The sequence below is a fragment of the Nostoc linckia z4 genome (genome assembly GCF_002608075.1).
Lineage (GTDB): Bacteria > Cyanobacteriota > Cyanobacteriia > Cyanobacteriales > Nostocaceae > Nostoc > Nostoc linckia.
This window is the reverse complement of sequence record NZ_LAHA01000023.1, coordinates 57227-114897: the sequence shown is the minus strand read 5'-3', so window position 1 is coordinate 114897 and position 57671 is coordinate 57227. Positions and strand designations below refer to the sequence as shown.

The 57671-nt window shown below is 41.0% G+C and carries 37 protein-coding genes, 1 pseudogene and 2 riboswitches (2 of these 40 running past the window's edge); of the genes and pseudogenes, 21 read left to right on the top strand and 17 right to left on the bottom strand.

The features are described from left to right. The 6 genes from VF06_RS18915 to VF06_RS18895 all read left to right on the top strand — a co-directional run. Window positions 1-1997: the 3' portion of a hybrid sensor histidine kinase/response regulator gene (locus VF06_RS18915; protein ID WP_099068786.1), read on the top strand. It extends 283 nt beyond the left edge of the window; the window shows 1997 of its 2280 coding nt (coding positions 284-2280); its start codon lies beyond the left edge, outside the window; its stop codon occupies window positions 1995-1997. Window positions 1998-2022: 25 nt separating this feature from the next. Next, on the top strand, window positions 2023-2163 hold the full coding sequence (locus tag VF06_RS40975; RefSeq protein WP_180267344.1) for a hypothetical protein: 141 nt from the start codon (window positions 2023-2025) through the stop codon (window positions 2161-2163). A 21-nt stretch (window positions 2164-2184) separates the two neighbouring features. Continuing rightward, window positions 2185-2324: riboswitch (cobalamin riboswitch) on the top strand. 26 nt (window positions 2325-2350) lie between these two features. Then, entirely contained in the window at window positions 2351-3124 is a 774-nt protein-coding gene (locus tag VF06_RS18910) for an energy-coupling factor ABC transporter permease (protein ID WP_099068738.1), read from the top strand. Next, the gene (locus tag VF06_RS18905) at window positions 3111-3413 is read left to right on the top strand and encodes an energy-coupling factor ABC transporter substrate-binding protein (RefSeq protein WP_099068737.1); all 303 of its coding nucleotides are present in this window, start codon (window positions 3111-3113) and stop codon (window positions 3411-3413) included. Before VF06_RS18910 ends, VF06_RS18905 begins: the two co-directional genes overlap by 14 nt. Next, window positions 3410-4222: a cobalt ECF transporter T component CbiQ gene (gene cbiQ, locus VF06_RS18900; RefSeq protein ID WP_099068736.1), complete on the top strand. Its 813-nt coding sequence runs from the start codon at window positions 3410-3412 to the stop codon at window positions 4220-4222. The genes VF06_RS18905 and cbiQ overlap by 4 nt, the downstream gene beginning before the upstream one ends. Next, window positions 4197-5030: an energy-coupling factor ABC transporter ATP-binding protein gene (locus VF06_RS18895; protein WP_099068735.1), complete on the top strand. Its 834-nt coding sequence runs from the start codon at window positions 4197-4199 to the stop codon at window positions 5028-5030. Before cbiQ ends, VF06_RS18895 begins: the two co-directional genes overlap by 26 nt. 41 nt (window positions 5031-5071) lie before the next feature. Here the strand turns inward: VF06_RS18895 and VF06_RS18890 are convergent, their stop codons facing one another. The 5 genes from VF06_RS18890 to VF06_RS18870 are packed head-to-tail and all read right to left on the bottom strand — an operon-like array spanning window position 5072 to window position 11481. Next, a complete protein-coding gene (locus tag VF06_RS18890; RefSeq protein ID WP_099068734.1) occupies window positions 5072-6109 on the bottom strand; it encodes an ABC transporter ATP-binding protein in 1038 nt (345 codons plus the stop codon). Window positions 6110-6144: 35 nt separating this feature from the next. After that, a complete protein-coding gene (locus VF06_RS18885; protein ID WP_099068733.1) occupies window positions 6145-7203 on the bottom strand; it encodes an iron chelate uptake ABC transporter family permease subunit in 1059 nt (352 codons plus the stop codon). Beyond that, complete coding sequence (locus tag VF06_RS18880; RefSeq protein ID WP_099068732.1) at window positions 7203-8405, bottom strand: ABC transporter substrate-binding protein; 1203 nt, start codon at window positions 8403-8405, stop codon at window positions 7203-7205. The genes VF06_RS18885 and VF06_RS18880 overlap by 1 nt, the downstream gene beginning before the upstream one ends. A gap of 45 nt (window positions 8406-8450) precedes the next feature. Then, window positions 8451-9323 (bottom strand): (2Fe-2S) ferredoxin domain-containing protein, encoded by an 873-nt coding sequence (locus tag VF06_RS18875; RefSeq protein ID WP_099068731.1) that lies wholly within the window; start codon window positions 9321-9323, stop codon window positions 8451-8453. A gap of 43 nt (window positions 9324-9366) precedes the next feature. Further along, window positions 9367-11481 carry a TonB-dependent receptor plug domain-containing protein gene (locus VF06_RS18870; protein ID WP_099068785.1) on the bottom strand — a complete coding sequence of 705 codons (2115 nt, stop codon included), beginning with the start codon at window positions 11479-11481 and terminating at the stop codon, window positions 9367-9369. 584 nt (window positions 11482-12065) lie between these two features. Between VF06_RS18870 and VF06_RS39315 the strand changes: the two genes are divergently transcribed. Further along, complete coding sequence (locus VF06_RS39315) at window positions 12066-12287, top strand: hypothetical protein (RefSeq protein ID WP_143861847.1); 222 nt, start codon at window positions 12066-12068, stop codon at window positions 12285-12287. 4 nt (window positions 12288-12291) lie between these two features. Here the strand turns inward: VF06_RS39315 and VF06_RS18865 are convergent, their stop codons facing one another. After that, window positions 12292-12702: a DUF1636 family protein gene (locus VF06_RS18865; RefSeq protein ID WP_099072860.1), complete on the bottom strand. Its 411-nt coding sequence runs from the start codon at window positions 12700-12702 to the stop codon at window positions 12292-12294. Between the two features lie 314 nt (window positions 12703-13016). Then, a riboswitch (cobalamin riboswitch) is annotated at window positions 13017-13160 on the bottom strand. A gap of 689 nt (window positions 13161-13849) precedes the next feature. Here VF06_RS18865 and VF06_RS18860 point away from each other — a divergent pair. Further along, window positions 13850-14668 (top strand): carbonic anhydrase, encoded by an 819-nt coding sequence (locus VF06_RS18860; protein WP_099072859.1) that lies wholly within the window; start codon window positions 13850-13852, stop codon window positions 14666-14668. A gap of 401 nt (window positions 14669-15069) precedes the next feature. Here VF06_RS18860 and VF06_RS18855 read toward each other — a convergent pair whose 3' ends face one another. Both VF06_RS18855 and VF06_RS18850 read right to left on the bottom strand, forming a co-directional pair. After that, the gene (locus tag VF06_RS18855) at window positions 15070-17397 is read right to left on the bottom strand and encodes a response regulator (protein WP_099072858.1); all 2328 of its coding nucleotides are present in this window, start codon (window positions 17395-17397) and stop codon (window positions 15070-15072) included. A gap of 167 nt (window positions 17398-17564) precedes the next feature. Next, window positions 17565-18032: a GNAT family N-acetyltransferase gene (locus tag VF06_RS18850; protein WP_244918003.1), complete on the bottom strand. Its 468-nt coding sequence runs from the start codon at window positions 18030-18032 to the stop codon at window positions 17565-17567. Between the two features lie 784 nt (window positions 18033-18816). Here VF06_RS18850 and VF06_RS18845 point away from each other — a divergent pair. From VF06_RS18845 to VF06_RS18820, 6 genes are all read left to right on the top strand, one after another. Beyond that, window positions 18817-19161, top strand: coding sequence for a hypothetical protein (locus tag VF06_RS18845; protein ID WP_099071746.1), 345 nt, complete (start codon window positions 18817-18819; stop codon window positions 19159-19161). A gap of 563 nt (window positions 19162-19724) precedes the next feature. Next, window positions 19725-19961: a hypothetical protein gene (locus VF06_RS18840; RefSeq protein ID WP_099071745.1), complete on the top strand. Its 237-nt coding sequence runs from the start codon at window positions 19725-19727 to the stop codon at window positions 19959-19961. A gap of 643 nt (window positions 19962-20604) precedes the next feature. Further along, on the top strand, window positions 20605-24735 hold the full coding sequence (locus VF06_RS18835) for a PAS domain-containing hybrid sensor histidine kinase/response regulator (protein WP_099071744.1): 4131 nt from the start codon (window positions 20605-20607) through the stop codon (window positions 24733-24735). Further along, window positions 24732-25688, top strand: a complete 957-nt coding sequence (locus VF06_RS18830; RefSeq protein ID WP_099071743.1) for a GGDEF domain-containing protein — start codon at window positions 24732-24734, stop codon at window positions 25686-25688. The genes VF06_RS18835 and VF06_RS18830 overlap by 4 nt, the downstream gene beginning before the upstream one ends. Before the next feature lie 448 nt (window positions 25689-26136). Further along, on the top strand, window positions 26137-27978 hold the full coding sequence (locus VF06_RS18825; RefSeq protein WP_099071747.1) for a ShlB/FhaC/HecB family hemolysin secretion/activation protein: 1842 nt from the start codon (window positions 26137-26139) through the stop codon (window positions 27976-27978). A 795-nt stretch (window positions 27979-28773) separates the two neighbouring features. Beyond that, complete coding sequence (locus VF06_RS18820) at window positions 28774-31410, top strand: EAL domain-containing protein (RefSeq protein WP_099071742.1); 2637 nt, start codon at window positions 28774-28776, stop codon at window positions 31408-31410. Between the two features lie 259 nt (window positions 31411-31669). Here the strand turns inward: VF06_RS18820 and VF06_RS18815 are convergent, their stop codons facing one another. The 3 genes from VF06_RS18815 to VF06_RS18805 form a co-directional block, all read right to left on the bottom strand. After that, entirely contained in the window at window positions 31670-32308 is a 639-nt protein-coding gene (locus VF06_RS18815; RefSeq protein ID WP_099071741.1) for a ThiF family adenylyltransferase, read from the bottom strand. A 133-nt stretch (window positions 32309-32441) separates the two neighbouring features. Then, window positions 32442-33272 (bottom strand): hypothetical protein, encoded by an 831-nt coding sequence (locus tag VF06_RS18810; RefSeq protein WP_099071740.1) that lies wholly within the window; start codon window positions 33270-33272, stop codon window positions 32442-32444. Between the two features lie 664 nt (window positions 33273-33936). Then, the gene (locus VF06_RS18805; RefSeq protein ID WP_099071739.1) at window positions 33937-35061 is read right to left on the bottom strand and encodes a precorrin-8X methylmutase; all 1125 of its coding nucleotides are present in this window, start codon (window positions 35059-35061) and stop codon (window positions 33937-33939) included. A 251-nt stretch (window positions 35062-35312) separates the two neighbouring features. On the opposite strand from VF06_RS18805, the gene VF06_RS18800 reads away from it, so the two are divergent. Then, window positions 35313-37352: a heavy metal translocating P-type ATPase gene (locus VF06_RS18800; protein WP_099071738.1), complete on the top strand. Its 2040-nt coding sequence runs from the start codon at window positions 35313-35315 to the stop codon at window positions 37350-37352. A 519-nt stretch (window positions 37353-37871) separates the two neighbouring features. Here the strand turns inward: VF06_RS18800 and psaB are convergent. After that, window positions 37872-40100 (bottom strand): photosystem I core protein PsaB, encoded by a 2229-nt coding sequence (psaB, locus tag VF06_RS18795; protein ID WP_099071737.1) that lies wholly within the window; start codon window positions 40098-40100, stop codon window positions 37872-37874. 378 nt (window positions 40101-40478) lie between these two features. Next, a complete protein-coding gene (locus VF06_RS18790; protein WP_099071736.1) occupies window positions 40479-40721 on the bottom strand; it encodes a hypothetical protein in 243 nt (80 codons plus the stop codon). Window positions 40722-41205: 484 nt separating this feature from the next. On the opposite strand from VF06_RS18790, the pseudogene VF06_RS43390 reads away from it, so the two are divergent. From VF06_RS43390 to nspC, 3 genes and pseudogenes are all read left to right on the top strand, one after another. Further along, window positions 41206-41595 (top strand): annotated as a pseudogene (locus VF06_RS43390) (saccharopine dehydrogenase family protein); the annotation flags it as partial. Continuing rightward, window positions 41596-42408 carry a saccharopine dehydrogenase family protein gene (locus VF06_RS18785; RefSeq protein WP_306419439.1) on the top strand — a complete coding sequence of 271 codons (813 nt, stop codon included), beginning with the start codon at window positions 41596-41598 and terminating at the stop codon, window positions 42406-42408. Window positions 42409-42410: 2 nt separating this feature from the next. Next, window positions 42411-43550 carry a carboxynorspermidine decarboxylase gene (gene nspC / locus VF06_RS18780; RefSeq protein WP_099071734.1) on the top strand — a complete coding sequence of 380 codons (1140 nt, stop codon included), beginning with the start codon at window positions 42411-42413 and terminating at the stop codon, window positions 43548-43550. Window positions 43551-43959: 409 nt separating this feature from the next. Here the strand turns inward: nspC and pbpC are convergent, their stop codons facing one another. Then, window positions 43960-46269: a penicillin-binding protein 1C gene (pbpC, locus tag VF06_RS18775; protein WP_099069483.1), complete on the bottom strand. Its 2310-nt coding sequence runs from the start codon at window positions 46267-46269 to the stop codon at window positions 43960-43962. Between the two features lie 262 nt (window positions 46270-46531). On the opposite strand from pbpC, the gene VF06_RS18770 reads away from it, so the two are divergent. Next, on the top strand, window positions 46532-52252 hold the full coding sequence (locus VF06_RS18770) for an alpha-2-macroglobulin family protein (RefSeq protein WP_180267343.1): 5721 nt from the start codon (window positions 46532-46534) through the stop codon (window positions 52250-52252). A gap of 505 nt (window positions 52253-52757) precedes the next feature. Here VF06_RS18770 and VF06_RS18765 read toward each other — a convergent pair. Then, window positions 52758-53198, bottom strand: coding sequence for a globin domain-containing protein (locus tag VF06_RS18765; RefSeq protein WP_099069484.1), 441 nt, complete (start codon window positions 53196-53198; stop codon window positions 52758-52760). Window positions 53199-53373: 175 nt separating this feature from the next. Between VF06_RS18765 and VF06_RS18760 the strand changes: the two genes are divergently transcribed. After that, window positions 53374-54318 (top strand): NAD(P)-dependent alcohol dehydrogenase, encoded by a 945-nt coding sequence (locus tag VF06_RS18760; RefSeq protein ID WP_099069485.1) that lies wholly within the window; start codon window positions 53374-53376, stop codon window positions 54316-54318. 182 nt (window positions 54319-54500) lie between these two features. Here VF06_RS18760 and VF06_RS18755 read toward each other — a convergent pair whose 3' ends face one another. Further along, complete coding sequence (locus VF06_RS18755) at window positions 54501-55862, bottom strand: PQQ-dependent sugar dehydrogenase (RefSeq protein ID WP_099069486.1); 1362 nt, start codon at window positions 55860-55862, stop codon at window positions 54501-54503. Window positions 55863-56258: 396 nt separating this feature from the next. On the opposite strand from VF06_RS18755, the gene VF06_RS42785 reads away from it, so the two are divergent. Next, on the top strand, window positions 56259-56387 hold the full coding sequence (locus VF06_RS42785) for a hypothetical protein (protein ID WP_257207552.1): 129 nt from the start codon (window positions 56259-56261) through the stop codon (window positions 56385-56387). A gap of 140 nt (window positions 56388-56527) precedes the next feature. Here VF06_RS42785 and VF06_RS42780 read toward each other — a convergent pair whose 3' ends face one another. Then, window positions 56528-57671, bottom strand: the 3' portion of a protein-coding gene (locus VF06_RS42780) for a serine/threonine-protein kinase (RefSeq protein ID WP_244918002.1). Its footprint extends 782 nt past the window's final position; 1144 of the gene's 1926 nt are visible here — the last part of the coding sequence; the start codon falls outside the window, past its right edge; its stop codon occupies window positions 56528-56530.

The window sequence follows — 57671 nt, the reverse complement described above, 5'->3', positions numbered from 1 at the left end:
CAACTAGGGCAATGCAAGAAGGAGCGCAAGATTATTTAGTCAAAGGACAAGTAACTGGTGATTTACTGGTGCGTTCTATGCGTTATGCAATTGAACGTCAACGGGCAGACAACGCATTGCGCCAGAGTGAAGAGCGATTTCGTGTAGCCTTGAAAAATTCTCCGATTTTTGTCTACAACCAAGATCGGGAGTTACGCTACACTTGGGTTTACAATCCCTCCTATGGATTGACGGTAGAGCAAATATTGGGGAAAAAAGACGTAGACATCGTCTCAGCCGGAGATGCTCAAAACCTCACCAATATTAAACTTGCGGTACTCGACACTGGCACAGCAGCACGAAAAGAAGTATCAATTACAACCAAAGAAACCACTCGATATTATGATTTAACAGTGGAGCCATTGCGGAATGAGTCCCAAGAAGTGGTTGGTGTGACTTGCGCCAGCATCGATGTTACCGAACGGCAAACAGCATTGCGCGAACACAAATTAGCCCAGGAAAAAATCAAAGAACAGGCTGCATTACTTGATGTCACAACAGATGCTATTTGCGTGCGAGATTTAGACAATCGGATTTTATTCTGGAACAAAGGCGCAGAAACACTTTACGGTTGGCTGGCGACAGAAGTCAGGGGGAAAAGTGTCAGCGAGGTTTTGTTTAACGAACCTTCACCGGAAATCGAAGCAGCTCTTTTAGAAGTTATTAGTAAAGGTAAATGGCAAGGCGAGTTAACTAAAATTACAAAAACTGGTAAGGAAGTCCTTGTTGCTAGTCGTTGGAGTTTAGTATCTGATGAAGAGGGAAAGCCCAAATCAATTTTGAGCGTTGACACAGATATTACCGAGAAAAAACATTTAGAAGCCCAATTGTTTCGCGCTCAACGTTTGGAAAGCATCGGCACATTAGCTAGTGGCATTGCCCATGACCTAAACAACATTTTGACGCCGATTTTGGCAGGAGCGCAACTATTACCGCTGAAATTTCCCGATGCTGATGAACGAACTCGTCATTTATTGGAGATTTTGGAAATCAACGCTAGACGTGGAGCTGATTTAGTGAAACAGGTGCTATCTTTTGCACGTGGTGTGGAGGGAAAACACATTACTTTGCAACTCAGGCACTTAATTGTAGAACTTGCCAAAATTCTCAAAGAAACATTTCCCAAATCTATAGAAGTTAGCGTTGACATACCGCAGGATTTATGGATGGTTTCTGGAGACAGTACCCAACTGCATCAAGTATTGATGAACCTGTGCGTTAATGCTCGTGATGCTATGCCCAATGGCGGTAATTTGAGAATCTCTGGAGAAAATCTGTTTGTTGACGAAAATTATGCGCGGATGAACCTGGAAGCCAAAGTCGGCCCTTACACAGTGATTACTGTCTGTGATAATGGAGTCGGCATTCCTGGGGAAATCTTAGACAGAATTTTCGAGCCATTTTTTACCACAAAAGATGTCGGACAAGGTACGGGGTTGGGGCTTTCCACCGTGTTGGGAATTATTAAAAGCCACGGGGGTTTTGTCAACGTCTACAGCGAAATCGGAAATGGCACTAGCTTTAAAGTTTACTTACCAGCTGTGGCGGGAATGGAAACACTAACGGTAGAAGATTCGGTTCCTCAAACAGGACATGGAGAGTTGATTTTAGTTGTGGATGATGAAGCGGCCATTCAAGAGATTACTAAATCCTCATTAGAAGCCCACAACTATGAGACCTTAATTGCTAGTGATGGCATTGAAGCGATCGCACTCTACGCTAAAAATATGGACAAAATTAGTGTGGTGTTAATCGATATCATACTGCCTTCCTTGGATGGTTTAACTGTCATCCGTACCTTAAAAAAAATTAACCCACAAGTCAAAATTATTGCCAGTAGCGGATTAATGTCCGATGGTAAACTTAGCGCCGTCACTGACATCGGTGTGAATACGTTTTTATCCAAACCATATACTGTCAAAGAATTACTACTTTCTTTGGAAAAAGTAATTGAATAATGCCCAATGACGGCAGTTGCTCCACTTGGGGAGACCCCAAGACCGCACTGCCTCCCCCATGCCCCATGCCCAGTCACCAGTCAAGGCTTCGACTCCGCTCAGCCTTGACCCTGAGCGAAGTCGAAGGGTCAACACTCAACCACCACAAGTCGTTATGCTTTTTTAACACGCATTCCGCTCAATGGTGATATAGTTAACTGCAATCGGTTCTGATGGGGAGCAGCCATCGGACGCAAGGGGGAAAGTCCGGTGAAAATCCGGCGCTGTCCCGCAACTGTGAACCCAAAATGGATGAGTCAGGATGCCCGCCGGTTAGAATCAATTGGTTTACATAAATCTGCGAGGTACAGATTATGAACAAAAAACGGGCGTTAGTTAGTCTAAGCCTGATGGGATTTATCAGTTTTTATTTGGTAGTTGGTTTAGCCAAACCCGCCTACGCTATGCACATTATGGAAGGTTTTTTACCAGTGCAGTGGGCAGTTTTTTGGTGGGTTGTGGCATTACCGTTTTTTATCTTAGGATTGCGTAGTCTGACTCGCATTACCGAAGCTAACCCGCAATTAAAACTACTACTAGCCTTGGCTGGTGCTTTTGCTTTTGTGCTGTCAGCGTTAAAAATCCCCTCCGTCACGGGTAGCTGTTCTCATCCTACGGGTACGGGGTTAGGTGCGGTGCTGTTTGGCCCCCTGACTATGTCGGTTTTGGGTAGCTTGGTTTTGTTGTTTCAAGCGTTGTTACTGGCGCATGGCGGCTTGACGACGCTGGGAGCAAATGCTTTTTCGATGGCGATCGCTGGGCCATTTGCCGCTTACTGGATATATAATTTGACAATTAAGTTTGGTGGTAAAGACAAAATTGCCATTTTTCTAGCAGCTGCGATCGCAGATTTACTTACCTACGTTATCACTTCTATCCAACTTGCCCTAGCTTTTCCTGCACCTGTTGGTGGATTTATCGCTTCATTTACCAAGTTCGCCGGAATTTTTGCCATCACTCAAGTTCCCTTAGCAATTAGTGAAGGATTACTAACTGTATTGGTGTGGAATTGGCTGCAATCTTATAATCCTCAAGAATTGGAACTATTGCAATTAATCAAACGAGGAAATGGCAATGAATCAGTCTAAAAAAGGGTTAAGTAATTGGGTGTTGGTAGTAGCTGTATTAGCCTTAGCAATTGCACCCTTAATCTTTGTCCGTGATGCAGAATTCGCAGGTGCAGATGGCAAAGCAGAAGAAGCTATAAATGAAATCCAACCTGGATATAAACCTTGGTTTAAATCATTTTTTGAACCCGCTAGCGGAGAAATAGAAAGTTTATTATTTGCTTCCCAAGCAGCTTTAGGTGCTGGAGTAGTCGGTTATGCAATTGGGTTATATAAAGGACGTTCCCAACAACAAAAACGTGAAGAATGAGCCTGCAAATAGATACTTTAGCTTACACTAATCGACTGCGAAGATTGCCACCGGAACATAAACTAATTTTTGCCTTTACTACCCTTGCTATTTCCCTTGCCAGCCATCCATTAGTACAAATTTTAATCGTAATTTGGATGAGTATTTGGACAGTGATTTATGCCAAAATTCCGGCTGGAGTTTATTTTCGATTGTTAATGTTCACCATAGTTTTTTGTTTGACAAGTCTACCGGCTTTGATGGTAAATGGAGTTGCGATTCCTGATTTACAAAGCGTCAAATTTGATTCGTGGTATGGATTAACTTTCGGACACTTCTATATCTATATCAGTCATCGTGGCACTATCCAAGCCTGGGAAATTTTAACTAGAGCATTAGCGTCTGTTTCTTGCTTATATTTTCTCATGCTAACTGTTCCTTTCACGGAAATATTACGAACTCTCCGTTACTTAAGATTTCCAATACTTTTAACCGATTTATTATTACTGATGTATCGGTTTATTTTCATTTTGTTGAACACAGCCAATGAATTGTGGACAGCACAAAATTCTCGTGGTGGCTACCGCACTGTTGCTATTGGGATGAAAAGTTTAGCAATACTCATTGGACAACTGCTACAGCGAACCTTACAACGATATAGTCAGTTTTCTCTGGGACTCGAAGCACGGGGTTTTGTGAGTGAATTTCGAGTTTGGCATCCCCATCGCTATCGTCCTCAATTACGATATATTATCGAAGCCATTTTCGGTTGTGTAGTATTAATAGGATTAGATTTTTGGCGAAATGCAGGAATATTTACTCGAATTTGAGCAGGTATATTACACCTATTCCGGGGCACAACAATCAGCTTTAAATGGTCTAACATTGAAAATTCCATCAGGAAAAAAGTGTGCCTTAATTGGTCAAAATGGTTGTGGGAAAACGACATTATTTTTACTAGCTAATGGTTTATATAAACCTGATTCTGGCATTGTCCGGTGGCGTGGTGAACCTTTAAATTATCATCGAAATTATCTTGGTAAATTAAGGCAAAAAGTCGGATTAATATTTCAAGATCCAGAACAACAATTAGTGGCTTCCACTGTGGAAGAAGATATATCCTACGGTTTGTGTAATTTGGGTTTGCCAGTATCCGAAATTCAACAGCGAGTAGAGCAAGCATTAGTTGAATTTGAATTAACTACTTTAGCAGAAAGACCAGTACATCATCTGAGTTTAGGACAAAAAAAGCGAGTTTCCATAGCAGATGTAATGGTACTACAACCAGAACTGTTAGTGCTGGATGAGCCTACCGCCTATTTAGATATAAAACATACTCGTAATTTGATAGCAACTCTCAAAAAAATTCATCAAAACGGAACTACTTTAATCATGGCGACTCATGATTTAGATTTAGTCTATCGGTGGGCAGATTGGGTTTTTGTAATGGATAAAGGACGATTGATGGTAGAAGGCAAACCCCAAGATGTATTTAGTCAGCGCACACTTTTAGAAGAGTTAGAATTGGGCGTACCATTGATATATGAGATGTTATTTGATGGGTTATCTGGTGAGTCAGGAGTAGTTAGAGAACGAGTGCAACAACGAATATTAGAATTATTTTGGAATTTTTCATAATCCTATAATTAAAGAATGTCAACAAATGAAAAATAATGCTTTTATAAACAATCCAAAAATTTAATTAATTCATACAATGAATGATGAGTATATACTGTCTTATTATTTGTAATTCGCCATACAACTTGTTCTGAGTTTGATATCACTTCTACTAAAATTTGTGTTGGCTTCATGTCTCGAACAACAGAAAAATTTTCACATTGATTAACCCTAAACCCAACTCTTTGTAAAGCGCGAATAGTCCACACAACAGCAATTCCCTTACCAGCTATTAAATTAATTTCGCCTTTGTGGGATGTATGGAGATGAAATTCACCAGAATTAACGTCAAACTCTACGCCTTCACTGTTAAAAGTATCAGCAAATGCACCACTCAAGACTAAATCTTCTGGTGCGCCAACATGTAAAATTCCATTAGTTGTTAATAGCCAAACTTTATCCGCCAGACGCAAAGCTAAATTCAAATCATGGGTGGAAAGGAGAATTGCTTGCTTGGTTTCCCGCGTTAACTGACGTAACAATTGCATAATTTCTACCCGTCGCGGTAAATCTAAAAATGCCGTTGGTTCATCCAATAACATCACCATAGGCGACTGCGCCAAAGCACGCGCAATCATAATTTTTTGACGTTCGCCATCACTGAGTTCGCTAACTTGACGCGAAGCTAAATGTAACGCACCTACAGATTTTATCGCCCAATGTACAATAGCCTCATCTTCTGGTGTCAAATTTCCCCACCAGTTAGTGTAAGGATGTCGTCCCAAACTCACCAGAGTATAGGCTGATAGCATTCCCGCATCAACTTTCTCGGTAAGTACCAAACTCAAACGCTTGGCTAATTCTGGCGGTGCTAACTTGTAGATATCATCCCCCAACAACCGCACCTCACCCTCTATTGGTGGTTGCATTCCGGCAAGCGATCGCACTAATGTAGACTTACCTGCACCATTAGGCCCCAGTAAACACACCAATTCCCCAGCTAAGAGACACACAGAAATATCCCTCGCCACACACCGTACCGCTTTTTGCGACTTATAACCAATACTCAACCCAAGAGTCGTCAACACCCCATCACTCATACAAACCCCAAAAAAAACTCCGCGTACCTCTGCGTTTAAAAAGACTTACCAGAACTACGGCGCAAAATCACCCAACTAACCACAGGAGTTCCAATTAAAGCCGTAATTGCATTTAAAGGTAAAACCATCTGACTCACCGCCAATTGAGAAAACAAATCTGCCACCAAAGCTAAAGTTGCTCCCAAAATCATCACACTAGGGATTAAAATTCGATGGTCAGAAGTCATAAACAGACTGCGACACAAATGAGGAATAGCCACACCTAGAAATGCTATAGGGCCACAAAAAGCCGTAATTGCCCCTGCTAATATAGATGCACTAGTAATAATTGAAAATCTGGTTTTCTGCACCGTTAAACCTAAACTACGCGCATAAGCTTCACCAAGTAAAAGTGCATTCAAAGATTTTGATTGCAACACTGCTATCAATAAACTTAAAACTATCACTGGAATTAACACAATTAACTGTTTCCAAGTCACTCCAGCGAAGCTACCAAAAGTCCACATAATATAACTTTGAATTCGTTCTTTAGAACTAAATTGCAACAAAATACTCACAATTCCACTAGTAGCATAGCCAAACAATAACCCTAAAATTAACAGCGTCATCGTCTCTTGGACTCGACGGGAAACCACTAACATCACACCTAAAACTGATGCTGCACCAAGGCTAGCTGCTATCACCAACCCAAAATCTGTAATGATTCCCAAATCATTTAATAAAGTTGGTGTAGTTACACTTGCAGTTAGTACCACCAAAGCTACACCTAAACTTGCGCCAGAACTAATTCCTAACACAAAAGGCCCAGCCAAGGGATTTTTAAACAGAGTTTGCATTTGCAAACCACTCACACCCAAAGCCGCACCCGCCAAAGTAGCAGTCAAAGCTTTTGGAAGTCTAAATTTGAGAATAATATTACTCCATGTGACTTTTTCAACTTCTTGTCCCAATAAAATTTGCATCACTTCCTGCATAGGAATAGCAACTGAACCAAAAGCCAAATCTAGTAAAAACGCGAAGATAAAAGCTATAATTAACAATAAAAAAGCTAAGGTTTTAATAAAATTAGCAGTAAAATATTTTTTTAATAACATTATTTAATAATTTTTCGGTAGTAAAATAGCCGATGATGCGGTAATATTTCTGGATGTAAAATTTTAATTAAATCAGCAAGAACGATATCAGGGTTACTGATTCCCCCTTCCCAGTAATCATTACCACCATTGGCATTCACACGCGCATTGTTATTATAAAGATTGCCTGTTTTCACACTTTTAAAATCACCATAGCGACTATCTTCAGCTATCACGTCCTGTAAACTCTGCCAAGATTGGCTAAAATTTAACCAATAATCAGCGTTAGCTGCGCGTTCTAAAACTACTTCAAAAGAAAGTGGGAGACTACCAGCAGATTTATTATCACTCCAAAGATAGTTACCTCCAGCATCAGCTAAATATTTGGCTACATAACTGTTACCAGCAGGCATAAACCAAGTACCTTTAAAGTTAAAACCAACAAATACAGTGGGAGGATTTTTGACAGATTTAGCTTTTTCAGCTATTAGTGCATATCTACTCGCAATTTCATTAAATATTTTTTCTGCTTGTCCTTCTTGATTAAAAAACAAAGCTGTAAATTTCAACCATTCACTTCTCCCCAAAGGAGAATCTTCCATATACTCAGCATTTATCGCTACTTTCAAACCCGCCTCTGAGAGTTTGCTATAACTATCAGTTTGAGAATTTCCTGTACCGAAGGTTGTCACTAAGTCGGGATTTAATTCTAATAATTTTTCTATATCTACATTAGAATTATTTCCTACTTGTATTATTTTTCCGGCTTTAATTCTCTCCACTACATCAGGATTATTGACTTGACTGCTATTACTAATTCCAACTAGCTTGTTAACTACACCTAATTTAGCTAGGTGTGGTAAATGTGTAGTTGATAGAGAAACTATAGAGTTAATGGGAATTGTAATTACCTGTGCTTGATTAAATCCTTTCGGTGTGGGAGTTCCGCATTGAACTAAAAGATATTGAAACTGGGTTTTAGCATTTTGCCAAGGATTTTTAATGGTAACTATTTTGTAGTTATTATGATATTCTACAGCCAACCCTGTGGCATGAGTGATTTTGATTTTGTTGGGAAAGTAATCTTGCTTGGGGTTATAGTTTTGAATGCAGGTGTTAGTTGATGTGTGAATTGTGGTGTTATGACAGGCGATGATGAGGGTGGTGATGAGGAATAATTGACAGAGAAAAATGATTGGTTTTTGGTGTGGGAGTTTTAACATTTTATCTCACGGAGAGGCGCAGAGGCGCAGAGAGTTAGGGGGAGATTAAGGGGTTTGGGGTGGGTAGAGGTTTGGAGTGATTTTGTTACCTTTGACTAGGTGTTCGTTAACAATGTTTTCTGCAACATTGGGGTTAACGCGAGTGTACCAAGTTCTATCATTGGAATAAAAGACAACTGGCCCTAGTTGACAGACTTCTAGACAGCCAGATGTTCTGACTTCGATGTCTAAACCTGTATTTTCTACAGCTGATTTTAGTGCATCAAATGTTGGTTGCCATTTCCGGGAAGGAAGACAGCGAGTAGAAGTACAAACGGAAATATAGGAATGTTTGAGAGGATTTTTAGTAAAGGGTATGGGTTGTTTACCTAATACATAAATATCTCTTAAATCTTCATAAAGTACTAACTTTGCTAAATTTGGTTTACCCTCCGGTAATAAATTTTCTCCATCTACTAAAGGGTTAGGTAATAAAATTGTCATCAATTGCTCATTAGCACCATTCCAAAACTGAATTCCCCAACTTCTAGGACTTTCTTGTGCATTAAATCGCCGATAAAAAGCCGCACGACTAACTAAACGCTGTTTCCTCACTTCCACAGGAGTCTTACACAAAGGGCCGCCAAAATTAGTATCAATACACAAGTGCAAATGCCAACCTTCAGCCGCCACCGTCAAATAGCCATCATAGAGAATACAAAGCTTTGGCGGTGCATGAAATTCCAATTCTAAGACGCTACCTTGAACAATATGACCAACACCAACCTGCTGCCAATTCTGTTCAAATAAAGTATATAGTAATGACGCTATAACATCACTCTTACAATCAAAATATTCATATTCAACAAACCCTCCCGTCGCTAAATCTTCCCGCACCACCTCATTAACTGGTGTCACCCAACAATTAAACTGACTCATTTCTAAATCTCCTTTGCGTCTTTGCTTGAGACAATTCTTTTTCTTAAAACCTAGAACTCAACCCCACCTGAAAAACTCTACCTCCATCAGGAAACCCAGGAAACAACTGATAACGCTGGTTAAATAAATTATCTAAGCTACCAGTTAAAATTAAATTATCACTAATCGGTACACGCATTTTGAAATCAAAAGTAGTGTAACCAGGTAAAAACTCTGTATTAGTATTATTAGTGGGATATCCATTTAAAGAATTCATCAACACACCAAAATACCAACCTTGAGGATTTTCATAAGACACACCTAAATTTAATTTATCCGCACCTGCAAACCGTAACTCCTTATCAATTTCTGTAGAGTTAGCACTTTCTAAAATACGCGGATCGTTAGCTGTGTAGTTAACAAAAGCATAGAAATTCCTTGCTAATTGTAAGTTTAATGAAGCTTCAATTCCTGTAGTTTGTACTAACCCGATATTTTCCCAAGTTCCTGTATTTCCATTCACAGGCGGAATTAAAGTTTTAAAGGCAATTGTATCGGAAATTGTATTACTAAAAAATGTCAGCCTCAACAAGCCAATATTACCTAATTTTTGGTCAATACCCACATCAAAACTATCACCTTTTTCTGGCTTGAGATCGGGATTGCCAATATTAGTAGGATTATTGTTAAATAAATTGGCGATCGCGGGAGCGCGGAAATTTTTGATATAATTCGCTCTGAGTGTAGTTGTATTGGAAACCGCTAGTTTTGCTCCTACCGACGGTGAGGTAAATGAACCATTGACTAAGCTACTAAAATCTTGTCTAACTCCTAAATTCACACTCAAACTAGGAGAAAAATTAATTTCATATTTACCAAAAATTGCCCCCTGACCTACGGCATCATCATAATTTTCTCTGCTGATATTTGTACTATAACTAAATGTGGTGTTGCGTACATTGGTATTTCGATAATCAAAGCCATAAACTAAAGTCTGATTTTTGCCAACATTCCAATTATGGGTGAGTTGAATACCATAGGAATCTTGTTTTGTATCAAAGCGGTTTTGAGAGATAATTGCCCCGCTACGGTTATCAAAACGAGTGTTGAGAAAATCAGCGTAAACCCTAGCTGTTAACAGCGAATCATTGCCGTTGCCTAATTGAGAATTCCAAGTTAAATCCGTGAAAACTTGGTCTGTGTATTTGCGATTATTGTCTGTGAGAGAGTTAAAAAATCCCTGTCCAAATTGCGGTAAAGGAATGGGTACGCCTCCTGGTACTCCCTGTTCTTTACCTAAATATAAAGTTGAGAGACTTAAGGTATTACGTTTTCCTAAATTAGCTTCTACTTTGACATTAAAATTGTTGTAGAGTGCATCATTATTTGTTCTCGTTCCTTGAAAGTTAGCTTCAGGAATAGCAAAAGGATAATTATTTTGTGCTTGGGTACGGTTATAACCAACTATCCAAGATATATCACCAGATTTACCACTATTTTGAATACTTTGTTGGTTGAGTCCATAAGCACCAATGTTGACTTTGGTTTCTGTGGTGATTTTCTCTGTGGGACGACGAGTCACAATATTAATTACCCCTCCGATTGCATCTGAACCATAAAGTGTTGAACCGCCTCCGGGTAAAACTTCGACTCTTTCAATATTGTTAGTGGTAAATTCTGCAAGGTCAAAACCACCACCACCAAGATTATTAATTGGTCTGCCATCCAATAAGATTAATACTTGACCGGTATTAGAACCGCGAATAAATTGACCGCTTAAAGCATTTACTTCTGTCCCAACCGTACCGTCACCCAAGATACCAGGGAGAAATCGCAGTGCTTCTCTGACTGTTTTTACACCCTGCGCTTCCATTTCTTCATTAGTGATGACATACACCGGACGAGTGGAATCTTTTACTGTCCCTTCCCGACGAAAGGGTGAATACACAGGTTCATTGAGTAGTTTGTAAATAACTGTGAGTTCAATATCTGGTTCTTTTTCTTGTGCTTGGGCTATTGATTGATTCAATGTCTTTTTTGGTGTTTTGGCTGAACCACCAGATGTGGGTGTAACTTCTGTGGCGATGATGCTGGAATTTTCCCATAACATCCCTACAGTGATGGCCAAACTAGAAACGATAAGTTGAGTTCCCCATCTGGCAATAAATTCAGTACGCATAAACATTGGTATTTAAGTCACCTGTATAACTAAAAGTTGGTTGCAAGCAAATATTTGAGCTTTTTCGGGAAAAACTCTCAGCCAGGAGGAAAATATTGAAGAAGAATACAGAATTCAGAATTCAGAATTCAGAATCAAGACGCTCTCTACGAGACGCTACGCGTAGCTTGCTTCCCCGTAGGGGTACGCGGACACGGCTTAGCTGCGCTATCAGTGGGGGATTCCGACCCGCCATTGATTGTTCGCGTAGCGTCTCCCCTTGGGAGAAGACCACCAAATTGAAAATTTGGTGGGGGTCTTAAACCCACTTATTCAGACGCTCGCGGACACGGCTTAGCTGCGCTATCCGCCAGTCGTACAAAATTCATTCTGAATTCTGACTCCTGACTCCTGAATTCTGTTTTAATAATGATTATTATTATCATTACTAGAGTGCTATTTACAAGCTAGTTCCCAAATTTCTAGTCGGGACTTTAGGGACTTGCAAGTAAAAAAATATTCCACAGAAGACTGTTGACGGTTGACAGTCAGCAGTCAGCAGTCAACAACCCCAAGCGCAATAATTGATTTTTTGGAGTTATATCATGTCCGGTAAATTACTTGTGATATGTCATTGCGAGTGCAACGAAGTGGAACGACGCAATCGCAAGGATTCTGCGATTACTTCACTTCGCTATCGCTACGTACCCTGCGGGAACGCCAAGGGCGAACGTAATGACAAGCATTTAGCCGGACTTGATATTACCTTAGTGTTGAGAGTGTTGAGGACTAAAGTCCTGACTAGGAACTTGATGGACTACTGGTAATCAGTTAACAGCAATCTATGTTTAATTTTCCCCACTTACTTGGGGGTGGGATTTTTGCTAAGATACCTTTTTTTAAAGGTGCTGGACGTTCTGACCAAGGAAGTAAACCATTAGGATTGTCATAGTATTGAGTGGCACATTGCAGTATGGCGGATGCGCTATCATTAACTGCTAAATTCCCAAAAAGATAGGTGAATTTTTCTTCTCCTTGCAAGGCGATAACGCAAGCATGGTTGCAAGCACTCATACATTCAACTCCTTGAATGAAGAATTGATTTTGCAATTCCCAATCTTGTGCAAGTTGTTGGAGTTGTTGTAATAATTGCTGTCCGCCACTCTCACCAACAGGTTTGCCATCTTGCCATACACTGGCGCAGGTTGTACAGACAAATAGAGTATGTTGTTTTTTGTTCATTAATTTTCAAGCCTTGGGGATTGATACGACGAATTAGCCTCACGCGTACTGCAAGCGGGAGACTCCTAACTTGCAATGTAGGCGCAAAGCTAGCTATGGCTGGGGATAACGTAAATATGCAAAAGTCGGAGTAAGATACCACTGAGTTTTCAGCGTTGTATCTATAACCTTCTGCCGAAATATTGATATGTGCAGAAAATTTTTACAATCTCATAAAAATTTGCAGCGCGTAATCTATGTCTGAGACTGTGAGACAGTAATCTTGATTAATAGAAAGAGTATTGATGAGATTATTCACCTGTACCTCGCAGATGGGAGTTTATAGAACTTTCGGCGGGCATTCTGACTTTGAAGCATAAGCTTCATTACAGCTGCGGGACAGCGCCGGATTTACACCGGACTTTCCCCGTTACCTCTGATGGCTGATCCCCACCAGAACCGAATTGGTATTAGGTAGATATTACCACAGCAATAAGCTAAATTGCAGCTGCTATTTAAAACGTAAAGTAATCTACAGTGTATTCAAGACTGCTCGCTTTGTGCATTTTCAACTCGGAATTTGGTTTTAGGAAAAGGTTAAAGGTTTTTTCTTTCCCCTTTTCCCCAAAACCCGACAAGTATTGACAGTGTATTAAAATCAGCAGAGGTTAGGGCGATCGCGGTTCGTGCAGGCACAACTCAGGTGAACCTATCCCATTAACAAATTATTTTAAATTGCGATAAGTAAGGTGAGGTTGTGCGGAAAAAACAGCTCAGGAATAAGTAAGCGATCGCCCTTCTGCTTTATACTACAATCAATGCCCAATAAATTTTGAGTGAGGAGTACTAGGTATTGGGAGGAATTGAGGACGGGGATTTGAAAGAGCAGTATTCCTGGCACTAGTAGTTCGCTTTCGTGACTTAGCTCTTTAAAGGGGAAAGGGGAAAGGGGAAAGGTTTTACATCCCTCACAAGCGCATTTTTGGGTTGCCAGACTACTATTGTATTAATTTTGCTAAGTAAATTAATTTTTCAATTGTTCCCAATGCTACAACGCCCATTCCTCCTGGACTCCAGCGTAACAAATCGGCAAATCCTGGGCGCTAGTCATTGAAAACCAACTTTTTCGTGAAATATTCAAGCATTACTCCTGGTTTTAGGTGCATCTATGAAAAAATTAATTAAAGGTTTGCGCGAATTTAAAAGTAGTTACTTTCCCGCTAACGAAGAACTATTTGAACAACTTTCTCACGGTCAAAAGCCGAGAGTACTATTTATTACTTGTTCTGATTCGCGCATCGATCCCAACTTGATTACACAAGCTGGATTAGGAGAGTTATTTGTTATTCGCAATGCAGGCAACATTATTCCACCATATGGTGCGACTAATGGCGGTGAAGGAGCAACAATTGAATATGCTATTCAAGCCTTAGATATTCAACAAATTATTATCTGTGGTCACTCGCATTGTGGTGCGATGAAAGGCTTAATGAAATTAGACAGCTTGCGGGTAGAAATGCCCCTTGTACATGACTGGCTCAAGTATGCAGAGGCAACGCGACGATTAGTAAAAGACAATTACAGCAACTACGAAGGCGAAGATCTCTTAGAAATAATTATTGCTGAAAATGTGCTCACCCAAATCGAAAATTTACGCACTTATCCAGTGATTCGCTCCAAACTCCACCAAGGACAAATAAGTATTTATGCTTGGATTTATCAAATCGAGACAGGAGAAGTTTTAACATACGACGCACAAAAGCACGCTTATGTCTTGCTGCTGAATCAGCCTTCTCCATCACAGATAGATGAGAGGTTATCTAGCCCACCTTTTACCAGCAATGGTGAAAGACCTTTCACTAAAAATCAACAACAGGCATTTCAATCTTTTCACAAACCACCAATTTCTACAGATACAGGGTTTCCAATGACAGTACTTTCGCCAGAACAAATGGAGCGAATTTATCGAGGCTCCACAACAAAGTAAAAAGATATAGCAATCCTATTTCAGCTGTGAATAATATCGGTGTTGACTGTTGGCTGTTGAGTGTTGACTGGGTGAAAAGTTTTGTTGTGTCTAAGTTTTATCGTCTGTTAATGTCCTAACCGCGTTGGCTATTGCCATAACAGCTACGCTAGTGTAGCTGTTATGCTTTTTTAGCGTGAATTGGCTTACTTATATCATGTCCGCTTAATTACTTATTAAATCCCAAGAACCCCACCCCGCCAAAGCTACGCTTTGTCTCCCCTCCCCGCAAGCGGGGAGGGGTTGGGGGTGGGGTGCAATGACTTTGGGAATCATAACTAATTATTTGGACATGATATTACACATAAAATGGCTGAATTTTCCCGACTTTCCTCTTTTTTTCATCTTCTGCCTTCTGCCTGCTATCTCCTGCGTTCTGCGATGTTACACCCAGCAGCGACTTGATATAAAGATTGAATTGTGAGTCCGTCACTGGGGTATTCCACTACAGCAAAATTACATGTTACCTGAAAGCGATCGCCATCCACAGCTGTGAATATTTGCTGGCGTAAGGTACTTAAAATTTCACTCAAACGATGATTGATTTCTGGTTTTGTTAATCCAGAAATTCCCACTACAAAATCTCCATTACCCCAATAACCTAACACTTCTCCACTGCAAAATGCTGATTGAAATAAACGACTCCATCTTTGTAATACTTGGTTACCAAGTTCGTGACCATATTTAATATTAATTTGACGTAAATCATTCACACTCAAAATTGCCAAACAAAGAGATTGCTGATTTTTCTGGGCTTGAGTAATCAGGTGTTCCAAATTGCGGCGAGACTGGAATTGATTTGTTAGTCCAGTTAAAGAATCTTTTGTAGAAAGAGATTGAAGTAAACGACTACGTTCTAAACGGTGGGTAATACGTGCCAATAATTCCGCCCCAACAACCGGTTTAATTACATAATCATCTCCTCCCACAGCAAACACTTGCTGTACAATTTTGATTTCTCGATGAGCAGTAAGAAACACAATCGGTAATTCTTGCCATTGGGGATCGGTACGAACTGCTTGGCAAAGCTCAATACCATTGATTTGGGGCATATCTACATCTAAAATCAACAAATCTGGTGTAGTGGATTGCAGTACCTCCCAAAAACGCAGGGGATTGTCCAATGCTGTCATCCGCATACCCCAAGGCTCCAACATGGGGCGCAGTGCTGCTAAAATCAACGGATCGTCATCTACTGCCAATACATTAATCCGTAAAGAGCGAGTACGTTGTAATAGCTGAGACGAAACATTCCACACCTGAGCAGCTGTTACAGGTTTGGCTAAAAAACCCCGCGCCCCAGACTGAGCAAAAGTTACGCGTTCCACTAAATCATCATTCCCAGCCAGCACCAGTACGGGTACTGGTGGAGTACGAGTTGCTAATTCTGATAGTAGTGCTAAACTTTCTTGACGCCGTCCTACTTCATCTACATTTAGTACTACTAAATCTGGGGATGTGGTTTGCAAAAAGTTTTTTGCATGTTCTAAGTTTGTAATTTGTTGCCAACACATTCCCATGCATTCAACGAGTTGTTGCAACTGAGAACCGAGTTGGAGATTGGGGTCAATTAATATTAGTTGATTACAAATTTCTTGGGCGATGGGCGTAGTAGTTTGATTATCTACTTTTTGCGCCATTTGATTAATTATTTTGCCCAAATTTTCAATTAGCGAGAGTAATTGCAACTTTTCATTTGAACACAAATTGCCATCTTTTCCTAAAATTTGTTCGATTTCCCGCGCTATTTGAGTGCCATTGTCTTGTTCAAACATCCCCAAGACACCAGCTAATTTGTGCGCCTCTCGTTCTGCGGATTTGTATAACTGGGCATTGGGCATTGATTTGTGAGCAAGTGCGGCTGCTAATTCTTCCAGTACCGCCAACCGTTGCATCATCAATCCTTCATATTGTTTCCACAAACCACCCATTGCTTGCTGAAACTGCTCCTCAACTTGAGGACTTGCAACTTGCGATTTCTGCTCCTTAGTTTCTGTTAAGAGTTCCTTGTTCCCTGTTCCCCCGACTTTCAAGCGATATCCCAAACCATAAACGTTTTCAATCCAATCTACTGCTCCGGCTGCTTTTAACTTTTGTCGTAAGTATTTGATGTGTGATTTTACGGTTTCCTCTTGGGGTGGGTCGTCAAAAGTCCACAAATGCTCAATAATATCTCCACGACTAAAAACACGCGAAGGATTCCTCAGAAATAACTCCAGTAAACTGTATTCTTTGGCGGTTAATTCTATGAGTTTGTTGTGATAAGTGACTTCGCAACTACTAGGATCTAGTTGTAATCCGCCTACTTCTAGTATCGGGGTAATGGGGCGATCGCTTCGACGTAACAGCGCCCGTATCCTGGCTTGCAGTTCCCCCAAATCCAAAGGCTTGATGAGATAATCGTCCGCACCTGCATCAAGTCCCTGAATTCGTTCTCTAGTACCATCTTTGGCTGTCATCAACAAAATTGGAGTAAAACACCCACCGGAACGTAATCGCTGACACAATGTAATTCCGTCCAGTTTCGGCAATCCTACATCTATGAGCAGCAGATCGTAATTGGCATTTTGGGTGTATTCCCACCCCATTTGCCCGTCTTGCGCCACATCGACAACATAGTGTTGTTTAGTCAGAGACTTCAACAAGACACTTGCTAAAACTTCTTCATCTTCGATTAGCAAGATTCTCATCGCACCTGCCCAATATATAACTTGCTACCTTCCCCAAAAAAGATAGTAGACTAAATAGTTAATTTTCTACAACAAAAAAATATAAATAAATAATTTACAGCCAACCATCAACAGCCAACACAAAAAAATTTGCTGTCTTAGATACAAAGGTGGCTGATGAGTTATGGTCACACTTCTTTTGAAGGTCGGACTATGAACCCGGTTTTGATTCCACGCTGGAATCCTGCGCGTTCATAGAAGCGCAATGTATCTTCGCTTTTTGAGCTAGTTAGAAGCATTACTTTGTAACACTGTTGCTGCCATGCCAAATCCAAAGCATAATGCAGCACTCGCGTAGCAAATCCCTGTCGGCGATAATTGGAGTGGGTGACAACATTTTCAATAATGCCGTATGGACGTGCGCCGCGTGTCAAGTTGGGAATAATGGTTAAGTTACACGTAGCGACTAACTCACCACCAATGTCGGCAACTATGTAATACAAATGGCTATCGCTCAGAATTTTATTCCAGATAGACTCTAACACGTCGTCAGCAGGTAGAGGTGCATCAACAGGATTGAGATGTTGATACAACGCCAGAAGTTGCTGAAGTTCCTCGCGTGCAATTAAGCGAACGTCGATTACGGGTTTAGACAAAGCTATAGTTCGGTAATTATGCCAAAAACTTTTTTGGTGTTTTGGGAAATGGATAAAAGATGAATTTCAACCTTTCCCATTTAACCGAAAGCATTGGGACTGTTATTTTATTGAATATTAAACATCAGTCATCAGATATTAGCAAATGCCGAATGCCCAATAACTAATAGACTTCTAAGAGAAGTCGGGAAAAGGGGAAGGGGAAAGGGGGAAAGGTTTGGTATTTTCCCTTTCTCCAATAAAGATGCATCCCTTTGACCACAAGAGTGCAAAAACCAATTACCAGCTTTTTATCCAAGCACTAAAAGTACTGAGTCTTTTAAGTCACAACAAGTGAGAGCAGAAGAATCTGGTAGCCGTCTTCACCTGCAAAATTCCATTAATTTAATTTATAGTTAATTTTTTGAATTTATCCAGATATTTTATTAAATAATTATTAAAATTATATATAATCCTGAATTTTATGTCTCAAACTCATTAATAACAGGTCTAATAATTAAATCTAATTTAGCACTCTCGGCTTGCAAGTGCTAAATTGTCACTAAAATTTAATAATCAAAATTTTACGAGTGATTCATCCGAATTATCCAGTTAATTTTTGTGCGAAAATTAATGAATCAGGTAGTTTAACTAGCTCCATTAAGGCATTTTGAGTTAGGATTTTTCTTTTCATACCTACGACATAGACACAAATCGCACTTTTTTAAGATGGCTTTGGTGTTTATCAGACATTATTTTAAGAATACAAATTTCACTGTAGTAATTAAAAACTGGGAGGATTGCTATGAAATACACTTTTGATATTGTAGGAGTATCTCCACTTTTACAGTTTTTTAATCAACAACAACAAATTTGGCAACAACCATCACGCCAAGGCGTGGAATATTTGGGAATGCACAACTGTACGCTAGATACATTTCTCAAATCTTTAGAATCAGTTCCAACACAACGTGGTTGGAATATGGATAGAGTTGTAGATACAGTGATTCAGTTTTGGGTAAATAACTCAGATAGCATTCGTTATTGGAAAGCATCTTTAACTAATGCTGGCAAAGATAATTTATTAGTCACAAGGTTGGCTGATATAACCGCTTTACAAGCTGAATTTGAATCCTTATTAGATAAATAGATGTAGTAGCCCTAATTTAGCTAATTCCACTTTTAAAAAAGATGGTGTTTGATTTTGATTGTTGACTGTTGACTGTTAACTGTGAACCGTCAACAGTCAACAGTCAACGCATTAACTGGAATAATTTATTTTTTGGAGTTCTTAACTTTGGGATTTATTTGATATTTGACTACTGATACAGATTCTACTTACGTGTATCGATTTGCAAAATTATTTTTTGAAATCAGTAGTATCACTACTTGGGGAGTAGGCTCAAAAGTGCGCCCCACAAGAATTAATTGGGTATTTTTTATTTTGAAGTACGTACAGTTTGCTTATTAATACTCTTTTTGGGTTTTTGTTTGAGCATTGTTTAATTCTAGAAACTCTTGTCAATTAAAGCTTTTAAGTTCATAAATACCTGAAATTTGAAACTTTGTTTGTTTTAAATATTGCTCTCAGTATTGACAATTTATAAATAATCGAATAACAAGGTGGCAGCAGCTTAAAAAAAAAGCGTTAGTGCATTCCTACCTAGAAGCTAATTAACGCCCTTCATGAAACTTCATACGGAAAACATAATTATGTCAGAAAATACTGAATATCAAGCTTCCAAGTCAGGAAATCAGAGTATTGCTTACAAAGAGCGCCTAAATTCTTGGGCGATCGCTCGTTTACTTCCTGATACACAACGCGAAATTGTTGCTCGTTTCCGCAGTCGTTCTGATGCCGATGGTTACATACAACACCTGCGTCAGGAGATTCCAAACGCTTCTTTCGTAGTTGTGTTTGATTGTCAACGCGAAGCAGCTGTGATTTAAATTACAGATTGTTTTTAAACTTTTGGATGGAGGTTTCCTCCATCCGATAAATTTTAGTTTTTCTGGGTGCATTCTCTGTTTTGGAAATGGGGTTGGGTGTTGAGTGATGAGTGATGAGTGATGACTATTTAGTAAGTTTTAGGACTTACGCAACGCCTATATTGTCATTGCGACCGAAACGGAGTGTAGGGAAGCAATCCCAACTTCAGGGGAGATTACGAGGAAGAATATTCTGTTTGAGAGTAACGTGAGTATAACAAGCGATCGAAGACAAAAATACTGGCTAAAATGTCACAACCCTAGACTATAATCCAGGCTTCGCTTCAAAATTCTGGAATTACAGCATTTTTCATCTAATCCCCCATAGAAGCGTACAGCTAGCTGTGCAACGCTACAAGGCGGTCTATTGACTTCAAAATTGCTGTAACCAACAAACAACACAAGGGAACAGCTAGACAAGGTACACGCTTAACATTCAACAGTCATCAGTCAACATTCATCAGTCATCAATCAAGTTTTCCCTCAAAATATAACTACTTTACTTGCAAAAAATTCGGTAATTGCCCCCTTGCCATCGATATTTTAGATTACTTAAAAGTGAAAGTTAGCACAAAAAGCCCTGAAAGTGCTGGAGGGTTAATAAGTGGTCAAACAGCACCAACGTAATTGGTTCAAAGCTGTCAAATTTTGCCGCAAACGAAAATTCCTAGCACTTTTGCTAGGGATTTTAGTCTCAATTTGCGTAATATTACTCTGGCAAAAACTCTCGCTACCAATTACGAGGTCATTAACACAATTGATGATGATTGCTGGATTATCTGTTGCTGGGTTATTCGTTACCAGCACAGTGACATTATCAATTTATTTTGTTCTGATAATGAGAGCGACTAATCGCCAGATAACAGCAATAAATCAGGACTTAGCTCATCAGATTTTTGAACAAAAACAGATAGAAATTACCCTCCGTGAAAGTGAAAATCGTCTGCGGCAGCTGTTAGAAACTGTCAAAGTTATTCCTTGGGAATTAGACCTAAAAACTTGGCGATTTATCTACGTGGGGCCGCAAGCGGTAGACTTACTAAATTATCCAATAGGCGAGTGGTACGAGGAAAATTTTTGGATTAATCATCTACATCCACATGACTGGGAAAAAACCTTTAATTTATGTCAACAAGCAAGTAATAGGTGCGAAAATCAGGAATTAGAATACCGGATGTTGGCAGCCGATGGGCGAGTTATTTGGCTGCGATGCATTTTTAGCGTAGTTCAGGAAACCGGAACCCCTACGATGCTGAGGGGGTTTATGTTTGACATTAGTGATTTAAAACTGGTTGAAGAAACCTTGAGACTGAGGGAAAGGGCACTTGCAGCTACTAATAATGGAATTATTATTACTGATGCCAGACTGGCATTTAATCCAGTTATTTATGTTAACCGAGCTTTTGAGCAGATAACGGGTTACAGTACTACTGATGTAATTGGACAAAACTGTCGATTTTTGCAAGGGCCAGATACCGAACAATCGGCACTTGATGAACTGCGGTTATCTATTAAAGCGGGAAAAAGTTGCAAAGTGGTTCTCCGCAACTATCGCAAAGATGGTGTGTTGTTTTGGAATGAATTGAGTATTTCTCCTATTCATGATGAAAATGGTAAGTTAAGCCACTTCATTGGCATTCAAACAGACATCAGCCATCGCAAACTTGCCGAAGTCCATCTGCGTCATCAAGCCCTCACCTTTGAAAACATCCATGATGGCGTGATGATCGCGGATTTAACAGGAAGTATCCTTGACTGGAATCCTGCGGCTGAAAGTATGTTTGGCTACACTAAAGCCGAGGTGTTGGGTAAAACTCCAACTATTTTATACAAACCTGAAGTAGTGGCAACATTAACCACTGAAGTTCTACAAACAGTTACTCAACACGGACGTTGGTCGGGAGAAATAAATTTTATTCGCAAAGACGGTAGCCAGGGAATTTGCGAAACAACTGTAGCATCTTTACAGGATGAACAAGGACAAATTGTTGCCACTATTAGCGTCAATCACGACGTTACCGAAAACAAAAGAGCCAAAGAAGCACTGCAAAGGCAATTACATCGCACTTTATTACTCGAACAAATTACCCAAGAAATTCGCCAAAGTCTAGATACAAGTAAAATCTTTCAGACGGCTGCTACTCAAATTGGCAAAGCATTTCGAGTAGATCGCTGTTTAATTCATTCTTATATTAATGAACCCATACCCCGAATTCCCCTAGTCGCAGAGTATAACCTTCTCCCTGATTACTGCTCGATATTCAACTTAGAAGTATTGATAAATAACAATCTGCATACCGAGCAGATGATGTCACAAGAAAGTGCCATCCCCTCCCCAGATGTTTACCTCGATCCTTTATTCCAAGGAGCTGAGCTTACCTGCCGAGAAATTGGGCTAAAATCCATGCTTTCAGTCCGCACTTCTTACCAAGGAGAACCGAATGGTGCTATAATATGCCACCAATGTAGCCATTTTCGCCAGTGGACACAAGATGAAATTGAATTATTAGAAGCAGTGGCAGCTCAGTTGGGTATCGCCTTGGCACAAGCTCACTTACTCGAACAAGAAACCCGCCAACGTGAAGAACTCACTTTAAAAAACTTTGCCTTGGAGCGAGCAAAACGTCAGGCAGAAGCCGCAAATCTGGCAAAAAGCGAATTTTTGGCAATGATGAGCCACGAAATTCGTACCCCTATGAATGCTGTGATTGCCATGACAAGCTTATTGCTGGATACTGAATTGACGCCACAGCAGCAAGATTTCGTGGAAACAGTCCGCAGTAGTGGAGATGCTTTACTCACCATCATCAACGATATTTTAGATTTTTCCAAAATTGAGTCGGGCAAACTCGAATTAGAAGAACAGCCCTTTGATTTGAGAACTTGTGTCGAACAGGCTATATATTTATTAGCTCCGAAAGCCGCCCAAAAAGATATCGAATTAGCTTATTTCATCGAGCCGCAAGTTCCCACCCACATCATCGGCGATTTAACTCGTCTGCGCCAAGTCTTGATGAACCTGCTCAACAATGCCATCAAGTTTACTGAACATGGAGAAGTAGTACTTTTTGTGGGATTGGGGACTGGGAATCGGGAGATGGGGGAGACAAGGGAGACAAGGAGAATAAATCCGAGTCTCAACAGTCAACAATCAACAATCCAAATTCAATTTGCCATTAAAGATACAGGTATTGGCATTGCACCAGAAAAAATAGAACGATTATTTCAACCCTTTACTCAGGCTGATGTCTCCATGACTCGGCGATATGGCGGTACAGGATTGGGATTGGTCATCAGTAAGCGCCTCAGTCAGATGATGGGGGGCACTCTTTGGGTAGAAAGCCAGGGATTTGTTGGTGGCAATCCCGGCTCTACGTGGGAAAGTAAAAAATCATCCTCTTCCCCAGGTTGTACATTTTACTTCACCATTAAAGCCCAGGTAGCTCCTGTCAAAGAACAAGCTGAATTTAGCAATTTGTTAGTACAGCTGGCTGGCAAGCGGCTATTGGTTGTGGATGACAACCTCACTAACCGCACAATTGTCAGCTTGCAAGCAGAGTCTTGGCAGATGCAAACTTATGCTGCCAAATCTGGTAAAGAAGCTTTAGCTCAACTTGCTTGGGGAGCGCAGTTTGACATTGCCATTTTAGATATGCAGATGCCAGAAATGGATGGGTTAACCTTGGCTCGTCAAATTCGCAAGCAATCTGGCTGTGAAAATCTGCCTTTGGTAATGTTGAACCCTTTGGGTAAAGTAGGAACTTCCCTGGATTTTGGTGATGTGCAGTTTGCTGCTTCTTTGAGCAAACCAATTAAACAGTCTCAACTTTATGATGTTTTTACCCGTGTTTTGGTCAATCAGCCGACTCCAGCCAGTATTTCTCCTTCTCATTTTTCCTCCGTCGATCCGCATTTAGCATATAAATTGCCCCTGCGGATTCTGTTAGCAGAAGATACACTGGTCAATCAAAAAGTTGCTTTACTGATGCTGCAAAAAATGAGTTATCAGGCAGATGTAGTAACTAATGGGCTAGAAGTGTTGAAGGCGCTGGAAAAACAGACCTATGATGTAGTGTTGATGGATGTCCACATGCCTGAAATGGATGGCTTGGAAACAACTCGCAGAATTTATCAACAATGGGAAGTTGGTTTTCGTCCCTATATTATTGCCATCACTGCCAACGCCATGCGGGGCGATCGCGAAGCTTGTTTAGCTGCTGGTATGAATGACTACATTAGTAAACCAGTTCAAATCGAAGAACTCGCCCAAGCACTCAGCAAATGTCCACCGCAAAGAACTAACCAAAATCCAATAATGTCCTGGCGATCGCCACCACCAGGTAATATACTCCAGGAAAAACAAGACAAAACATTTAATAGCGTTAAAATTGATGCCAAAGTTATTGCTTCTTTACGAAAAATCCTCAGAGGAGATAGTGCGGCATTTGCCGAATTGATCGAGTGTTATCTGACAGAAGCTCCGAAACTGGTGGAAAATATCAGCACAGCCATTGCTACTCAAGATGCCCAAACTCTATGGAAGACAGCGCACCAACTCAAATCCAGCAGTGCTTCTGTGGGAGCCATGACCCTGGCGCAAGTTTGCAAGCAATTAGAAGCACAAGGACGCAGTAACAAATTCCAAAGCAGCCTAGAGGTAATATCACACCTACATCAAGAATATGAACAAGTTAAAACTGATTTAAAAAAAGAACTTGCCAAGGAAGGACAATGAAAGCCAACCCTCAAGAAAGCAAATCATTAGTTTTAATCGTTGATGATGAACCATTTATCCGCATGATTTTACGCAATTTCTTGGAGCGGGAAGCATATCAAATAGTCGAAGCTCAAAATGGCATAGAGGCTTTAACTATGTATAATCAACTTCACCCAGACATTATACTCCTCGATGCCATCATGCCCGATATGGATGGGTTTGAGTGTTGCACTCAGTTGCAAATTCTTGGCTGTAGCAAGCATACTCCAGTATTAATGATTACAGGACTTGAGGATGAAGAATCAGTCGATCGCGCATTTGAAGTGGGGGCCATAGACTATATTACCAAACCGATTCACTGGCCAGTTTTGCGACAACGGGTAAAACGGTTAATTCAACAATCTCAGTTACAACAAAAACTCGAAGCTGTGAATCTGGAATTGCAGCGATTGGTGACTATCGATGCATTAACTGAAGTCGCAAACCGCCGGGGTTTTGAGGAGTATTTTTACCAAGAATGGCAGCGCATGAAACGGGAACAACACCCACTTTCTCTGATTCTTTGCGATGTTGATTTTTTCAAATCATACAACGACACTTATGGTCATCGAGCAGGCGATCGCTGTCTAATCGAAATTGCTCAAGCCATTAAAGATATTGTCAAACGTCCTGGAGATTTGGTAGCTCGTTATGGTGGCGAAGAGTTTGCTGTAATTTTACCCAACACAGACACCGAAGGGGTGACCTATGTTGCCGAAAAAATTTGCGATGCTATCCGGAAATTGGCAATTCCTCATCAGAATTCACAAGTTAGTCGCTATGTAACCATGAGTGCTGGGTTTACCACAGTCATTCCTCAAGCAAATTCTGACTTGGAAGAAATGATTGCCGCAGCAGACCGCGCATTGTATCAAGCAAAAACAGCAGGACGCGATCGCTTTGTGCAAAATATCTTAGCTACCCAAAAATGAACTGCCCGCACAAAAAGCAGACTAATTAGGGACTTCCAAGTAAAAAAATATTTCACAGAAGATTGTTCACTGTTGACAGTCAACAGGAGCCAGGGCGTTGGACGGGTTAAGAGGCTTGTCCGCGCAGCGTTTCCCTTAGGAGAAGCAACTGGCGTTCAACCACGGGAACCGGAATAATTTATTTTTTGGAGTTCCCTTGGCATTAGGGTATCGACAGATTACCATTTCCTGCCGCAACAATGAATTTAGCTTTTCGATTGTAATTTTTAAATATTAACTTTATTTGTAAAAGATGAAGTAACATTCACATCTGTAACAATCCCCGTATAATTTCATAATTGCGACTCAAAAATAGTCCAGTGTGATGATTCATAAATATACCTTTAAAATCTTATTAAGAAACAAATTATACAATTATTTTGGGTGGGCGTCTCGCCCACCCGTAATCATGGATAAGCAAGATGCTTACTCTACAACAACAAATAATAGTATATTTTTTGATTCACAAGTACTTAATATCCCAAAAACCTGTGTATTACCACTGAGCTTAATTGTATTTATAGTTAGCCTACCTTCCACACCTGCAAAAGCTCAGGTTACAAATACAACACAGCTACCAAATAACAATTCCCTCTTCTCGCAACAAATCCCACCACCACAGGATGTCCAACCACCTGTAACTCCACCACCTTCCTCACCGGAAGTACCACAGGAACTTCCCACACCAGCAGAACTATTTCCCTCCTCGACTCCAATTCTCACACCTGAGCAACCAATTCCTAACAAGTTTCCTCAAACTATTGTGGTTGAACGGTTTGAAGTTATTGGTAGCACAGTTTTCTCTGCTCAAGAGTTAGCCGAAGTCACTGCTGAATTTACTCAACGACCCATTTCGCTCACCGAAGTTTATCAAGCACGCTCGAAAATAACTGAGCTATACGTCAAAAATGGTTACATTACCTCTGGTGCGTATATTCCACCCCAAACAATCAAATCCGGTGTGGTACAAATTCAGGTGGTGGAAGGTAAATTAGAAGACATTCAAATAATCGGTACTCGGCGGTTAGACCCCAATTATATCCGCAGCCGACTAGCACTAGCTACATCACCTCCTCTAAATCGGCAACGTTTGTTGGAAGCATTACAACTTTTGCGGCTTAATCCTTTGATTAAAAACTTGTCTGCTGAACTTTCTGCGGGGTCGCGCGCGGGTGTGAGTTTGTTAGAAGTCAAAATTGACGAAGCAAAAACCTTTAGTAGTCAAATAGCTCTAGATAATGGGCGATCGCCTAGTGTAGGTAGTTTCCGACGCCGATTACAATTGAACGAAGCTAACTTATTGGGATTGGGAGATAGTCTGGGTATAGCTTACGCTAATACCGATGGTAGTAACTCCTTTGACGCCAGCTACACCTTACCGCTCAATGCCCGCAACGGCACCCTTGGCTTCAACTATGGCATCACATCGAGCAATGTCATTGAACCTCCTTTCAAAATTTTAGATATTGAATCTGATTCTCGTTATTACGAACTGACATTTCGGCAGCCAATAGTTCAAACTCCCACACGAGAATTAGCCATTGGATTAACAGCTTCCCGACGGGAAAGTGATATTTCGTCTTTTTTGCAGAGAGAAGGAGTACCCGCATCGGAAATTTCACCCGGAGCTGACGAACAGGGACGCACTAGAGTATCTGCATTACGATTTTTTCAAGAATTCACTTCTCGTAACAGCCGTGAAGTTATCGCCCTCCGCTCTCAATTTAACTTGGGCATTGGTGCGTTGGATGCCACGATTAATCAAAATCCTCCCGATAGCCGTTTTTTTGCTTGGCAAGGACAAGCCCAGTGGGCACGCCTTTTAGCTCCTGAAACCTTACTATTATTGCGTTTAAATACACAATTAACATCCAAAAGACTTTTGCCCATAGAACAATTTGGCTTGGGCGGACAAGATAGCATTCGGGGCTATCGTCAGGATTTTTTGTTAACAGATAATGGGGCTTTTATTTCCGCTGAAGTGCAAATACCGATTCTGCGTTTATCCGAGATAGATAGTACTTTGCAGGTCATTCCCTTTGTTGATTTTGGTGTTGGTTGGAACAGTTCTGGTAGAGAGAATCCCGACCCGAATACCCTAGCGGCCGTTGGTTTGGGTTTGCGTTGGTCGCAAGGTTCACGCTTGAGCATTCGTCTTGACTGGGGGATTCCTTTAGTATTTGTTGAATCCGGCGATCGCACCTTACAAGAAAATGGTTTGTATTTTAGCTTACTTTATAATCCTTTTTAAATTATCGAACAGAATTCAGGAGTCAGTCGTCAGAATTCAGTATGAAGTGGAGTCCGACTGGCAGATAGCCGAGCGTAAAGCCTGCGGTATAGCAACTCTTAGAGAGTCCTCAAGCGTCGCATCTTGATTTTGAATTCTGAATTCTGCATTCTTCTTCAATTTATTTCCTAGAAATAAAATGAAGATTTGTTGCTTTATCAGAATTATTAAAAAAAACAATGCGACAGATATATCCTCCCAGATCTTTGTTCTGTCTGACTTTCTTAATATGTGAATTTTCTATTTTGAATTTGTACTACACTGTGGATTTTTCGTAATTTCAACATCACTTAAAAATAAAAATCCGCAAATATACCAAGTAGATAATTCTGTATTTTATTTTATTTTGGGTATCCTAAATGAGGAAAGGTTAGACGATCTAGAGTAAGGAAAAAAGTTAATAAATGATGCATGAATTAAGAAAACAGCTAGAACTTATACGGCAAAAACTAAGCTGTGACGCATTTAATTTGCACATATTTTGACGTTAATGGTTGACAGTTAATCGTCAACAAACTTAACAAACAAGCATACAATTGAAAAGCCCAATAGCTTAATTAAAGAATTTAGCTTTTCATGGTAGAAGATAAATTCTCAATGAAAAGGTGTTGGGAACATCATATAAATTTTGTAATCTAAAGATAGCGATAAATTTAATTGAGTAAAATTCCCAAAAGCAGAACTGAAAAATCTCAGCTTCTGGGAAGATGAGTTTTCAGACTAAGACACAAAGATATGAGAATTTGAGGAAGAATCATGCTAGGAAATGAGCGGGAAAAAATACGTCATCTGTTGGTAATCCAAGACCTACAGGGACGGCGAACTGTCCCCTTAAGAGAAGCTACTTATTCTCTAGGACGGCATTCCGCGAATACCATTGTCCTAGCTTCTCGGTCAGTATCAATGCAACATGCTATTTTATTGCGAGTAACTGTACCAGAAACCGAACAATATGGCTTTCAGATTATTGATGGAAACTATAAGGGAAAGGCAAGTACCAATGGGTTATTTGTGAATGGCGAGAGATGTTATTCTCACAATCTCAAGCATGGAGATGCCATCTTTTTTGGCAGTAATCAAGCTCAGGCTAAATATTATGCTATTTCCAATCTTTCTGAACAAGCATTTTCTGAATCTTCTGAGATTGAAGATTTATCTAGTTTTTTATCAGAGCAAGCCGAACCTGCCAATCCCTTTCAAACCTTGGCTGTCGATCCCACCTTTGAAGCAGCAAGTGAAGCTGCTCTTGCTCGCCTTGCATCCTTCCCAGAACTCATTCCTAATCCAATTATCGAGATGGATTTAGAGGGAACAGTAACTTATCTCAATCCAGCCGCAACTCTCAAGTTTCCTAAACTCAGGGAAACTGGGATGCAACACCCAATTTTACAAGGACTGTTGAGTGCAGTTAAAAATTTAGAAACAAATTCATTTATGCGGGAGGTGGAAGTAGGTACAGAAGTTTTTGAACAATCAGTTCTCTATCTTCGTGAAAGTGATTTAATTAGAACTTTTATTGCCAGGGATATTACAGAGCAAAAACAAGCTACAGCCGAACTACGCCAGCGCGATCGCTTGCTGCAAGCAGTTGCCGAAGCTGCAAATTATTTGTTAGGCGAAATGAACTACGAAACAGGCATTGAGAAAGCTCTAGCTGTTTTGGGCGAAGCCGCCAAAGTCGATCGCGCTTATCTATTTCAAAATCATCCCCATCCAGCTACAGGAGAACTAGCAGTGAGCTTGCGGTTTGAATGGACATGCTCTTTTATCCAACCTACTTACCAATATTGGCAAAATCAGCCTTATCAAGCTTGTGGATTAACCCGTTGGTACGATGTTCTTTCCAGTGGTCAGTCAATTAGCGGACTCACCCGGACATTCCCCATTGCCGAACAAGAATTGTTGATTCAAGACAAGGTTCTATCCCTGCTTTTAGTACCTCTGCGCTTAGAGAACGAGTTTTGGGGCTACCTTGGTTTAGCAGACTGCACCTATGAACGTCATTGGTCGAGGCACGAAGAATCCACTTTGTTGACAATGGCTGCCAGTATTACAGGTGCGCGGCAACGCCAGCAAGTAGAAGAAAAGATTCGCTATCAAGCCCTCCATGATATGCTCACAGGGTTACCCAATCGTCTACTCTTTGACGAAATGCTCAACAAAGCCCTGCCCAACGCCAGTCGCAAGGGCGAAAGTTTAGCTGTAATCTTCCTCGACTTAGATCGCTTTAAAGTGATTAATGACACACTTGGGCACACACTGGGAGACAAGTTATTAAAAGAAGTCGCCCAAAGATTAAACGACTCCCTTAGAAAGGGAGACACCGTAGCCCGTTGGGGAGGCGATGAATTCATAATTTTACTCCCACGAGTGAATAATATCGAAGAAGTCACCCAAGTAGCCGAGAGAATTTTACAAACCTTAGAAAATGCCTTTCATCTCCAAGGGCATGAACTTTATATCAGTGCCAGCCTTGGTATTGCTTTGCTTGATAGCAATAGTCCCAATGCTGAAACGCTAATCCAGCACGCCGATACCGCTTTGTATCATGCTAAAGACAAAGGACGAAATAACTATCAATTCTACAGCGTTTCTTTGAGTGCCAAAAATCCCGAACTCCTAACTTTAGAGAAAAGCTTGCGCTATGCCCTAGAACGCAAAGAATTTTCTTTGTACTATCAACCTCGTGTAAGCATTGCCACAGGTGAAATTACTGGAATGGAGGCTTTGTTGCGTTGGCAGCACCCAGACATGGGATTGGTCGCCCCCAGTGTTTTCATTCCCCTAGCCGAACAAAGTGGACTAATCGTACCCATCGGCGAATGGGTACTGCGGACAGCCTGTAGGCAAAATAAAGCTTGGCAAGATGCAGGATTACCACCACTGATGATGGCTGTTAATCTTTCCCTCAAACAGTTTCGGCAACCGCAATTAGTAGAAACTGTAGCTAAAATTCTCCAACAAACAGGGCTAGAACCTCACTTTTTAGAGTTAGAAATTACTGAAACCACAGCCATTGAAGATTTAGAATTCACCCGCACCGTACTACAAGATTTACAGCAAATGGGCGTTCACCTCTCCATCGATGATTTTGGCACTGGTCATTCTTCACTCTCCCGCCTACAGCTTTTACCACTCCACAATTTGAAAATCGATAAGTCTTTTGTTCAAGATTTGACACACGATGTCAAAGTCGCTCATATTATCAAAGCTATAGTTAGCTTGGGGCGGAATTTGGGATTGAGGCTGACAGCCGAAGGTGTAGAAAACGAAGAAGAATTGGAGTTTTTGAGGTCTATCCATTGCGAGGATGTACAAGGTTTTCTATTCTACCGACCACTTTCTGCCCAGAAAGCAACAGAAATCCTCGAAAGTAAACGACCAACGGTCTAGGATTAGTAAAATGGGGGAAAAGGGATTTATCTCGGAATTTGGTTTTGGGAAAAGGTGAGCCAGCGCGGTCTTGGGGGTTTCCCCCATGAGCGACTGGCGTTAGCGTCAGCGTTAGCGACGAAGGAGCGTCACCCCGAAGGGGTTAAAGGGTAAAGGGTAAAGGTTTTTTCTTTCCCCTTTGCCCTTCCCCTTTTTCCCTTAACGTCCCCGCGTCAGTCTTAATGATAAGTCTTCAACTATATTTGGGAGCGATCGCCATCTATAAAAATAAAGATTGAACGCTCAAATCCTTCAAGGTAATCGTGAAGTTACGTTGTTCTGCTGTGGCAATAAATGAGATAATGGTTTCACATACTACAGCTACAGTTAATATTACTAAGTTTCGTGCCAAGGAATAATCACAAACATCATCATTTACTTCAGAAGGAACGCGATAAAATTCATTCCAAATCACTTCTGCATAATCAACTGCTAGTCCAGCATGAAGACAAGGAATGCTAAATTTATCAGCATAATCTTTGAGTATTTGACGTGCCACACTATTGTCAAAAACATCAATAATTAATTGGCTATCTTGGAGTAATTGATTTACATTTGCCGGAGTCAATTCTTTTGTTTTGGCATCAACTTTAGTACCAATTGCTCGATATAAATTGTTTGCCAAGATTTTTGCTTTGAATGCTCCGACATCAGAACGATAGTAAGGCTGGGTGGAAAGATTGCGTTCCTCAATGCGATCGCGATCGATTACCGTCAGTTTCTCAAAACCACACCGAGTCAAGTTTTCCGCAATATTCGCTCCCAATGCCCCCGCCCCACAAATAGTTACAGGATAGTTTTTCAACTTTGCCATCACAGCATTGCTGCGGTAAAGTTGTTCGTGAAAAAAGATAGTCATTTGATTTTGAATTTTAGATTTGGGATTTTAGATTAGGTATTAAACCTGTTTTTCGTTTACTGCTTACAGTTAACCGTCAACCGTCAACAAGTAACACAAAAAATGTGCAACTTAAATGGGTGATGGGTGATGGCTACTGTTGTTGTTCGATGACGCCAACCAAAGATTGCAAATCAAAGTCGCCATCGTATCCACTTAAGCAGATACCAGAACTGATTACAGTCAAATCAGTTTTGGCGATCGCACTACTGTGGCGAACGCCATCAGCCGTTGTCCAATCCACTGTCCAGTAGTCGCCACGATCTTGGAATTGCTTTAATTCACCGCCACCCATATGCAATGCTTTTCTGAGTCGCTTTTCATCCTGTTGGGGTTGGTGGAAGCCATCAATTTGTGCAGTTGCTAATTCATACACTGTGCGAATTTCTGGGGTTATGCCTTTGAAGTGCAATTCTCCAAGCGGAACGAGTTGCTTAACCGCTGATTGCAGAGTTTCAACAATAATCGGATCGGTACGGCGATCGATTTCCTCAAACCAGCATGAATGACCATTCCAACGGGCGATGATTTGGTCAAAGGTCGTACCTTCGGTTACTAGATGAATGGCCATCGGTTTCACCACCTGCAAGCGTTGGCGCACATCTGCTTCATTTACAGGGTATGCTAACCAAGTTTGTCCCCGCAGTTGGCGTACTAACCGCAGTCGGATTTGGGGAAGGTGTTGCAAGTATTCTGCAATTTGAGGTAAATCCGCTTCTTCCACAACTGTGGCTGTCTTCTCATCCACAGGCTGAAAAATACCCCAACCTTCAAATTTACTAGGCTTTGGTCTGAAGGTGTAGACCATCCCTGCTACTCGCGTGCGAACTCGTCCACCTTTTACACAAGGTGCAAGAAACTGCGTGTTACACAACTGTGCTTCTACGTTAGCAATTTCGTTAATTAGCTTAAATATGTTAGTCATAAGTAATATTAATTATAGGACTTACGCAACTGGCATATTATTTTAAGTTTGTAGTAAGGACTTTAGTCCTCTAATAAGGACTGAAGTCCTTACTACAAGCAAAAAAAATTGATTTTTTGTGACACTTGCGTAAGTCCTGAATCGGTATAACTTTCTTAATCAGAAATTACGAATTAATTTGCGTGCAAGTCGGTGGAGCATTGCGTTTTCTCAGTTACTAGAGGGACTCCGCTGGTGAGTTATTACACACTCTTTTAAAGATGGCTACTTTCAAGCCCACTTTCCAGGTTCTTCGCACTCCCCGTTTACAAACGCCCACTGCATTTGACAGTGTTACCTTCCTCTCGTACTAGTATGTAGGCTCACACAAGTTAGGGCACGCAGGATATTTATATATTACAATATAATACAAAAATATTACCACTCTTTGGACAAAATTATATTTGGCATTTGTTAAGGGACTTGCAAGTAAAAAAATATTCCACAGAAGACTGTTAAGTGTTGACTGTTGACTGTTGACAGTCAACTCTAACAGAAGTGGGGAAAAGGGTAAGGGGTAAAGGGGAAAGGGCAAATAAAAACCCTTTTCCCGGTTGGTGAGCTTGTCGAACCATTAACCTTTTCCCTTTCCCCCTATGAGCAAAAGTTACTTTTGCTCATAGGTCTACTGACTTAGATAACAATGACAATCTGGTTTATCAATTAGTGATTCCACCAAAGCATTCAAGGCAGTTGCAGCTAAAGCGCCACCTCCTAAAGTTCCTTCGACTGTAATATAAGGTATTGGTTGTTGCATTAATTGTCGCTTAGCTGCGGGAGCGTGGCTAAAGCCGATGGGCATTGCAATTACCAGTGCAGGCTGAATTTTAGGATTGGTGTAGTCCGTCTGAGATATGGCGAGGGAAATTTCTAGCAGTACTGAGGGTGCATAACCAACTACCAGGACGCAACCTGGAGTTACTTGTTGCAATTTTTGACGCCATTGTTGGTGTTGCCAAAAGGCGAGTTCTGCCTCTGTGGCAGTGGTAATGTGGGGATTATCAATTAAAGTTTCAACGCGACATCCCAAGTGAGATAATCGAGTTCGATCCAAAGCAGCAGCAACAGTTTGAGTATCGACAACAATTTGACAGCTGTCAGATAAAGCTTTGCGACTAGCTGCGATCGCATCTCTACTCAATTTGACAAAAGATACCAAACTGACATCGCCACAAGCCAAAACCAACTGCGAAATTAAGTGTCGTTCAATTTCCGAACGTTCTGATAAATCGGGTAATAAGCGTTGCAACGATTCCGAAAAAGCCTCTGAGTGTGTATGAATTTGGGCATCCAAACCACTCCATAATTTTGCCAGTCCTCCCAATCCGGCTTGGGTTTCCACATCTAGTAACTTCAGTTGTGCGAGGACTTCCGCCTGGATAATTTGACAATGGCGATCGCGTCCCAATAATCCTTCTAATGCTGATGCAGTTTGTCGCAGTTGGGAAATTTGTTGTATTACGGCTCGATATTGCTGTTGTAGTTGCAACATCAAATTTTGATTTGTATCCGCCTCTGGTTCCACCTCTAAAATGTGGCGGATATGATTTAGCTGAAATCCTTGTTGCTTGAGTGCTACAATGCGCTGCAAACGCACCACATCTTTTTGGGTGTAGAGACGATAATTGCTTGGCGATCGTATCGGTTGCGGTAACAGCCCCAATTGATGATAATGCCGCACCATACGCGGAGTCAAACCACCACCAACCGCTTCAGTAAGTTCCTTAATAGTCAAACAACCAGCATTCATAATTTACTCCAACAACCGCAAAATTCTTTGTAATTCTCCACAAGCCGACTGAAGAGATGGTGGTGCATTTTCATCCAAGCCTTGATAACACTTTCTTTTCAAAAACCCTCCCAGAACACAAATAAACATCTAACTTCGCGTACCTCTGCGCTTCCCTCAGCGCTCCTTTGCGTTTCAAAATCATTATAGAGCTTGACATTAACATTAATGTCAAGGTTTAGCCTGAGAAAGTCCCTCTTAATTCACCTCTTATGCTTTACCCACAGCGTTTTACCCAATTCACCAGAGAACACGCAGATATGTTAGCAGCCTTAGTTTGTGGGCTACTGTTATTTCTAGGATGGTTCGCCTTGCATCTCGGTGCTTTGGAAGTAGCGCTGCTGTTGCTACCTGCTGCTTATGTCATTGGTGGTTACGAAAGTGCGCGGGAGGGATTGACTACCCTTTTCCAAGAAAAAGAACTTGATGTAGATTTGCTGATGATTGTCGCCGCCATTGGTGCTGCTAGTTTGGGCTTATGGCGGAGAGAATATTATTTAATTATTGATGGGGCAATTTTGATTCTCATCTTTGCCATCAGTGGCGCACTGGAAGGTTACGCTATGCAGCGAACTGAGCGCAGTATTCGGAGTTTAATGAGTTTGACACCGGATACAGCAAGGGTTTTGCTTCAGGGAAGGGAAGAGGAAGTTTCCATCAGTCAGCTAAAAGTTGGCGATGAAATTGTCGTTAAACCCGGAGAGTTAATTCCCACAGATGGAATTATCGTGTCTGGTTACAGTACCATCAATCAAGCTGCAATTACAGGTGAGTCTTTACCTGTAGAAAAAACAGTCGGTGCAGAAGTTTTTGCTGGTACACTCAACGGCTATGGTGCATTGCAAATTAAAGTCCACAAACCAGCCCAAAGTAGTTTGATTGTGCGGGTGATTCGTTTAGTGGAACAAGCAAAGACACAAGCCCCACCTTCCCAAGAATTTATCGATCGCTTTGAAAAAGGATATGCCAAAGTCATTGTAGTAAGTGGGATATTACTAGCAACTTTACCGCCATTTCTCTGGGGTTGGGATTGGGAAACCACCATTTATCGCGCCCTTACCTTTTTAGTGGTAGCTTCTCCATGCGCCTTGATGGCTGCAATTATGCCCACCCTGCTTTCTGGAATTGCCAATGGTGCAAGACAAGGGATTTTATTTAAGAATGGCGCACAATTAGAGAAAATTGGCAAAGTCCGAGCGATCGCATTTGATAAAACTGGTACTCTCACCATAGGACAGGTGCAAGTATTCCAAGTGATTGCAAATAGTAAATACACACAAGCAGATGTATTAAAAGCTGCGGCAAGTATCGAATCATCCTCGGAACACCCCATTGGTAAGGCAATTGTAGAAGCCGCGGCTGATTTGAATTGGGTTGGTGCAGTGGGAGTACAAGCCATACCTGGACAGGGAATTGTAGGAATTGTCAAAGAACAACAGGTAATTGTCGGCAATGCCACTTTTTTGCAGCAGTATGTAACAAATTTACCAGAAGAATTGCAACAAATGGCTCAAAGTTTGGAGCAAGAAGGTAAAACCGTGGTTTGGGTAGCAGGGGAAGAGGACGTGGGGACACGGGGACACGGAGAGAAGTTGGAGCGGAGGCTTCCTCCGATCCAAACTTCGGGGGACGCGGGGAACTTATCACAAACACTCTTTGCGTCACCGCGTCTCCCTGTCCCCACGTCCTCTTATCAAGTCATGGGTATCATTGCCATTGCAGATGAGGTGAGAGTGCAAGCAGCAGCGACTATTAGTCGATTAAAAAAATTGGGAGTCGAGCAAATTGTCATGTTAACTGGGGATAATCAGGAAACTGCCAATAGTGTCGCCAAAGCGGTGGGAATTGAGCGGGTGTATGCTCAACTTTTGCCAGAAGATAAGCTAGACGTTATTCGTCGTTTGCAGCAAAAGTATCAAACTGTGGCTATGGTGGGCGATGGTATTAATGATGCACCAGCTTTAGCACAAGCATCTGTGGGTATAGCGATGGGAGGTGCGGGTAGTGATGTGGCACTGGAAACCGCAGATATAGTTTTGATGGCAGACAAATTAGAAAAAATTGCTGTGGCCATACATTTAGGTAGGCGATCGCAACTCATAGTCAAACAAAATATAGTCGTAGCGTTGGGTTTTATTGTCTTACTTTTAGTAGGCAATTTTTTGGGAAATATTAACTTACCCATCGGCGTCATTGGTCATGAAGGTTCCACAGTTTTAGTTACCCTCAGTGGTCTGAGATTGCTGAAATGATTTCTGTCGTGGACTTGTAATCAGAGAATTCCAGAAAATAAATTATCAAAACAGAATAAAGGCGTCAGGAGTCAGAATTCAGCAATGTTTTTTGTACGACTGGCGGATAGCGCAGCTAAGCCGTGTCCGCGTTCGCGTAGCGTCTCGTAGAGAGCGTCTTGATTCTGAATTCTGAATTCTGAATTCTGTATTCTTCTTCAATCTGATTAAAGCGTTGACTGTTGACTGTAGCAATAGAATATTTTTTTATCGCACAAGCCTTGGTGGTTAGGACATTAACAAACGAGAAAACTCAGACATCAAAAGACTTTTGACCCAGTCACTAGTCCTTTGCTATACTTGGAAATTCCTAACAAATAGAAATCCCCCTTTAACCTAACGGTAGGGGGATGATGACTAAGGTCAGAAGCTTTTTATAGATTTCAACCACAAGGCAATTCTTAACAGAAAATAGGGAGAAACAGCTGTTACCAAATTTTAGAAAATGAAATTACACTGCTCCCCTTTTCCTGTTTCCGTTTACCCAAATTTGCCGGCAGTTGAAGCTATGAGGAATGCTGCATAGGTAAGAACATAGCCCACAGTAAAGTGAGTTAAACCTACTAACCAACCTTGGACAATGGACAAAGCAACGGGTTTATCTTTCCAGTAAACCAAGTTAGCTAAGGGAGTACGTTCGTGCGCCCAGACTAAAGTTTCAATTAACTCTTGCCAGTAGCCACGCCAGCTAATGAGGAACATGAAACCAGTTGCCCAAACCAGATGTCCGAAGAGGAACATCCAAGCCCAAACGGATAAATTATTTGTGCCGTAGGGATTGTAACCGTTAATCAATTGAGCGGAGTTAGCCCAAAGGTAATCGCGGAACCAACCCATGAGATATGTAGAGTTTTCATTGAATTGAGCGACGTTACCTTGCCAAACACCTAGATGCTTCCAGTGCCAGTAAAAAGTTACCCAGCCAAGGAGATTCAACATCCAGAAAATAGCAAGATAGAATGACTGTTCCCAAGAAGAAGTTTGACAAGTGCCACCCCGACCAGGGCCATCACAGGGGAAGGTAAAGCCGAAGTCCTTTTTATCAGGCATTAATTTGGTACCACGGGCATCTAAAGCACCTTTGACACAAATCAAGGTGGTAGTGTGCAGACCTAAAGCGATGGCATGGTGAACTAGGAAATCACCGGGGCCAATGGTGAGGAACAAGGAGTTAGTACTATCGTTGATGGCATCTAGCCAATTTGGTAACCAAACGTTAGCGTAGTTGGGCCAAGCTGTATAGGCAATACTATCTGGGTTAGATAATAAAGCATCCATACCATACAGCAATTTTCCGTGAGCAGATTGGATAAATTGAGCGAACACCGGCTCAATCAAAATTTGTTTTTCAGGAGTGCCAAAGGCAACCACAACGTCATTGTGGACGTATAACCCAAGGGTGTGGAAGCCCAAGAATAGCGACACCCAACTCAGGTGAGAGATAATCGCTTCTTTGTGTTTGAGTACCCGGTCAAGGACGTTACCTTTGTTTTGCTCTGGGTCGTAGTCTCGTACCCAGAAAATACCAGCATGGGCGAAGGCACCAACCATCAAGAACCCAGCGATGTATTGGTGATGAGTGTACAGTGCTGCCTGTGTTGTGTAGTCCTTAGCAATGAAGGCGTAAGGAGGCAGAGAGTACATGTGTTGTGCCACTAACGATAAGGCAGTACCCAACGCTGCCAAGTGTATAGATAGCTGGAAGTGCAAAGAATTGTTGTAGGTGTCGTACAGCCCTTGGTGGGGTAAGTTGAACTGGCCTTGAGTTGTGATGCCAAAGAAATTTTTGGAATTGAGCATTTCTTTGATGCTGTGACCAATCCCGAAGTTCGTGCGGTACATGTGACCGGCAACAATAAAGATGACTGCGATCGCTAAATGATGGTGAGCAATATCAGTCAGCCATAGTGACTCTGTTTGGGGATGAAAACCACCCAAAAAAGTCAGAATTGCTGTGCCTGCGCCTTGGGATGTGCCAAACACATGCCTTGCGGTATCGGAATTCTGGGCGTATACACCCCAATCACCCCTCCAGAAAGGTGCTAAACCTGCTGGGTGCGGCAAAGTTGTTAAAAAATTATTCCAACCAACATGAACACCGCGAGATTCGGGGATAGCAACGTGAACCAAATGTCCCGCCCAAGCCAGAGAACTAACACCAAACAAACCTGCTAAATGGTGATTCAAACGAGGTTCAGCACTCTTGAACCAAGCCAAGCTAGGACGGTATCTGGGTTGTAAGTGCAGCCAACCAGCGAACAAGAACAATGCAGCTAACAGCAGCAAGAAAATTGAACCTTGGTAGAGGTCATTGTTTGTCCGCATTCCAACGGTGTACCACCAGTGGTAAACACCAGAGTAAGCAATGTTAACAGGATTGGTAGCGCCTCCTTGGGTAAAGGCTTCCACCGCTGGTTTTCCGAAATGAGGATCCCAAATCGCATGAGCGATGGGGCGGATATGCAGCGGATCTTGAATCCACTGTGGAAAATTACCTTGCCACGCCACGTGGAACAATAGACTAGATGCCCACAGGAAAATGATTGCTACGTGACCGAAATGAGTAGCGAAAATCTTTTGATAAAGATTTTCCTCAGTCATACCATCATGACTTTCAAAATCATTTCCTGTGGCGATCGCGTACCAAATCCGACGCGTAGTCGGGTCTTGTGCGAGATCCTGGCTAAATTTAGGATACTTTTTGGCCATGCAATTTAATTACCTCTCCTTAAACGTTAATCCAATTACTAGTTCTAGTGAGCTAGTAACTTTTTGTAATTGAATCATCAATCTTTCAGCTTTAAATTCGAGGTCAAACAACAGCCTGGGCAGTAATATTTCACAAATGATTTAGGACTGCTACATGATGCAATTCATTGCTATTTTTGTAATAAACTAATTATTTACTACTACTCCATCTAACTAACGGATGATATTGTCGTTAATTAAAATTGTCATTTACCAGACATATTAATGCGGTAACGAGTACTCAAGCGTCGCGTCTTTATTCTGACTACTGTTAGCGGTAGCGGGGTGTTTAGTCCATTCTGATTTCTGAATTCTTCTTCAATAACTAAATTAAATTACTCAGGGTTTAATAATTCCGTAGTAAATGGCGACAATAAATAAAAAACTAGCCAAGATAACTAGCAGTAAGCCATAGCCAACTAATCGATTAAGGAAATTTTGATTAGCGATAGCATTATGTTTTTGCACTTGCTTTATTGACTGAGATTTTCGAGCTTCTGGAACATTAATATTTTCAAATGTGTTCTCTGCAACATGAACATTATTCTCTGTTTTTGTATTTTGAGTCTCTGGGAATTTCATCGACTTTTTTTATCTATTTCTACTGTGTGCGCTTTCATAGTTTAAAATATTGACTAACCACTACATCATTCTTGAGAACTACTTTGACTAAATGCGCGGTTAGCCTCAAGAGGTGATTCGATATGAATTCGCTATGTATTTTCAATTACACATTTCTCAGCAACTAAATTAAATTTGACTTTAAATTCTGGTTAAATTTTTGAGTTTTTAGAAAATTACAAATGAGTTTTACCAATTCTGTCAGAACTAGTGCCACAGACCATTAGTATAGTTAACTGTCAAATTTCTTTGAGTGTGAATGTGGCTGTGGGAGTTGTGCCGGTACTATCAGCACTGAAAATACACTTAGTAAACTTGGGGTATGCACTCAGTAAAACAAGTGACAAAAACCTTTTTCATGTTTAGTTGTAGAATTTTTCCGTGATTAGCTATTGAAAATTTGGGCAGTTCGCAGAAAATGTAAAAGTCACTTTTTTCAGGAGGTAGCATGGCTAGAGTAATGGTAGTTGGAGCCGGGGGTGTAGGAAACGTTGTTGTACACAAATGTGCTGCACAACAAGAGTTTTCAGAAATTCTTTTGGCCAGTCGGACACTGGAAAAATGCCGTAGAATTGCGGAACGCGTTCAATCACCAAAAGTTAAGGTGGTTAGCCTTGATGCAGATTATGTCAACAATACAGTGGAAGTTCTCAAAGAATTTCGCCCTGATATTCTCATTAATGTGGCACTTCCTTATCAAGATTTAGCGTTGATGGATGCATGTCTGGAGGTGGGAGTTAACTATCTCGATACCGCAAACTACGAGCCTCCAGACGAGGCAAAATTTGAATATAGTTGGCAGTGGAAATATCACGAGCCTTACAAACAGGCGGGAATTACTGCTATTCTTGGATGTGGTTTCGATCCTGGGGTGACGGGAGTCTTTAGCGCCTATGCCCTGAAGCACTATTTTGATGAGATTCACTACCTCGATATTGTTGATTGCAACGCTGGGAATCATGGGCAAGTTTTTGCGACCAATTTTAATCCAGAAATTAACATCCGAGAAATTACCCAAAATGGACGATATTATGAAAATGGCAGGTGGGTAGAAGTACCTCCTCTTTCGATTCACCGTCCAATTCCTTATCCAGAAATAGGCGAGAGAGAGTCATATCTTCTTTATCATGAGGAACTGGAATCTCTTGTGAAACACATTCCAACTCTGAAACGGGCGAGGTTTTGGATGACTTTTTCACAAAGCTATATCACCCATCTTCAAGTACTTCAAAATATTGGTATGACACGCATTGACCCAGTTGATTATGAAGGATTCAAAGTAGTTCCATTGAAATTTCTCAAATCTTTGCTTCCAGATCCTTCATCCTTAGCACAGGATTATACGGGACAGACATCCATTGGCTGCTATATTCGTGGAGTCAAGGAAGGAAAAGAGCGCAGCTACTACGTATATAACAACTGCGACCATGCTCAAACATACCAGGAAGTTGGAGCGCAAGCGATCGCCTACACAACAGGTGTCCCTGCGGTAATTGGTGCGCTGATGGTGGTTAATGGCTTCTGGAAACAACCTGGAGTATTTAATGTCGAACAGTGCGATCCCGATCCCTTTATGAAGCTGCTTGGCCCTTTGGGACTATCATGGCATGAGGTCATCGATGGCACATCCCCGTTTGAGAAGGAGTAAGGATGACGCAAATCGACAAAGTGCCATCACCTTGTTTTGTATTAGAGCAAGCACGTCTTGAGCAAAATCTTGCTGTATTTCAACGAGTGCAGCAAGAAGCACCCATCAAAGTACTTCTTGCTCTCAAGGCCTTTTCTTTGTTTCATAGCTTTCCTTTAATACAAAACACACTCCAAGGTGCTTCAGCAAGTTCCTTGTGGGAAGTGCAGCTGGCTAAGGAAAAATTTGGCAAGGAGATTCATGTATATTCCCCTGCCTATCGTGAAGCAGATATACCTTTGATTCTCAGTTATGCTTCTCATATAACGTTTAACTCAATGAGTCAGTGGGAACGATTTTACCCGCTCATTGAAAATTCCGATTCTCAAGTATCGGTGGGACTTCGCATTAACCCCCAATACTCGCCAGTGAAAACAATGCTTTATAATCCTTGCCAGCCCAATACTCGCCTTGGAGTTTTACCGGAGTACATTGGCCATACTCTACCAAAGAAAGTAGAAGGATTTTTGTCCCATAATTTATGTGAAAGTGATTCCTATGCTTTGGAAAAAACCCTTGCAAATATAGAACACTTTTTTGGAGAATTTTTGCCACAAATAAAGTGGTTAAATCTCGGTGGTGGGCACTTAATGACTCATCAAAGCTACGATATCGCTCATGCAATTGACGTTTTATGTGCATTTCACAATCGCCACCCACATATTGAATTGATTCTGGAACCGGGTTCGGCAATTGTCTGGGAAACTGGATTTTTGCTGGCCACTGTGCAAGATCTAATTCCCACCAGGGATCTTACCCATGTGATGTTAGATGTATCATTTACTGCTCATATGCCTGATTGTCTAGAAATGCCTTATAAACCCGTGATTCAAGGAGCGCATGAACCACAGGAAAAAGACAAAGTGTATCGTATGGGTGGTTCTAGTTGTTTAGCAGGAGATTTTATTGGTGATTACGCCTTTTTGCATGAATTGGCAATTGGCGATCGCCTCATATTTGAGGATATGATGCACTATACGATGGTGAAAAGCACTATGTTTAATGGCGTGGTACATCCATCAATCGGCTTGCTCAAAAAAGATGGCACATTTGAGCTTTGGCGTCAGTTTTCTTATGAAGACTATCGTGCAAGACTTGGTTGAACGCTGGCTATTTGTGCTGCTATTGGAATCATTCTCTCCAGGTGAAAATTGCAAAGAGGGGGAGACAAGGGAGAGGGGGAGACGCGGGGACGCAAAGACGCGGGGACGCGGAGAATTTTTAATCGTAAGTGATTTTCCGAACTTGATATGATGTATTTGAAACCTTTCCCCTTTCCCCTTTCCCCTTTCCTTTCAGGTGAAAATTGCAAAGAGGGGGAGACAAGGGAGAGGGGGAGACGCGGGGACGCAAAGACGCGGGGACGCGGAGAATTTTTAATCGTAAGTGATTTTCCGAACTTGATATGATGTATTTGAAACCTTTCCCCTTTCCCCTTTCCCCTTTCCCCCTTCCCCCTTCCCCTTTCCCCCTTCCCCCTTCCCCTATTAGGCGGGCTGCAATGATAAATAATTATGGATGATTTGATTTTACCTGGGAATTACTAATAGAAAATCCTCGACGTGTAGGCTGAATTTTAGTCGATTCCACCTGAAAAGTTACCTTATCGGTCATTGCGCCACTTTTTGCTTCCAAAGTCCAATTGCCAGGACGTAAATACCAAAACAAGGAATTAGCTGAGTTGGTCTCTAATTTTTCACCATTTAGCCACCATTCCACAGGTAGAGATTGATTTCCTACTAATTTGAATTCTAATTTTTGCTGTCCTTGTTGACCTGGATACAATAAAAATACATCGCCACGATGGGGAGATACGATTCTTAAATTATTAGAAATTAAATGCGATCGCTGTTGTTTTGCTAGCCATTCATTATACTCTGATGGCAAGTCAAATTTATTTGCAGTTTCGTAATTATTTTTATCTTCCGGATAGAAATATTCTTGCACCACGGAAGTACAATCTGGTGTTGGTTTTAAACCAGAAATTGCACAAACAGGTAGTTGAATTAAACCTTCTGGAGATGGAAAAGCTGCTGGTTCTTGATGTTCGTGCAGATGTAACATAATTCGATTCCACAGAGGTGCTGCACCGGTAACCCCTGAAACCTGACGCATCGGTTCGCCGTTGAAATTACCTACCCAAGTTGCAACGGTGTAATTTGTAGTAAAGCCCACTGTCCAAGTATCGCGAAAATTAGAAGAAGTGCCAGTTTTAACAGCAGCAGGAAAAGGTAAATTTAACACAGAGTCTACACCAAAAGCTGTTGCACGAGCGTGGTTGTCACTGAGGATGTTGATGATTAATTGCCAAATTGTCGTCGAATTTTGGATTTTAGATTTTGGATTTTGGATTGGGGAATGGGACAATGTGGTTAATAAAGGAATAGCATCTCCTTGTCGTGCTATGGTTAAGTATGCACTGGCTAATTCCCAGAGAGTGACTTCGCCGCTACCCAAAGTCAAACCTAAACCATAATGTTCTGGAGTTTGATTGAGGTGTTCAAAGCCTAGTTGACGCAGGCGTTCTAAAAAATTTTCCACGCCTACTTTTTCTAACACCCGCACTGCGGGTACATTTAAAGAATTTGCTAAAGCGATTCGCACCCGCACCGGGCCGAGAAAACTTTCAGTATAATCTGTTGGGCTATAGAGTTTTGCGCCGGGAATGGCGTAATGGGCGGGTACGTCTGCCAAAATGGTGTTTGGGCGAATGAGATTTTTTTCTAGGGCGAGTTCATAGACAAAAGGCTTGAGGGTAGAACCTGGTTGACGTAGGGCTTGGACTCCATCATTGCGTCCGAGTTTGACTTCATTAAAATAATCGGGGGAACCGACATAAGCCAAAACTTCGCCTGTGTGGTTATCAATGACTAACGCAGCTGCATCGTGGACGTTGTTAGCAGCCAGAGAAGAAATTACTTGCTGTACCTGTGCTTCCACAAATTGTTGCAGAGGACGATTTATAGTTGTGCGAATGGGGAAACGCGGGGAAATTTCTGGTGTTTGGGTTTTATCAAATTGATTTGCTAACCAAAATAAAAAATGTGGTGCGGCGATAATTCCTGGTTGGCGAGATTGAAAGACAACTTTTTCTGTAGATGTGCGGGTGGCGATCGCTTCACTGATATATCCTTCCTGTACCATACGATTTAGCACATATTTTTGTCGTTGCTTTAATCGTTCCCAATGTGCGTAAGGATTAAAATAAGTGGGATTATTGGGAATAGCAGCCAACAAACTTGCTTGTGCGAGATTCAAATCACTGGCGGGGATGGAAAAATAAGTCTGCGCCGCAGCTTCCACACCATATATATTCCCTCCCATTGGCAAGCGATTGATATATGCACAGAGTATGTCATCTTTATTCATCCCTGCGACTAATCGCCAAGCTAGCCAAATTTCTTGCATTTTACCAGAGAAGTTACGCGGCACTGGTTCTAACATCCGCGCTAACTGCATAGTAATTGTGGAAGCACCAGAAACAATTCGTTTGGCGTGGATGGCTTCTTTGGTGGCGCGAACAACCGCTTTCATATCCAACGCGCCATGTTGGTAAAAGCTAGCATCTTCAGCCGCTAAAATTGCCTGAATAAACTGCGGCGAAACTTGATTTAAGGCAACCACTGATGTATGCTCTTGGTCGCGAGTTAGTAACGTCCCTAATGGTAAATTATTGCGATCGCTAAATTGCATTGCCAAGTGATTCTGGGCTATATCTGCTGCACGAATGGGTGCAAAATAAGGCAACAAACGCACCAACACACAGATTACCAGCACAGCCAGGATAATTTTAGCGTGCTTAATTCGTAAAATTCGTTTCATCACTGCCCAACCAAACTTACCTTAATTCTGACGCACCAATTACATCTACATCACTAAACATGTCAAACACTTAATAATTTATTTGTAATAACTTAGCAAACTTAAATCAATATTTATATCACATCAATTCTGCTTCAAAGTTAAGAATTGTAGTTATTTTTGGAACAACCATACTTAATTAGTTATCAATATAAATAAACTCTCCTCCAACTCTTCTTTGCGCCTCTGGGCCTGTGCGTGATTATTTTAAACTCCTAAAAAAATGCTTATCAAAACTTTAATCCAATATCTTCTAATTTTCACACTTTCACTAACCATATCAGCCTGTAACTTTCTTGGTATCACCTCAACCAAAGAACAACTCCCCACAGTCTCCCCCCTCACCCCCCCAAAACTCCCAGACTGGATTGAACAAATAAGCCCCATCACAGAAGCCAAACCCCTCAACCAAATCCGCATCCGCTTTAAAGAAGCCTTAATTCCCGTTGAAAATCTTGACAGTCCAGAACAACAAAAATTATTACAAAAATTTGCTCTTTGGCCGCCCTTACCAGGAGAATTTCGCTTTTTAACACCGCGTATGGTGGGATTCCAAGCCCAAAAAGCACTACCAAAAGCCACCCGATTACAAGTTACCTTAAAAGCCGGTTTAGCGGATTTAAAAAATCATCGTCTAGACAAAGATTTAGCTTGGACATTTAATACCGAATCTATCAACTTAACCAATTTACCAGGCGTCAATCCAATGGAAAAAGCCGACGCCGAACCCATAAATTTACAAGAAAAATTACAATTTACTTCCAACGTCGAATTAAATTTAAATTCCGTACAAGAACATTTACAGTTAATTCCCGAAGGTAAAAATCAAGGTGTAAGTTTCCAAGTCCAATTAAATAAAGAAGAAAAGCCATCGGCAGATGAAGAACCTTTAGAAAAATTTGACCCTTCCGCCCGGAATTGGATTTATAATATTACACCACAACAAAATCTGGAAAAAGCAACTCGTTATCGCTTAGTTTTTTCTCCAGGAATACTTCCCGCTTATGGCAATCTTCCCACAGAAAAAGAATTTGCTAGTAAATTAGCAACTTATTCGCCTTTGGCATTTAAGCAAATTAACTTTTACGGACAACCAGATGCAGGGGGAACTTACGGACGATTTATTAAAGGCAGTCCCCAGTTAGAATTTAACAACATTTTAGTTGCAGATTCCGCCAAACAAAATATTACCATCAATCCTGCACCAAAAGATATCGCCAGACTTCTCCAAGTCAGCGATGAAGATAAAATTGTGGGTATCAATCCTTATGCATTAGAACCAGCAAAAACCTATACAATTACGATTAACAGTAACCTCAAAGATAAATTTGGACAAACTTTAGGTAAACCGATAACCATTAAATATGATACCGGAGATTTAGCCGGGGATATCTGGGTTCCATCAGATTTAAATATTTTTCCCTCAGGTAAAGATTTACAGTTAAATATTAGTACGGTAAATTTACCAGAATCAAAATACAAAGCCGCTTATCGAGTAGTTAAACCCACAGATTTAGTTTATTTTAACTATAGTAATGATTTCTTACCCAAACCTGCTGAATGGCAAAGTTTCAAAGTATCAGGTAAGAAAAATCAATCAGTTGACGTTACCGTTCCTCTCAGAGAAAAAATCAATGCTGCTACAGGAATGTTAGCTTATGGAGTGCAAGCCCGCACCAATAAATATCAAGAAAACGGTAAGGAATTGTGGCGGGAACCTACTACCTATGGCATGGTTGAATTGACAAATTTGGGCGTATTCACTCAATGGTTTCCAGAATCAGGATTAATTCGCGTCAATCATCTTAATGATGGTTCGCCAGTGAAAGCAGCTAATATTGAAATTTATCAATCACAATTACAAGCAAAATCCCGTCCAGAACCCGTACCTTGTGCCACAGGTACAACTGATGACAATGGCACTTTTAGAGTTAATCGGGAACAATTACAGCAATGTAATTCAGAAAATCAAAGTTCTATAAAGTCACCCCAAGTATTAGTAATTGCCCGTGAAAATCAAGATTGGGCATTTGGCAGAACTGACGAATATAGCGGCGTTTATGGCTATGGCATTGATGCCGGTTGGCAAGATAATAAACCAGAATCGCGGGGGGTAATTTTTTCAGATAGACAGTTATATCAACCAGGGGAAAAAGCTTGGTTGACTGGTTTTGCCGATTATTTACAAAACGGTGTAATTGGGCAAGATAAAAATGCTGTTTATCAATTAACTCTCATAAATCCCGACGGACAAAAGATTAATTTAGGCACACAAACCACAAATGAATTTGGTACTTTTTCTTTAGAATTACCCATCCAAAAAAGTCAACGTTTGGGTTATTATACAATCCAGGGCAAAGGTAAAAACGGGCTAGAAATTTCCGGTGAATTTCGGGTAGCTGAGTTTAAACCACCGAACTTTAAAGTCGAACTCAATTTAGATAAAGAATTTGCTCTCATTGATGAAAAGGTGAATATTAATGCCAGCAGCAATTATTTATTTGGCGCACCAGTAGAAGGTGGAGAAGCGAAGTATTTTATCACTCGCCAACAAGCGAATTTTATTCCCAAAGGTTGGGAGGAATTTAGTTTTGGTAGACAATGGTTTTGGCCGGAAGAATCTCCCACTGTATCTAGCGATGTCTTGCAAACTAATACCCAATTAGATGCTAATGGTAAAACTAGCCAAACAGTAACCGTGGCTAAAGATTTGCCATATCCCATGACTTATCAAGTTGATGTCCAAGTTGCAGATGTTTCTAATCTTTCAGTAGCCAATTCTCAAACATTTACAGCCTTACCAAGTAATCGTTTGATTGGTTTAAAAAGCAATTTTATCGCTGATGCTGGTAAAGCTTTCCCCATTGAAGCCATTGTAACTGACCCTACAGGAAAAGCAATTACAGGTCAACGGCTACGGCTGGAATTACAACAAATAAAATACAGCAGTGTCACACAATTAGTGGAAGGTAGCCAGACACCAAAAAATCAAGTTGAATATCAAACAATCCAACAAGCAGAAATTACATCTGATAGTAATCCACAAATAGTAAATTTAACACCTTCTGAATCTGGTTCCTATCGCATTCGCGCAAATTTCACCGATGAAAAAAATGAATTAAGTGCCACCGATTTACAAATTTGGGCAACTGGAGAAAAACCAGTATTTTGGGGTACAAGAGAAAAAGATGTTTTAGAAGTGAAGCTAGATAAAAAAGAATTTAAACCAGGCGAAACTGCTACTGCATTAATTCAATCTCCCTACCCAGATGCAGAATTATATTTTGCTGTTATCAAAGACAAACCAATTTATCAGCAAATTACCAAAGTTCAAGGAGGCGCGCCACAAATTCAATTTCAAGTAACACCAGAAATGTTACCTAATGCAGCCGTGGAAGCTGTATTAGTCAGACAAGGTAAACCAATTAACCAAGTGGAAGCAGGAAGTTTAGATAACTTAGTGAAAATTGGTTTTACACCTTTTAAAGTTAACTTGGAAGATAAATATTTAAAACTGCAAGTTAAGCCACTGCAAGCATCATTAGAACCTGGTGCTGAGGAAACAGTACAACTAGAATTAAAAGACAACCAAGGAAACCCCACCAAAGGACAATTTACAGTCATGGTGGTGAATGAAGCAGTGTTACAACTTTCTGGTTATCGTCCGCCGAATTTGGTAGATACAGTTTATGCAGAACAACCGATTTCTACCCGTTTTAACGATAATCGACCAGATGTCATTTTACAACCGCAGGATGTAGCCAAACCAAAAGGTTGGGGTTATGGCGGTGGTTTTTCAAGTAGTGCAGCAAATACTCGCACCCGCACTGATTTTCAACCCTTGGCTTACTATAACGGTTCTATCCTCAGCGATGTTAATGGTAACGCACAGATAACCTTTAAATTACCGGATGACTTAACTACATGGCGGGTGATGGCTGTGGCCACTGATGGAAATCTGCGTTTCGGTAACGGCGATGCCACATTTATCAGCACCAAACCACTGCTAACTAATGCCATTTTGCCACAGTTTGCCCGTCCAGGCGATCGCCTTCTGGCTGGTTTATCCGTCACTAACAACACCGGGAACGCCGGAAATCTCTCAATTAATGGCGAAGTTGGCGGTACGGTGAAATTTGCCGAGAAAAACCCCACAACTACTGCTTTACAAACCACAGCTGAATCTACAACTCAAGCTTATCGGTTTCCAATGGTAGCTGATAGCGTCGGAGTCGGGAAAGTCCGCTTTACCACCAAGCTAAATAATACAGCCGCAGATGCTTTTGAAGTTCCTTTGGAAGTTAAGCCAATTGAAATTACAGAACAAGTTGTAGAAACTGGTGTAACTACAAAACAAGTAAAAATTCCCTTAAATGTTGATAAAAATACCTTCCCTGATGCGGGAGGTTTAAATATTCAATTGGCGAGTACTTTGATTCCCGAAATTAAAGCACCAGCGAAACAGGTTTTAGCAGATAATGATTTACCCTTTACAGAACCAGCAGCAAGTCAATTAATAATTGCAGCAAATCTCCAAACGATTACCCAAAAATACAATCAAAAATTTGCAGAATTTAATCCCAGCCAACAAGCAAATCAAGCAATTGAACAATTAGCAAAACTGCAAATTGCTGATGGTGGTTTTGCTGCTTTTCCCGGACAAGAAAAATCCGATCCTTGGGTTTCTGCTTATGCTGCTGAATCTTTGGTGAAAGCAAATCAGGCGTTTCCCAAATTAGTGGATGCGGGAATGTTGTCTCGCCTCAAAACTTATTTACAAAAAGTTTTAGCCAACCCCGGAGAATACGATTTTTGTAAACAACTACTATGTAAAAGACAACTGCAATTAAAAACTTTAATTGCTTTGTCAGAACTAGGTGAAAAGCGCAATACTTTCCTGGCAGATATTTACGAACAGCGCAATAATTTTGATGCAGTAACTCAAATTAAACTAGCGCGATATTTATCTCAATTCCCAGAATGGCAAGACGAATCTCAACAATTAGTAAATCAACTGCAACAAAATATCTATGAAACTGGACGCACAGCAGTTGTTAGTTTACCGACTAGTTGGGGATGGATGAATTCATCCACTGCAACCCAGGCGGAAGCTTTACGTTTATTCATTGCCAAACAAAGCAAGCCTGAAGTCATAGATAAATTGTTACAAAGTCTCCTTGCACTGCGACGCAATGGCACTTGGCAAACTGACTATAATAATGCCCAAGCTTTAACAGCTTTGGTAGATTATAGCCAACTACAACCCACACCACCGAATTTTGTTGCCACAGTACAGTTAGCTGGCAAAAAGTTAGGAGAAAATCGCTTTCAAGGCTATAAAAATCCTAGCTTAGAACTAAATTTACCCATGAATCAATTACCTCGTGGGCGTCACGATTTAACCCTACAAAAATCAGGGAATGGCAGCTTACATTATTTGGTTGCTTATAATTATCGCTTGCAAGGAAATCAACCGGGTAGATTTAATGGGTTACGCATAACACGAGAAATTAGTCAAGTTAATGAAGAGAAAGTTTTACAAAAAACAGGTCTTTATGCCTTGGATAAACCCTTAACTTTAGCCACCGGACAAGTGTTTGATATTGGTTTAGAAATTATCAGCGATCGCCCCGTAGACCATATAGTAATAAAAGACCCATTGCCAGCTGGTTTTGAAGCCGTAGACGCGAGTTTTCAAACTGCTACGGCCGCATTACAAGCAAAAGCCGATAGTTGGGAACTTGGGTTTAAGAATATTTATCGCGATCGCATTATCGCCTACGCCGACCATCTAGAACCAGGAGTTTACAGCTTGCATTATTTAGTCCGTTCTGTGACACCAGGGACATTTTCTTGGCCTGGTGCCCAAGTGCATTTACAATATGCACCAGAAGAATTTGGGCGCACTGCTGAATCTACATTGGTGGTTGAGGATAAGTCGTGACAACTTAAGATATAATATACTGTCCGCCTAATGACCCATAATAAAAACCTCTTTGCGTCCGCCGTACCCTTCTCTTCTCTACGAAACGCTACGGAACGGGAAGCAAGCTACACACAGCAGCAACCCCTTCGGTGTACCCCCCAAGCCGGCGCTTTGACTCAGCCGGATATGATAAGTAGGTCAACTTAATTAAACATAAAACAATGGTAGGGTGCGTTATCGCAAAGCGTAACGCACCTCAATTGCTATAGTACAGTCTACAGAGGTGCGTTAGCCTACGGCATAACACACCCTACTAGCGTGACAAGGCTAAAATAGTGCATTAATAAACTCTTGTGGGGTGGGCATCTTGCCCGCCCGGACGGGTGAGGACACCCATCCCACAATAAAATCTATTCCAACATTTAAGGCTTGACACGCCACTACATTTATTGACATCTACGTATGACGTTTTTTTAGGTTGAGCTACTTATCAAAGCAATTTCTAAGCTAACTGGGCTATTTCCTAGCTTAATTTTTCTACGTATATGTCATGTTCTCTATTAATAAAAACTTCTGATAATGCCTGATAAGCTTCTGTCCAAGCTGCTATCACCTCTTCTGTTGCTTGTGCTCCTAATACCTCACGCATAGCTTGGAGTAAACTTTCTCCTACAATCAGATATTGTTCTGGTTGGACAGATGTTTGTACATGACGTTGGGCAATTGTTTCCACCATTGATGTTAAAGCTGACAAGCGATCGATTTGGCTAGCATAACCATAAATTGCTGTGGCTAATTTTATCGGCTGCGAACCATTTGCTTGAGCCGACATATCAAATTGCTTTTTAATATCTGGATGATTATGAAACATAATTTCATACATCCGAGTAGTAATTTGTTGACCGTTCTTTTTTAAAATAGGTGCAGTAGATTTAACTATATTGATTGTTTGTTGACTAATCATAGTTTTTTCACTCGCTTCATACTTTCGATTAACTTTAATTTAGGGGAGATTTTAATTGATAACTATGAGCTACCTCAAACAAGCAACTTAAAACTGCTGAAGATGATTTAACCAAGCTAAAATTATGATGCTTAGCATTGCCAAATCCATTAAACAGGGTAGCAGGAGGAATGCGATGAAAGCAGTGGTTATCCGTCGGTATGGCGACGCCCAGGTATTGCAGTATGAAGATGTGGAACAGCCAAAAATTCAGCCAACGCAGATACTTGTGAAAATTCGTGCCAGTAGCATTAACCCCATTGATTGGAAAATTCGCCAAGGAATGTTGAGTTTGCTTACAGGAAGCAAATTTCCCAAAATTCTTGGGTTTGATGTGGCGGGAGATGTGGTAGAAGTTGGTTCCCAAGTAACGCGTTTTAAACCAGGAGACGCTATTTATGGTAGTACTAGCTTTCCTGGGGGAGGTTATGCCGAATTTGCTGCTATTCCAGAAAACTTAGCCGTACTCAAACCCACGAATTTGTCTTATGAAGAAGCTGCGGCTATACCTTTAGCAGCGCTCACAAGCTTACAAGCGCTACGAGATGGCGGTAATATTCAAACAGGACAAAATGTTTTAGTTAATGGTGCTGCGGGCGGTGTAGGTACTTTTGCAGTGCAAATTGCCAAGGCTTTAGGGGCAGTGGTGACGGGGGTTAGCAGTTCTAGAAATTTGGATTTGGTGAAATCTTTGGGAGCAGACCGCGTAATTGATTATACGCAGCAAGATTTCACCGCAGATACAACGGAATACGATATTATCTTTGATGCAGTGGGTAAGCGATCGCTTTCTCAAACTAAAAAAGTCCTCAAACCCAATGGCATTTATATCACCACTTTACCAAGCGCGGAAACTGTTGTCCAGAGTGTGTTAACAGCGTTTCTTCCCGGTCAAAAAGCAAAATTAGTGTTAGAAAAACCCAACGCTAAAGACTTGGTCGATCTCAAAGAATTAATTGAAGCTGGTAAAATTCGTCCAGTAATCGATCGCACATTTCCCTTACAAGACTTAGCAGCAGCTCATAGCTACAGCGAAAGCGGACGTGCAGCTGGGAAAATAGCGATCGCCGTTGCTAGTTGATTACCAGCGAACATCAATAGACTTCTAAGAGAAGTCGGGAAAAGGGGAAAGGGAAAGGGGGAAAGGTTTGGTATTTTCCCTTTCCCCGGTTGGTGAGCTTGTCGAACCATTAACCTTTTCCCACAAGAGTCCTTTTTGCACTCTTGTCTAATCTAGAGACGTTTGCTACGTCTCTACTGTAGTTAAGGTTTGTACGAAAGCTTATAGATAGTGCCGCTGTAGTCATCCGAAATGAACAAATTACCTTGGTTATCGACTGCCATATCCACCGGTCGCCCCCAAACTTCTTCTGTTCCTGGAACTAGCCAGCCACTAACTAAATCCATCTGATTCCCTGGAGTCTTTGTTGTACTGTTCCAAGGAAAGTAAACTACCTTGTAGCCTGTTTTCTTCTGCCGATTCCACGAACCGTGCAGCCCCACCACTACCCCATTTGAGTACAAGCCAGGAAAGTTAGTATTTTGTAAGAATGTTAGTCCCAAGGGAGCTGAATGGGCTTGAATACCCTTGGTAATCCTATCCATTGCATAGCAATTAACACGTCCATCAGAATTGTATTGATAGTCGCGGTCAAAGGGCATATTATTCATGCCACTTGCAGTATCAGGATTGGAATTGCAGAATGGCCAACCGTAGTTACCAGCATCTCGGACTCGCGTAAATACTTCTGGTGGATGATTATCTACATAGGAGGGAATCAACTTACCGTAATTGCCAGTACTATCTTTGAAGGGATAGCGGATGTTGTCTCGATTATTATTAACAACCCAAAGGTCATTTGTATTAGGTAAAAATGCTAATCCTTCGGCATTACGCAAACCTTGGGCAAAAAGGCGGCGATTGGTTCCATTGGCGTTGTATTGGTAAATCGCACCACGTTTTGGATTACTCACAGTATCTGATACGCAGGCATTACAGGTAGAAGCAATTGACACGTACAATTTATGGTTGCTATCGAGTGCGATATTTTTCAGCTCGTGACCATACGCGCCTTTGAGTTCGCTTGTGCTGCTGTCTGGTAAACCACTGACAACAATTTGACGATTTTTAGCAGTTCTGTCTCCATAGGTATAGGTGAAACGGTTGATTTGATGAGTCTCAGAGATATAGACGTATGTGGTGCTGTTAATCTTGTGAAATACAATGTCGTGTGGTCTGCGTAAACCTGTGACAAAGTTAGAAATAATTGGGTCTTTGCTGCCATTGGGCCGGACAATTAACACTTTACCGGTATTCGGCTGTGATACTAAAAGATCCCCATTGGGAGCAACTGCCATGAACCGAGCTTTGGGAATACGAGTATAAACAGAGATGGAAAACTTAGGCGGTACTTTTAAGTAACGGTTTGTATTAAAAGGCGAATATCTCATCGTAGTGGGCACGTTCACCTTAGTATTCACAGACGCAGCTTGCGGATCAGCTAACGCCACTTTGGGAACAACCTCTAAAGACATCAAACTAGTAACTGAGATACTCAAACCAACTAGGGATGCAGATAATATCTGTCCAAGCCTATGTCTTGGATTTACGTTGAAGATAAACATTTTTCTAGCCTCGTAGGGAACTACGTCACACACAACTCTCGACTAGCCAATATTTTCCGAGAGTCCGAACACAGAGTAATCACGTGTAGTAGTTTTTGAAAACACTTCGTTAAATATCTTTATATTTTTATTTTTCGTTATTCATCAAAAAATCATTGATTAAAGTTACAACGTGTTACATAAAAATTCAGTATAGATTTTAAGGATAAAGCCATATACAGAGAGAGTTATAACCTTTTCCTCTATTTGCTGCTGTATAAAGAAAGATATAGCGATCGCTCCCTCAATTCCCAAAAATCTTTCAATATAAAACTGTATTTATTAATACGTTAATTATTTTAATCTAGTAAAATTCACTTAATAAGCGATCGCACATATCCCCAACAACAATTAGCGATGGTTCATAGTCATAGGGAAAGAGTGTGCAGTGGACAATTACCAGAATCCGCCCAATCAAAGTTAGAACACTTCACAGACAAGGAGACAAGGGAAATAAAGAAAGCAGCAGCAGCAGGGGACGAATAACTCCCAACTCCCAACTCCTCACTCCCAACTCCCAACTCCCAACTCCTCACTCCCAACTCCTCACTCCTCACTCCTCACTCCAAACTCCTAACTCCCAATAATTCATATTATTTAAACTGACACAGTAACACGCAGAGATTTTAAGGTTTTTGCTCAAATTGTTTAATGCGGTTTAGAGCATCTTGATATTCCTTTTCTTTTCCTTGCTGTTTATACAAATCGGCAGATTGGCGAAAATCTTCAATTGCAGCTTGCCGATCTCCTAAATTAGAGTGAGCTAAACCGCGATTGTAGTAAGCATTTCCATAGTTGGGATTAATTTTGATAGCTTGGGTATAATCTGCAATTGCAGTTTGATTATCTCCTAAATCATAGCGAGCTAAACCGCGATTGTAGTAAGCTAGCGCATAATTTGGATTAAATTTGATGGCTTGAGTATAATCTTCAATTGCAGCTTGTTTATCTCCTAAATCATAGCGAGTTACACCCCGGTTGTAGTAAGGTAGTGCATAACTCGGATTAATTTTAATGGCTTGGTTATAATCTTCAATTGCTGCTTGAGTATTTCCTAACTCAGAGCGAATTAAACCCCGGTTGATGAATGCTTCTGCATAGTTGGGATTAATTTTAATGGCTTGGTTATAATCTTCAATTGCTGCTTGCCTATCTCCTAAAGTAGAGTGAGATAAACCACGATTGTAGTAAGTTAGTGCATAGTTGGGATTAATTTTGATGGCTTGGTTATAATCTTCAATGGCTGCTTGATTATCTCCTAACTCAGAGCGAATTAAACCACGGTTGATAAATGCTTGTGTATAGTTAGGATTAAATTTGATGGCTTGGTTATAATCTTCAAGTGCAGTTTGATTATCTCCTAAATTAGAGCGAGCTAAACCGCGATTGTAGTAAGCATCTGCATAATTGGGATTAATTTTGATAGCTTGGTTATAATCTTCAATTGCACCAGAAAAATCTTTGTTATTGTATTTTTCTAATCCTTCTTTATAGTAACTCTCAGCACTTTTTTGTTCTATTCTGAGTAGATTTGTTATTCCTAGTAAATGAACAGTACCAACACCCATTAATACAACTAACGGAATCAGAAAAAGATATATAGGAATAGGTTTTTTTTGACTGATTGATGGCGTAAATACAGGTGCAACAGGTATAGTTACTGGTATTGTTTCTGAATTTAACGCTTGTAAAACTTCTTCAGCCGATTGATAACGGCGTTGGTATTCTTCTTGCAACAATCTATCCAGTATCCGCCCCAATTCTTGACTT

What these genes read in the sequence shown, in the direction of transcription:
- VF06_RS18910 (WP_099068738.1), top strand. Translation starts at nt 2,351, where the DNA reads ATGAACAAAAAACGGGCGTTAGTTAGTCTAAGCCTGATGGGATTTATC.
- VF06_RS18905 (WP_099068737.1), top strand. Translation starts at nt 3,111, where the DNA reads ATGAATCAGTCTAAAAAAGGGTTAAGTAATTGGGTGTTGGTAGTAGCT.
- cbiQ (WP_099068736.1), top strand. Translation starts at nt 3,410, where the DNA reads ATGAGCCTGCAAATAGATACTTTAGCTTACACTAATCGACTGCGAAGA.
- VF06_RS18895 (WP_099068735.1), top strand. Translation starts at nt 4,197, where the DNA reads ATGCAGGAATATTTACTCGAATTTGAGCAGGTATATTACACCTATTCC.
- VF06_RS18890 (WP_099068734.1), bottom strand. Translation starts at nt 6,109, where the DNA reads ATGAGTGATGGGGTGTTGACGACTCTTGGGTTGAGTATTGGTTATAAG.
- VF06_RS18885 (WP_099068733.1), bottom strand. Translation starts at nt 7,203, where the DNA reads ATGTTATTAAAAAAATATTTTACTGCTAATTTTATTAAAACCTTAGCT.
- VF06_RS18880 (WP_099068732.1), bottom strand. Translation starts at nt 8,405, where the DNA reads ATGTTAAAACTCCCACACCAAAAACCAATCATTTTTCTCTGTCAATTA.
- VF06_RS18875 (WP_099068731.1), bottom strand. Translation starts at nt 9,323, where the DNA reads ATGAGTCAGTTTAATTGTTGGGTGACACCAGTTAATGAGGTGGTGCGG.
- VF06_RS18870 (WP_099068785.1), bottom strand. Translation starts at nt 11,481, where the DNA reads ATGCGTACTGAATTTATTGCCAGATGGGGAACTCAACTTATCGTTTCT.
- VF06_RS39315 (WP_143861847.1), top strand. Translation starts at nt 12,066, where the DNA reads ATGTCCGGTAAATTACTTGTGATATGTCATTGCGAGTGCAACGAAGTG.
- VF06_RS18865 (WP_099072860.1), bottom strand. Translation starts at nt 12,702, where the DNA reads ATGAACAAAAAACAACATACTCTATTTGTCTGTACAACCTGCGCCAGT.
- VF06_RS18860 (WP_099072859.1), top strand. Translation starts at nt 13,850, where the DNA reads ATGAAAAAATTAATTAAAGGTTTGCGCGAATTTAAAAGTAGTTACTTT.
- VF06_RS18855 (WP_099072858.1), bottom strand. Translation starts at nt 17,397, where the DNA reads ATGAGAATCTTGCTAATCGAAGATGAAGAAGTTTTAGCAAGTGTCTTG.
- VF06_RS18845 (WP_099071746.1), top strand. Translation starts at nt 18,817, where the DNA reads ATGAAATACACTTTTGATATTGTAGGAGTATCTCCACTTTTACAGTTT.
- VF06_RS18840 (WP_099071745.1), top strand. Translation starts at nt 19,725, where the DNA reads ATGTCAGAAAATACTGAATATCAAGCTTCCAAGTCAGGAAATCAGAGT.
- VF06_RS18830 (WP_099071743.1), top strand. Translation starts at nt 24,732, where the DNA reads ATGAAAGCCAACCCTCAAGAAAGCAAATCATTAGTTTTAATCGTTGAT.
- VF06_RS18825 (WP_099071747.1), top strand. Translation starts at nt 26,137, where the DNA reads ATGGATAAGCAAGATGCTTACTCTACAACAACAAATAATAGTATATTT.
- VF06_RS18820 (WP_099071742.1), top strand. Translation starts at nt 28,774, where the DNA reads ATGCTAGGAAATGAGCGGGAAAAAATACGTCATCTGTTGGTAATCCAA.
- VF06_RS18815 (WP_099071741.1), bottom strand. Translation starts at nt 32,308, where the DNA reads ATGACTATCTTTTTTCACGAACAACTTTACCGCAGCAATGCTGTGATG.
- VF06_RS18810 (WP_099071740.1), bottom strand. Translation starts at nt 33,272, where the DNA reads ATGACTAACATATTTAAGCTAATTAACGAAATTGCTAACGTAGAAGCA.
- VF06_RS18805 (WP_099071739.1), bottom strand. Translation starts at nt 35,061, where the DNA reads ATGAATGCTGGTTGTTTGACTATTAAGGAACTTACTGAAGCGGTTGGT.
- VF06_RS18800 (WP_099071738.1), top strand. Translation starts at nt 35,313, where the DNA reads ATGCTTTACCCACAGCGTTTTACCCAATTCACCAGAGAACACGCAGAT.
- psaB (WP_099071737.1), bottom strand. Translation starts at nt 40,100, where the DNA reads ATGGCCAAAAAGTATCCTAAATTTAGCCAGGATCTCGCACAAGACCCG.
- VF06_RS18790 (WP_099071736.1), bottom strand. Translation starts at nt 40,721, where the DNA reads ATGAAATTCCCAGAGACTCAAAATACAAAAACAGAGAATAATGTTCAT.
- nspC (WP_099071734.1), top strand. Translation starts at nt 42,411, where the DNA reads ATGACGCAAATCGACAAAGTGCCATCACCTTGTTTTGTATTAGAGCAA.
- pbpC (WP_099069483.1), bottom strand. Translation starts at nt 46,269, where the DNA reads ATGAAACGAATTTTACGAATTAAGCACGCTAAAATTATCCTGGCTGTG.
- VF06_RS18770 (WP_180267343.1), top strand. Translation starts at nt 46,532, where the DNA reads ATGCTTATCAAAACTTTAATCCAATATCTTCTAATTTTCACACTTTCA.
- VF06_RS18765 (WP_099069484.1), bottom strand. Translation starts at nt 53,198, where the DNA reads ATGATTAGTCAACAAACAATCAATATAGTTAAATCTACTGCACCTATT.
- VF06_RS18760 (WP_099069485.1), top strand. Translation starts at nt 53,374, where the DNA reads ATGAAAGCAGTGGTTATCCGTCGGTATGGCGACGCCCAGGTATTGCAG.
- VF06_RS18755 (WP_099069486.1), bottom strand. Translation starts at nt 55,862, where the DNA reads ATGTTTATCTTCAACGTAAATCCAAGACATAGGCTTGGACAGATATTA.
- VF06_RS42785 (WP_257207552.1), top strand. Translation starts at nt 56,259, where the DNA reads ATGGTTCATAGTCATAGGGAAAGAGTGTGCAGTGGACAATTACCAGAA.